The sequence below is a fragment of the Comamonas humi genome, assembly GCF_054782535.1.
Genome location: NZ_BAAGSH010000010.1, coordinates 1 through 54,355, shown reverse-complemented (window position 1 = coordinate 54,355; position 54,355 = coordinate 1). Strand labels below are relative to the sequence as shown.

Sequence of the window (54,355 nt, the reverse complement as noted above, 5' to 3'; positions counted from 1 at the left end):
CGCATGGCGCGGCGCGTGCCGTCGAGCAGGGTGTCGGGGTTGGTGATGCTGCGCTCGCGCAGCTTCTGGTATTCGCGCATGCCGCTGGCGAAGATGCGCTCGAGCGGGCCGCAGTGCTTGGCGTTGGCCGACGCGGCGGCAAACAGCTCGTTGAGGCTGGTGCCCGACCAGAAGTCCTGCTCGAACTCCTCGTTCTTGGACTTCACCGACTTGAGCATGCCCACCTTGCGCAGGATGGTGGCCCAGCAGGCCACCGAGGCGGCGACCAGAATCAGCATCACGAGCTGCACTACCCAGCTGGCATGCAGCACCAGGCTGAAGATCGACATGTCTTGGGAATTCATGGGAGCTTTTCTAGCAATGACGAGGGAATACGGGTGGGGCGCATCGTGTCGGCCTGGACCCAGCCGATGCGGATGGTGCCTTCGCTCAGCAATACGGCGGCGCCGCTTTGCGAGCCATCGGGCGAATGCTTTGATTTTAGGAGCGCTTGCTGATGTATTGTCAACGACGCCCGGCCTTTTTCTGTGAGCGTGGCGGTAACAATAAGTTCATCATCGAGCCGCGCCGATTGCAAATATCTGATGCGTGCCTCGGTCACCACGAAGATGCCGCCGCTTTGCTCGCGCAGCGACTGCTGCTCCACGCCCAGCGAGCGCAGCCATTCGGTGCGCGCGCGCTCGAAGAACTTGAGGTAGTTCGCGTAGAAGACGATGCCGCCGGCATCGGTGTCTTCCCAGTAGATGCGGATGGGGTGGCTGAAGGGCGCGGCCGTGGTCATGGGTCAGCCCAGCAGCTGTTGCAGCCGGTGGATCGATTCCTGCAGCTGCGCCATCGAGTTGGCGGTGGAAAAGCGCACGAAGCGGGCAGTCTCGGCGGTGCCGAAGTCGCGGCCCGGCGTGATGGCGATATGGGCCTTTTCCATCAGCGCATAGGCGAAGTCCCAGCTGCCCTGCACGCCCAGCCGCTCGGCGGCTTGCTGGCAGTCGGCCCAGGCGTAGAAGGCGCCGTCGGGGAACACCGGCACGTCGAGGCCGAGCTGCTGCAGCGCGGGGATGAAATAGTCGCGCCGGGCGCGGAACTCGGCGCGGCGGCGCTCGTACTCGGCGATGCTCTGGGGGGCGAAGCAGGCCAGCGCGGCAAGCTGCGACACGGTACTGGCGCAGATGAACAGGTTCTGCGCCAGGCGCTCGACCACCGGCACCAGCGCGTCGGGCACGACCATCCAGCCCAGGCGCCAGCCGGTCATGTTGAAGTACTTGCTGAAGCTGTTGATGCTGATGATCTGGTCGTCGATGGCCAGCGCCGTCTGGCCGTAGGCCTCGTCGTACGAGAGGCCGAGGTAGATCTCGTCGATCAGCGTGATGCCGTCATGGGCCTTCACCACCTCGTGGATGGCGCGCAGCTCCTGCGGGGCGATCGAGGTGCCCGTGGGGTTGGACGGCGAGGCCAGCAAAACGCCACGCGTTTTCTCGTTCCAGGCACTGCGCACCTTGTCGGCCGAGAGCTGGTAGCGCTCGGCCGCCGTGGTGGGCAGCAGCACGGCCCGGCCCTCGGCAGCGCTCACGAAGTGGCGGTTGCAGGGGTAGCTCGGGTCGGGCATCAGCATCTCGTCGCCCGGGTTGATGAGCGCCAGGCAGGCCAGCTGCAGTGCCGCCGATGCGCCAGCGGTAATGACGATGCGCCGCGCCGGCACCTGCACGCCGAAGCGCTCGGCGTACCACTGGCTCAGCGCCTCGCGCAGCGGGGCGATGCCCAGCGCCGGCGTGTACTGCGTGGCGCCGTCGTGGATGGCCTTGGCGGCCGCTTCCTGCACCAATGGCGGGGCGGTGAAATCCGGCTCGCCGATGTTCAGGAAGATCATCGGGTTGGCTGAGCCCGCCACCTGCGCGGACAGAGCCTGGGCCGCCTTGGCCACTTCCATCACGTAAAAAGGCTCGATCCGGTCCGCGCGTGTGGAGATTTTCATGGATTGCGTAATACCAGTGAGCGCAAAGCGCTATCAAAAACAGAGTATTTTCAAGCGGCGGGGGCCGGGTCGGCGGGGCCATCGCTGGCGGGGCCGCCATCGGCTGGGCGGCGGTCCGACTGCACCTCGACGCTGCGCAGCTTGGGCGCCAGGCCGTTGAGCACGGCGTTGACGTACTTGTAGCCATCGGTGCCGCCGAATTCCTTGGCCAGCTCGATGCTCTCGTTGATCACGACGCGCCAGGGGATGTCGAGGCAGTTCTGCATCTCGTAGGCACCGATCCACATGCACACATGCTCGATGGGTGAGATCTCGGCGAGCGGGCGGTCGAGCACCGGCACGATCAGCGCGTCCAGCTCGGCACCGGTGGCAATGCAGCCGTGCAGCAGCGCGTCGTAGTGCGCCGCGTCGGCCTTGTGGAAGCCGCTGAGATCGCGGGTGAACATGTCGATCGAGGTCGCGTCGTTGCCGCTGAGCAGGTGCTGGTACAGCGCCTGCAGCGCGAACTCGCGCGAGCGGCTGCGGGCCGACTTGGAGGCGGCCTTGCGCGCGCCGGTGGAGGTCAGGCCCTTGCGCGGCGGGCGCGAGGCGGGATTGGTGGATTCGGTCATGTGCTTGTAGTTATAGGTTTTCGAGCAGCAGGGCCATCTCGACGGCCACGGTGGCGGCGTCGCGCCCCTTGTCGGTCTGGCGGGCCACGGCCTGCTCGAGGTTCTCGGTGGTCAGGATGGCGTTGGCGATCGGGATCTGGCAGTCGAGGCCCACGCGCGTCACGGCGGCACCGGATTCGTTGGCCACCAGCTCGAAGTGGTAGGTCTCGCCGCGGATGATGCAGCCCAGCGCGACCAGCGCGTCGTACTCGTCGGACTCGGCCATGGCCTGCAGGGCCACCGCCACCTCCAGCGCGCCCGGCACCTTGACGAGGCGGATGTTGCCCGGCTGTACGCCCAGCGCCTGCAGCTCGGCCACGCAGGCCTCGGCCAGCGCGTTGGTGATGCTTTCGTTGAAGCGTGCCTGCACGATGCCGATGTGCAGGTCGGAGCCGTTCAGCGGGCCTGCGCTGCCTTGTTCTGCGTTTTGCATGGTTGTTTCATTCCTTGGGGATGTAGCCGGAGATTTCCAGGCCGTAGCCGGCCATGCTGGGCATGCGGCGAGGCTGGCCCATCAGGCGCATCTTGTGTACGCCGCAGTCGCGCAGGATCTGCGCGCCGATGCCATAGGTGCGCAGGTCCATGCGGCCGCGCTCTGGCGCCTGGGAGGCGCGGGCCTTGCCGTCGAACTGGCTGAGCAGCTGCTCGGCGCTTTCGCCGCAATTGAGCAGCACGGCCACGCCGCGGTTCTGCTCGTGCAGGTACTGCAGGCTGGCGTCCACGCTCCACGAGTGCATGGAGCGGGTGGATTCCAGCAGGTCCATCAGCGACAGCGGCTCGTGCACGCGCACGGGCACTTCGTCGTCCGGCTGCCAGGCGCCCTTGACCAGGGCCATGTGCACCGACTGCGTGGGCCGGTCGAGGTAGAGGTGGGCGGTGAATTCGCCGTGCGCCGTCTGCAGCGGGCGCGAGCTGACGCGCTCGACCAGCGACTCGTTGCGGCTGCGGTGCTCGATCAGGTCGGCGATGGTGCCGATCTTCAGCCCGTGCTCGGCGGCGAAGAGCTGCAGGTCGGGCAGGCGGGCCATGGTGCCGTCGTCCTTCATGATCTCGCAGATCACGGCCGAGGGCGAGCAGCCGGCCATGCCGGCCAGGTCGCAGCCGGCCTCGGTGTGGCCGGCGCGGATCAGCACGCCGCCATCGACGGCCTGCAGCGGGAAGATGTGGCCGGGCTGCACCAGGTCGGTGGGCTGGGCGTTGCGGGCGACAGCGGCCTGCACGGTGCGGGCGCGGTCGGCCGCCGAGATGCCAGTGGTCACGCCCGTGGCCGCCTCGATGGAGACGGTGAAGGCCGTGCTGTAGACGGTGCCGTTGCGCGCCGCCATCGGGGGCAGCCTCAGGTATTCGCAGCGCTCGCGCGTGAGCGTGAGGCAGATCAGGCCGCGGCCGAACTTGGCCATGAAGTTGATGGCCTCGGGCGTGACGTGGTCGGACGCGAGCACCAGGTCGCCTTCGTTCTCGCGGTCTTCTTCATCGACCAGGATGACCATGCGGCCAGCGCGCAATTCCGCCACGATGTCTTCCACGGGGGAGATCGGGACTGGCGACAATGAGGTGTTCATGGAGTGCCTTGGTTGGAGCGGGGAAGGCCGGGCCGGTTCGGGCCGGCTTTCTGGGAAAACCCTGAATTTTAGACCATCAGCGGTGCTCCAGCCGCCTGCGCAGCTCCAGCACTTCCTCCATCAGGTCCACGGTCATCGCGGCCAGTTGCGGATCGGCGTCGAACATGTGCTCGAGCTGCGCCACGCGGCGCGCCCGTACCACCGTGGTGCAGCTGAAGCGCCACTGCAGCGGCTGCGTCCCATCGTCGGGGCTGAAGATGCCTTCCGTCACGCGGGTCTGCACCCAGTCGGCATCGCGCTGGCAGGCGCGGGCCAGCGCCAGGGTGTCCAGCGCCGCTTCGTCCAGGAGTTCTATCGAGGCAAGCAAATGGTTCATGGTCAGGCTCCTGAAGCCGTGTTCTGGCGTGGGTTGTAGGCGGCAAAGGCCTGGGCGAAGGCCTGGTAGGCGGCACGACCGGCCTCGTCGGTGGCCGGCGGGGTGTGCAACTGCAGCTCCAGGTACAGGTCGCCCGGCGCGGCGGCCGGCAGGCCCTTGCCCTTGAGGCGCACCTTGCGCCCGGGCGACCAGCCGGCGGGGATGTTGACCTCGAAGGTGCCGGCCAGCGTGGCGACCTCCACGGCGCCGCCCAGCGCGGCCTCCCATGGGGCCACCGGCAGCGGTTGGTACACGTCCTTGCCCTCGGCGCGCCAGCGCGGGTCGGCGCGGAACTGTACTTCGAGCAGCAGGTCGCCCGCCTCGCCACCGGCAAAGCCCGGCCCGCCCTGGCCGGCCAGGCGGATCATCTGCCCAGCGCGCACGCCCTTGGGGATCTTCACCTGCAGGTGGCGTTCCTGCATCTGCAGCCCGCCCTGGGCATCGAAGCCCTGGACATGCAGCGTGAGCACGCGCTCCACGCCCTGGTAGCTGTCCTGCAGGTCGAGTTCGATGGCGGCGTGCTGGTCGTCGCCGCGCACCGGCGGCATGCGGCCGGGGCCTTCGCCGCGCTGGCCGCCAGCTTGGCGCGAGCGTGCGGCCTGGCTGAACATCTGCGAGAAGAACTCGCTGTAGTCGGCATCCGAGTCCATGCCGTGGCGGGTGAAGCCGGCGCCGCCGGGGTCGAAGCCTTCGCCCGGGCGCGGGCCCTGGGCGCCGGCGCGAAAGCCGCGCGGCGCCGCCAGCTCGGCGTCGTATTCGCTGCGCTTGTCCGTGTCGGACAGGACGTTGTTCGCCTCGTTGATCGCGGCCATGCGGGCCGAGGCATCCTTTTCCTTGCTGATGTCGGGATGGTATTTGCGCGCCAGCTTGCGGTAGGCCTTCTTGATGTCCTCCGCCGACGCCTGCTTGTCCACCCCCAGTATGTCGTAGTAGTTCTTGCTGTCCATGTGAGAGCTCCTGATAGGGTATCCAAGAAACGTGGTGCCTGCGGCCGCAACTTCAAGCCAGCATAGCGTGCATTGCCGCATCCATGGCACCGGTGGCATGGACAATTTGTCAGTGGGTTTCACCGCATGGTGGCCGCGGCGCGGGCTTGGTACGCTGGCCTGCCCGGGGGTGTGGTGCCAAAATAAGATGAAAATGGCCTCCATCCCTTGATGGTATTGCGCAAGAAGCTATAAAAATGAGAGTTTTTGAAACCCCGTTGAAAGGCCTGCTCGGCATGGTGCTGCTGGCAGCCTGCGCGGCGATGGCGCAGCCGGCGCCCGGGGCGGTGGACATGGCCGCCCGCGTGCAGGCCTGCACCGCCTGCCATGGCAAGGAGGGGCGCTCCACGCCCGACGGCTACTTTCCGCGGATCGCGGGCAAGCCGGCCCAGTACCTGTACAACCAGCTGCTGAACTTCCGCGACGGCCGGCGCCACTACCCGGCGATGAGCCATCTGCTGCAGTGGATGAGCGACGACTACCTGCGCGAGATCGCCCGGCACTTTGCGGCGCTGGACCTGCCCTATGCCCCGCCGCCGCAGGTGGCGGCCACGCCGCAGGTGATTGCGCAGGGGCGCGAGCTGGCGCTGCGGGGCGACGCCGCCCGCAACCTACCCGCCTGCGTGCAGTGCCACGGCGAGCAACTGACCGGCAATGCGTTTGGCGTGGCCGGCCTGGTGGGCTTGCCGCGCGACTATCTCAACAGCCAGCTTGGCGCCTGGCAGAACGGCCAGCGCCACGCCCAGGCACCCGACTGCATGGCCCAGGTGGTCGAGCGGATGACGGCCAGCGACATCGTCGCGGTGACGGCCTGGCTGGCCTCGCAACCCGTGCCGGCCGGGGCCCGGCCCGCCACCGAGGCACCGCGCGGCACCATCGCCTGCGCCGGCTGGCCGGATGGCGCCAAGGAGCAGCCATGAAGCGCTGGCTGGGCAGGCTCTTGGTGGCAGCGCTGGCCTTGCTGGCGTTGGTGGCGGCCGCGGTCTACGGGCTCAATGTGCGCGGCGAGGCCGAGGTCGCTCCCCGGTCGGCCTCCGATGCCGCGCCGTCGGCCGACCTGGTGGCCAAGGGCGCCTACATCGCCCGGCTGGGCAACTGCATGGGCTGCCACACGGCGGTCGGCGGGCCGGCCTACGCCGGTGGGCGCGGCGTGGAAACCCCCTTCGGCACGGTCTTCGCGCCCAACATCACGCCCGATGCGCAGCACGGCATCGGTGCCTGGAGCGCATCGGAATTCTGGCGGGCGCTGCACCATGGGCGCTCGCGCGACGGCCGCCTGCTGTACCCGGCGTTCCCGTACCCTGACTACACCCGTGTCGCGCGCGAGGATGCCGATGCGCTCTACGCCTACCTGCAGAGCCTGCCGGCTGTCTCGCAGGCCAACCGGCCGCACCAGCTGCGCTTTCCCTACGGCACCCAGGCGGCGCTGGCGGTGTGGCGGGCGCTGTATTTCCGGGCTGGCGAGGAGGTGGCCGCGGCGCCAACGGTGCTGGACGAGGGCGATGGGCCCGGCACCACCGAGCAGCTGCGCCAGCGCGGCGCCTACCTGGTGCACGGCCTGGGGCACTGCGCCGCCTGCCACACGCCGCGCAACGCGCTGGGCGGCAGCCGCGACGGGCAGCCGCTGGCCGGCGGCATCCTCGGCGGCCAGGCCTGGTATGCGCCGGCGTTGAACGACCCTTCGGAAGCCGGCATGCAGCACTGGCGGCCCGAGGACATTGCCATGCTGCTGCATGCGGGCGCCAGCCAGCACGCGGGCGTCTCCGGCCCGATGGCCGAGGTGGTGTTCGGCAGCACCCAGTACTGGAATGCGACGGACCTGCGGGCGGCGGCCATCTACCTGCAGAGCCTGCCCGTGGCCGAGGTGGCGCGGCAGCCGGCGCAGGAGCCGAGGAGGCAGGTCATGGAGCTGGGCCGCTCCGTCTATGCCGGGCATTGCGCCAGCTGCCATGGCGATGCGGGTGAGGGGCGCCCGCCCGGGTTCCCGCCGCTCGCGGGCAACCGGGCGGTGCTGCTGTCCCATGCCGGCAACGTGGTGCAGATGGTGCTGCGCGGCGGCTACCTGCCCTCGACGCTGGGCAACCCATACCCGCTGGGCATGCCGCCCTTCCAGCAAAGCCTGGGCCTGGAGGAGGTGGCGGCGGTGTCCACCTTCATCCGCAACAGCTGGGGCAACCAGGCGCCGGCGGTCGATGTGGTGCTGGTCGACCAAATACGCGAGAGGCGCTGACCCTTGGCGTTGGTGGTACAAACACGGCTTTGCTTTCGGGAAACGGTCCTTATGTCGGGAAATGCGGCGCCTTCATGGCTGGTGGTGTGCCTGTGCGCGCAGTGGTGCGACGTCTGCAAGCTGTACCAGCCGGCCTACGAGGCACTGGCGGCGCAGCTGCCGGGCGTGCGCTTCGCTTGGGTGGATGTCGAGGACGACGAGGAGGCGCTGGGCGAGCTGGACATCGAGACCTTCCCCACGCTGCTGATCGGGCAGGGCGACGGCGCCGTCTTCCTGGGGCCACTGCTGCCGCAGATCGGGGTGTTGCAGCGCATGGTGGAGAACTTCACCGGGCAGGCCGCCGATCCCCTGCCGGTCGGACACGAGGCGCATGCGTTGTTGGAGCGCGTCCATCGCCTTCTGGTAGAGCGTGGCTAGTTGCCAGCATGCTCGTTTGCCCTTATAATGGAGGGCATACGACCAGACGGGCGGTACCCACCGCCCGTTTTTTTTGGGTCTTGCATTTGGAGCTCGAAGCCGCCGCAAATGTGTTTGTGGGTGGCTGTCGAGTTTTTTGTATTGGCTTTTTGCATTGTGCAGGAGTGGCATCGCACGTGGCGCTTCAGGAAATCGTTGAGCAAACCGTGAGCGGACTGGGCTATGACCTGGTGGAGATCGAACGCTCCGCCGGCGGCCTGCTGCGCATCACCATCGACCTGCCGTGGAACCCGGATGCGGTGTTGCCCGAAGGCGCACCGGAACAGTTCGTGACGGTGGAGGATTGCGAGACGGTGACGCGGCAGCTGCAGTTCGCGCTGGAGGTCGACGGCGTCGACTACCGGCGCCTGGAAGTGTCGTCTCCCGGCATCGACCGCCCCTTGCGCCACGAGCAGGATTTCATCCGCTTCGCTGGCGAGGTGATCGACCTCACGCTGAAGCAGCCGATCGGCGCAGCCGCCGACGGCAGTGCGATCAACGCCAACCGCAAGAAATTCCGCGGCACGCTGGAGCGCACGGCCGAAGGCGGCTGGCAGATCGTCTGGAGCGACGAGCCGCCGGTCAAGCCCGGCCAGCGCGTGAGCAAGAAGCGCGTGCCCGCACCGCTGCAGAGCATGGGCTTCACCCTGGACGAGCTGCGCGAGGTGCGCCTGGCGCCGATCGTGAGCTTCAAGGGCCGCGGCGCACGCAATGCCAAGGCGCAGGAACAGTCGGAAGACTGATGAATGAATGCCGGAAGGCGCATGGGCTACGGGCGCCATGCCTTCCATCGAGATTGGAATAGGAGAGTCGTCGCATGAATCGCGAATTGTTGATGCTGGTGGATGCCATCGCCCGCGAAAAGAACGTGGAGCGCGATGTGGTCTTTGGCGCGGTGGAGTCCGCCCTGGCCCAGGCCACGAAGAAACTGTACGAAGGCGAAGTGGATGTGCGCGTGGCCATCGACCGCGATACCGGCGACTACGACACCTTCCGCCGCTGGCTGGTCGTGCCCGATGATGCCGGCCTGCAGAACCCCGATGCTGAAGAGATGCTGATGGACGCCGTGGAGCGCCAGGCCGGTGTCGAGGTGGGTGACTTCATCGAAGAACAGATCGAATCGCTGCCCATCGGCCGCATCGGCGCGATGGCTGCCAAGCAGGTCATCCTGCAGAAGATCCGCGACGCCGAGCGCGAGATGCTGCTCAACGAGTTCATGGCCCGTGGCGACAAGATCTTCACCGGTACCGTCAAGCGCATGGACAAGGGCGACCTGATCGTCGAGAGCGGCCGCGTCGAAGGCCGCCTCAAGCGCGGCGAGATGATCCCCAAGGAAAACCTGCGCAGCGGCGACCGCGTGCGCGCGATGATCATGGATGTGGACCTGACGCTGCGTGGCGCTCCCATCCTGCTGTCGCGCTCGGCGCCCGAGTTCATGGTCGAGCTGTTCCGCAACGAGGTGCCCGAGATCGAGCAGGGCCTGCTCGAGATCAAGAGCTGCGCCCGCGACCCCGGCAGCCGCGCCAAGATCGCCGTGCTGTCGCACGACAAGCGCATCGACCCAATCGGCACCTGCGTGGGTGTGCGCGGCTCGCGCGTCAACGTCGTGACCAACGAGCTGGCCGGCGAGCGCGTGGACATCGTGCTGTGGTCCGAAGACCCGGCGCAGTTCGTGATTGGCGCGCTGGCGCCGGCCAACGTTTCTTCCATCGTCGTGGACGAGGAAAAGCACGCCATGGACGTGGTGGTCGATGAGGAGAACCTCGCGATTGCCATCGGCCGCGGCGGCCAGAACGTGCGCCTGGCCTCGGACCTGACGGGCTGGAAGATCAACATCATGGACGCGGCGGAATCGGCACAGAAGCAGGCCGAGGAAACCGACACGGCACGCCGTTTGTTCATGGAGAAGCTGGATGTGGACGAGGAAATCGCCGACATCCTGATCGCCGAGGGCTTCGCCAGCCTGGAAGAAGTGGCCTATGTGCCGCTGCAGGAAATGCTCGAGATCGAGAGCTTCGACGAAGACACGGTGAACGAGCTGCGCTCGCGCGCCAAGGATGCGCTGCTGACGCTGGAGATTGCTCGCGAAGAAAGCGTAGGCCGGGTGTCGCAGGAGTTGCGCGACCTCGACGGCATGACGCCCGAGCTGATCACCAAGCTGGAAGAGGGTGGCATCCACACGCGTGATGACCTGGCCGATTTGGCCATTGACGAATTGACTGAACTGACCGGCCAGCCGGCTGATGAAGCGAAAGCCTTGATCTTGAAGGCACGTGAGCATTGGTTTGATGGACAGGCATAAAGGTCAGGAGGCACGGAACAAGATATGTCGAGCAATACAGTCGCTGAGTTCGCAACCGAACTGAAAAAATCGCCCGAGATGCTGCTGGAGCAGCTCAAGGCCGCCGGCGTGGTGAAAAATTCCGCATCCGACGCGCTGAACGAATCGGACAAGCACAAGCTGCTGTCGCACCTGCAGGCCGCGCACGGCTCTGCGGGCGCCGACCGCAAGAAGATCACGCTGACCAAGAAGTCCACCAGCGAAATCAAGCAGGCGGACGCCACGGGCAAGGCGCGCACCATCCAGGTGGAAGTGCGCAAGAAGCGCACCTTCGTCAAGCGCGACGACGTCGCTGACCAGTCGCCCGAGGAGGCCGCGGCGCATGCCGAAGCCGTCGAGCACGAGCAGCAGAACGCCGAACTGGCCAAGCGCGAGGAAGAAGCGCGCCGCCAGGCCGAGATGATCGGCCGCCAAGAGGAAGACCTGGCCCGTTCCCGCCAGGAGCGCGAAGAGCGCGAGCGCAAGGAGCGCGAGGCCGAGGAGCGTGCCGCTGCCTACATCGCCAAGGAAGAAGAGCGCAAGGCGCGCGAAGTGGCCGAGCAGAAAGAGGCTTCGCGCCAGCATGCCCTGGAAACGGCCGAGCGCGCTGCCGCGCAGGCCGATGCCAAGGCCAAGGCCGATGAGGAATCCAAGGCCCGTGCGGCCGAGGAGTCTGCGCGCGCCGCCGATCTGGACGAACGCCGCCGCAAGGCCCTGGCCGAGGCCGAGGCCATCCGCGCGATGATGAATGCGCCCAAGAAGGTGCTGGTGGCCAAGAAGCCCGAGGAAAAGCCCAAGGCGGCCGATCCCAAGAAGGGCACGCTGCACAAGCCGGCCACCACGGCTGCTGCCGGTGCTGCCAAGACGGGCGGCGCAGGCGCGCCCGGCGGCAACAAGGAGGTCAAGTCGGCCAAGCTGTCGTCGAGCTGGAGCAACAACAACGGCGGCGGCGACGGCAACAAGCGCAAGGAAATCAAGACCCGCGGCGACACCGGTGCCGGTGGCCGCGGCGGCAACAACTGGCGTTCCGGCCCGCGTGGCCGCCGTGGCAACGACCGCCACCACGACCAGCACCAGCAGGCCGCGCCGGTCGAGGCACGCGTGCTCGACGTGCATGTGCCCGAGACCATCACCGTGTCCGAGCTGGCGCACAAGATGTCGATCAAGGCGTCCGAGGTCATCAAGTCGCTGATGAAGATGGGCCAGATGGTCACCATCAACCAGCCGCTGGACCAGGACACCGCGATGATCGTGGTCGAGGAAATGGGCCACAAGGCCCACATTGCGGCGCTGGACGATCCGGAAGCCTTCACCGACGACGAAATGCTGCAGTCGGATGCCGAGGCGCTGTCCCGCGCACCGGTGGTCACCGTCATGGGCCACGTGGACCACGGCAAGACCTCGCTGCTGGACTACATCCGCCGCTCCAAGGTGGCGTCGGGCGAAGCCGGCGGCATCACGCAGCACATCGGCGCCTACCACGTCGAGACGCCGCGCGGCATCGTCACCTTCCTGGACACCCCGGGCCACGAGGCCTTCACGGCCATGCGTGCCCGCGGCGCCCAGGCGACCGACATCGTCATCCTGGTGGTGGCGGCGGACGACGGCGTGATGCCCCAGACCAAGGAAGCCGTCAAGCACGCCAAGGCGGCTGGCGTTCCTATCGTCGTGGCCATCACCAAGTCCGACAAGCCCGATGCCAACCCCGAACGCGTGAAGCAGGAGCTGGTGGTCGAGCAGGTGGTGCCCGAGGAATACGGCGGCGAATCCCCGTTCGTGGCCGTGTCGTCCAAGACCGGCATGGGCATCGACGACCTGCTCGAGCAGGTGCTGCTGCAGGCCGAAGTGCTGGAGCTGAAGGCTCCGGTGGACGCCAACGCCAAGGGTATCGTGATCGAAGCCCAGCTGGACAAGGGCCGCGGCTCGGTGGCCACGGTGCTGGTGCAGTCCGGTACGCTGAAGGTCGGCGACGTGGTGCTGGCAGGCCAGACCTACGGCCGCGTGCGTGCCATGCTCGACGAGAACGGCAAGACGGCGAAGGAAGCCGGCCCGTCGATCCCGGTCGAGATCCAGGGTCTGTCCGACGTGCCGCAGGCCGGCGACGACTTCATGGTGCTGCCCGACGAGCGCCGTGCCCGCGAAATCGCGACCTACCGCGCCGGCAAGTTCCGCAACACCAAGCTAGCCAAGCAGCAGGCTGCGAAGCTGGAGAACATGTTCGCCGAAATGGGCTCGGGCAACGTGCAGACGCTGCCGATCATCATCAAGGCCGACGTGCAGGGCTCGCAGGAAGCGCTGGGCGCCTCGCTGCTCAAGCTGTCGACCGACGAGGTCAAGGTGCAGCTGGTCTACTCCGGCGTGGGTGGTATCTCGGAATCCGACGTCAACCTGGCGATCGCTTCCAAGGCCATCGTCATCGGCTTCAACGTGCGTGCGGATGCGCAGGCACGCAAGACGGCCGAGTCCAACGATGTCGATATCCGCTACTACAACATCATCTACGACGCCGTGGATGAGGTGAAGGCGGCCATGTCCGGCATGCTGGCGCCCGAGCAGAAGGAAGAGATCATCGGTATGGCCGAGATCCGCACCGTGTTCGTGGCTTCGAAGATCGGCACCGTGGCCGGCTCGTACATCACGCAGGGCCATGTCACGCGCAACGCGCATTTCCGCCTGCTGCGCGACAACGTGGTCATCTACACCGGCGAGATCGAATCGCTGCGCCGTATCAAGGACGACGTCAAGGAAGTCAAGGAAGGCTTCGAGTGCGGTATCAAGCTCAAGAACTACAACGACATCCGCGAAGGCGATATGCTCGAAGTGTTCGAGATCAAGGAAATCGCCCGTACCTTGTAAAACCATAGCGGCTGGCGCTTACCCTGCAAGGGTTTTGGATAGAAAGATATCTGAAGCCCAAGCAGAATGAGCGCCGGCAGCTCCTATTTCTGATAATGCCAAAACGCAAAGCCGCTGCACCGAACCGCAGCTTCAAGGTGTCCGACCAGATCCAGCGCGATCTGTCGGAGCTGATCGCGCGCGAGTTGAAGGACCCGCGCGTGGGCATGGTCACGCTGCAGGCCGTCGAGGTCACGCCCGACTACGCCCACGCCAAGGTCTTCTTCAGCGTGCTGGTCGGCGACCCCGATGCCACGCAGGAGGCACTGAACCAGGCGGCCGGCTTCCTGCGCAACGGCCTGTTCAAGCGCCTGCACATCCACACCGTGCCCACGCTGCACTTCGTCTACGACCGCACCACCGAGCGTGCGGCCGACATGAACGCCCTGATCGCCAAGGCCGTGGCCTCGCGCGGCCCCGAAGAATAAGCCTATGAACGCGCCACGCACCAGGGTGCAACGGCGCCCTGTGCATGGGGTGCTGCTGCTCGACAAGCCGATAGGCCTTTCCAGCAACGATGCGTTGCAGAAGGTCAAGTGGCTGCTGCGCGCCGAAAAAGCCGGCCACACCGGCACGCTCGACCCGCTGGCCACCGGCGTGTTGCCGCTGTGCTTCGGCGCCGCCACCAAGTTCAGCCAGCTGCAGCTTGACGCGCCCAAGACCTACGAGGCCATCGCCCAGCTGGGCGTGACCACGACCACCGGCGACGCCGAGGGCGAGGTGCTGGAGCGCCGCGCCGTCGATGCCGCCGCGCTGACGCCCGAATTGCTCGATGCCGTGGCCGCGCGCTTCACCGGCGAGATCTCGCAGGTGCCGCCGATGTACAGCGCGCTCAAGAAGGACGGCAAGGCCCTCTATGAGTACGCCCGCGCCGGCCAGACGGTGGAGCGCGAGGCGCGCCAGGTCACGATCTTTCAGCTGAATCTGGCTTTGGATCAATCAGACCCAGCGCAAGCAGCTATCAAAATAATAGTTCAGTGCAGCAAGGGCACCTATGTGCGCACGCTGGCCGAAGACATCGGCGCGGCGCTGGGCGTGGGCGCGCACCTGACCAGCTTGCGCCGCACCGCAACCGGCGGCATCGGCCTGGCGCGCTGCGTCACGCTGGCCCAGCTCGAAGCCACGCCCGAGGCCGAACGCCTGCAGCACGTGCTGCCGGTGGACAGCCTGCTGGCCGCGCACACGGCTGTCACGCTCGACAGCGATAATGCGGCGCGGTTCCTGTCGGGCCTGCGCCGCCGCGGCGACTGGGCGGATGCCGAGGCCGTGGCCGTCTATGGCGACGAGCCCCGCGCGCTGCTGGGCGTGGCGCACATCCGGGCGCGCGAACTCATCCCCGACCGCTTGCTGAGCCCCATCGAAATTCAACAAATCTTGGAAGCAACGCCGCATCCACAAGCCAGCGGCATTTTGGAAACCCTATGAGCAAACAAATCCGCAACATCGCCATCATCGCGCACGTCGACCATGGCAAGACCACCATGGTGGACCAGCTGCTGCGCCAGTCGGGCACCTTCGCCGAGCACGAGAAAGTCGTGGACACGGTGATGGACAACAACGCCATCGAACGCGAGCGCGGCATCACCATCCTGGCCAAGAACTGCGCCGTCAGCTGGCAGGGTACGCACATCAACATCCTCGACACGCCCGGCCACGCGGACTTCGGCGGCGAGGTGGAGCGCGCGCTGTCCATGGTGGACGGCGTGGTGCTGCTGATCGACGCGCAGGAAGGCCCCATGCCCCAGACGCGCTTCGTGACCAAGAAGGCCCTGGCCCTGGGCCTCAAGCCCATCGTCGTGGTCAACAAGGTGGACAAGCCCGGTGCCCGTCCCGACTACGTGATCAACGCCGCGTTCGACCTGTTCGACAAGCTCGGCGCCACCGACGAGCAGCTCGACTTCCCCGTGGTCTATGCCTCGGGCATCAACGGCTGGTCGTCCAAGGAAGAGGGCGCGCCCGGCGAGCAGTGGGGCCCCGACATGTCGGCCCTGTTCGAGACCATCCTCGAGCACGTGCCCTCCGTGGAAGGCGATGACGCCGCACCGCTGCAGATGCAGGTTTCCGCGCTCGACTACTCCACCTTCGTGGGCCGTATCGGCGTGGGCCGCATCACCCAGGGCACGCTGAAGGCAGGCCAGAACGTGATGGTCATGGCCGGCCTGGACGGCAAGGGCTACACCGGCCGGATCAACCAGATCCACAAGTTCCAGGGCATCGACCGCGTGCAGGTGACCGAGGCCGGCCCGTCGGACATCGTGCTGATCAACGGCATCGAGAACATCGGCATCGGCGAGACCGTGACCGACCCGGTCAATCCCCAGCCCATGCCCATGCTGAAGATCGACGAGCCCACGCTGACGATGAACTTCTGCGTGAACAACTCGCCGCTGGCCGGCCGCGAAGGCAAGTTCGTCACCAGCCGCCAGATCTGGGACCGCCTGCAGAAGGAGCTGCGCTCCAACGTGGCGCTGCGCGTCAAGGAAACCGATGAGGACGGCATCTTCGAAGTGTCGGGCCGCGGTGAACTGCACCTGACCATCCTGCTGGAAGAAATGCGCCGCGAAGGCTACGAGCTGGCCGTCTCCAAGCCGCGCGTGGTGTACCGCGACGTGGACGGCGTGCGCCACGAGCCCATCGAAATGGTGACCGCCGACATCGAAGAAGGCCACCAGGGCGGCGTGATGCAGGCCCTCGGCGAGCGCAAGGGCGAGCTGGTGAACATGGAGCCGGACGGCCGTGGCCGCGTGCGCCTGGAATACCGCATCCCGGCGCGTGGCCTGATCGGCTTCACCAACGAATTCCTGAACCTGACCCGTGGTTCCGGCCTGATCTCCAACATCTTCGACAGCTACGAAGCCCACAAGGGCGAAATCGGCGGCCGCAAGAACGGCGTGCTGATCTCGATGGACGACGGCGAGATCTTCACCTACGCGCTGGGCAAGCTGGACGACCGCGGCCGCATGTTCGTGAAGGCCAACGACCCGGTGTACGAAGGCATGATCATCGGCATCCACAGCCGCGACAACGACCTGGTGGTGAACGCCACCCGCACCAAGCAGCTGACGAACTTCCGCGTCTCCGGCAAGGAAGACGCAGTCAAGATCACGCCGCCCATCGAGCTGTCGCTGGAATACGGCGTGGAGTTCATCGAGGACGACGAACTGCTGGAAATCACCCCCAACAGCCTGCGTGTGCGCAAGCGCTTCCTGAAGGAACACGACCGCAAGCGCGCCGCGCGCGAAGGCGCATGATGGCCCAGGCCTGATCCCGCAAGAAACCCGGCTCCCTGGAGCCGGGTTTTTTTGTGCCCGGTCCGGCCGTCCGGCCGAGGCCGGCGGACTGGCATCAGTGGCGGTGGTCGGCCCGCCGCGCCAGGCGTTCGCCGGCGAACTGCAGCAGCGACACCAGCGCCACCAGGATCACGATCACCTCGAACATCACGCGGGTCTCGTAGCGTTCGTAGCCGTAGCGGATGGCCAGATCGCCCAGGCCGCCGGCGCCCACTGCGCCCGCCATGGCGGAGGCATTGACCATGGCGATCACGCTGACCGTGATGCCGCCGATGATGCCGGGCAGGGCTTCGGGCAGCAGCACATGGCGCACGATGTGCCAGCGCTTGCAGCCCATGGCGCGGGCGGCTTCCACCAGGCCCCGGTCCACGTCCTGCAGGCTCACCTGCGCGATGCGGGCGAAGAAGGGGATGAGGTTGACCGACAGCGGCACCACGGCGGCCCAGGTGCCCAGCGTGGTGCCGACGATGGCGCGCGTCACCGGCAGCAGCGCCACCAGCAGGATGATGAAGGGCACGGCGCGGAAGACGTTGACCGTGATGGACAGCGCCTTGTGCAGGCGCGGCCGCGCATACAGGCCCTGCGGCGCGGTCACGGTCAGCACCACGGCCAGCAGCAGCCCGGCGGCGATGGCGATCGCCGCCGACACGCCCACCATCAGCAGCGTTTGGCCCAGGGCCTGCACATATTTTTCAAGCGGCGCTGCCGGCATAACCCATGACCTCCAGTTGATCGGCGCCGATGCGCTGGCGCAGTTGTTCCAGCTCTGCCGCACCACCCAGTAGGGCGGAGGCCGGCAGCGACACCAGCAGCCGGCCCTGGGCATGGCCGCGGATGCGATCGAGCCCGCCGTGCAGCAGCGTGGCCCCGGGGCCCAGCACGGCCAGCGCCTGCAGCGGCAGGCCCGTTGCATGGCGCGCGCCGTTGAAGCCCAGGCGCAGCACGGCCTGGTTGGCGTAGTCGTCGGGCCTGGCCTGCAGTGCGCGGGCCAGCTCGGGCGGAAAGTCTTCGCGCAGCGGCTGCAGCAGGGCCTGCGTGGCAGCGGCCTGCGGCGTGGCGAACACGCGCCAGACCTCGCCCAGCTCCTGCATCTCGCCGCGGTCCAGCACCAGCACGCGGTCGCACACGGCGCGGATCACGGCCATGTCGTGCGTGATGAGCACGATGGTGAGCCCCAGCTTGCGGTTGATGTCGCGCAGCAGCGCCAGGATGGACTGCGTGGTCTCCGGGTCGAGTGCGGACGTGGCCTCGTCGCACAGCAGCACCTCGGGCTCATGCACCAGCGCGCGGGCGATGCCCACGCGCTGCTTCTGCCCGCCCGAGAGCCTGGCCGGGTAGGCCTGGGCCTTGTCGGCCAGGCCCACCAGGTGCAGCAGCTCGTCCACCCGCTGCTTGACCAGGGCGGGGCGCACGCCGGCCACGCGCAGCGGCAGCGCGATGTTCTCGAACACCGTCTTGGCCGACAGCAGGTTGAAGTGCTGGAAGATCATGCCCACCTTGCGGCGCAGCGCCACCAGCGCGTCCTCGCCCAGCGTGGCGGGATCGACGCCGTGGATGGACACGCTGCCCTGCGTGGGCAGCTCCAGCGCGTTGATGGTGCGCAGCAGCGTGGACTTGCCGGCGCCGCTGCGGCCGATGATGCCGAACACCTCGGCGGGACGGATGTCGAAGCTCACGGCGCGCAGCGCAGGCGCCTGCGCGCCGGGGTAGGACTTGCCCACCCCGTCGAACACGATGTGCGGTGCGACCTGCACCGGTGGCGGCATGGTGGTCATGGTCGTCAAAAGGCCGGTACCAGCGAGCCCTGGTACTGGCTCAGGATGTACTGGCGGATGGTGTCGTTCTGGAACGAGGCGAGCAGCGGGCGCACCCACGGTGCCTGCCGGTCCGCGCTGCGCACGGCGATCACGTTCACGTAGGGGTTGTTTTCCAGCCGCTCGACCGCGATGCCGTCGCGCGTGGCGATCAGCCCCACCTGGTACGAGAAGGTGTTGATGATGGCGGCGGCATCCAGGTCGGGCAGCGCGCGGGCCAGCACATTGGTGGCGCTCTCCACGATCTCGACCTTGCGCGGGTTGGCCACGATGTCGGCCAGCAGCGCCGTCTGCGCGCGCGGGTCGAGCCCGTCGCGCAGGCGGACCACGCCGTGCTCCTGCAGCAGCGCCAGCGCGCGGGTCTGGTTGCTGGGGTCGTTGGGCACGCCGATGCGGGCGCGCTCGGGCAGGTCCTTGAGCGAGCGGTGGCGGCGCGAGTAGAAGGCCAGCGGCGCGAACAGGGTGTTGCCCACCGGCACGACCTGGTAGCCGCGCTGGCGCACCTCGTCCTTCAGAAAGGGCACGTGCTGGAAGGCGTTGGCGTCGAGGTCGCCGTTGTTCAGCGCTTCGTTCAGGCTCACCGAGCCGGCCAGCACCACCAGCTGCAGATCGAGGCCCTGGGCCTTGGCGATGCGGGCGACTTCGGCCCAGATCTCTTCGCCGGTGCCGCCGCGGATGCCTACGCGCAGCTTGTGGTTGGCGGCGTGGCCCGCCAGGGGCAGGGCGGCCAGGCCCGCCAGCAGCCGCCGGCGGTTTGTCGAGGGGATGGATGTCATGGCTTGCCTCAGAACGCCGGGATCACCGAGCCCTGGTACTTGGACTGGATGAACTGCCGCACTGGCTCGGACTGGTAGGCCGCGACCAGCGGCTTGACCCAGGACGCCTGTGCGTCCTTGGCGCGCACGGCGATGATGTTCACGTAGGGGTTGCGCTCGCGCCTTTCCACGGCGATGCCGTCGCGCGTGGCGATCAGGCCGGCCTGGTAGGCGAAGGTGTTGACGATGGCCGAGCTGTCCAGGTCGTCGAGCGAGCGGCTGAGCACCACCGAGGCGGCCTCCACCAATTGCACCTTCTTGCGGTAGGCCGTGATGTCCGCGAGGCCCGCCGTGCCCTTGAACGGGTCGAAATCGGGCCGCAGCTCCAGCACGCCCTGGTCGCGCAGCACGACCAGCGCGCGCGTCTGGTTGCTGGGATCGTTGGGGATGCCGATGCGCGCGCCCTCGGGCAAATCGGCCAGGCGCTTGTACTTCTTCGAGTAGAAGGCGATCGGCGAGATGTAGGTGTCGCCCGCCGAGACGAGCTGGTAGCCGCGCTGCTGGTTCTGGTCGCGCAGGAAGGGAATGTGCTGGAAGGAGTTGGCGTCGAGGTCGCCGTTGTTCAGCGCCTCGTTCGGGCTGGCGGCGCCGGAGATGACCACTGCTGACACGCGCAGGTCCTGGTCCTTGGCGACGCGCGTCACCACCTCCCAGATCTCCTCGTCCACGCCGCCGCGCACACCGACGCGCAGGGTCTGCGGAGCGGCCGCGAAGGCGCGGGTGGCAGGCAGGCCGGCCGCCAGCACGAGGCTGCCGGTGCTGCGCAGGAAGGTTCTTTTGTCCATGGCTGGGGGGCTTTCTTTGCTTCGATGGCTGCAGTATCGAAGCGCCGCCCCGGGCGGAACAACAAAGCTTTTCAGGTATGCAAATGCGCCGGCTGCATATCGGCAGGGGCCTGGCTGCGCAGCGCATCGACCATCCACTGCCCTGCCGGGCCGAGCGGCGCGCTGCGCCGGTGGATGGCGAACAGCGGCATGTGCAGGCCGCGCTCGCTGAGGTCGATTTCGCGCAGCGTGGCGTTGCGCAGATCGTCCTCGATCAGGCTGCGCGGCATGAAGGCCCAGCCCAGCCCGGCGCACAGCAGGGCGCGCTTGGAGCCCATGTCGGTCGTGAGGATCCGCTGCTCGGCGAACACCGAGAACATGCGGCCCGGCGTCAGCCCGCTGTGGTCGGTGAGCACGATCTGCGTGTGTTCGCGCAGCGCCTCGCTGGCGATCCTGCGTTCGGCGGCCAGCGGATGGTTCGGCGCGACGACGGGCACCAGAGGGGCTGCGGGCAAGGCATGGCTGGCCAGTTCGGGGGCGATCTCGGTGATCGCGGCCTGGATGCCCAGGACGTACTCCCCCGCCAGCACCCGCTGGGGCACGCCGTTCAGCACATCGGTACACAGGCGCAGCGCCACGCCGGGAAAGGCCTGGCGGAAGCGGGCCGTCAGTTCCACCAACTGGGCTGCGGGAAAGATGACGTCAAGCACCACGGACAACTCGGCCTCCAACCCCTGCGCCAACCCCTGGGCACGGGATTTGAGCTGGTCGACGCGGGCGAGGATGGCGCGCGCATCGGCCAGCAGGGCGTTGCCGTGGACCGTCAGCAGGGGCTTCCAGCCGCTGCGGTCGAAAAGCTCCACCTCGAGCGCGGCCTCAAGCTTGGCGATGGCATGGCTTACCGCCGACTGGGCTCGGCGCAGGTGGCGTGCGGCGGCCGAAAAACTGCCCTGGTCGGCAATCGCGACGAACACGCGCAACTGATCCAGGTTCAAAAGGTCCAGCATGATCGATGGAGTGGATTAATTCAATCTGAATTTTATCTCTTCCGTAGATTAAGAAAGGACCGCATCATCGGCGCATGTCCACTGAAAGCACAACCCTCCAGCGCTCCCAGGCGGAACGGACCCTCGCGCACCGCATGCCCGCCGACATCGTCATCGATGACGGCGACATGCGGCTGCTGCGCGCCTTGCCGCAGGCGCAGCAGACGGCGGTCGGCCCCTTCGTCCTCATCGACCACTACCGCCACCAGGGCCTGCAGGGCATCGGCGACCGGCCGCACCCGCATGCGGGCATCGAGGTGGTGAGCTACCTGCTCGAAGGCGGTGTGGCGCACCGCGACAGCCTGGGTTTCCAGGACCGGCTGGCGGCGGAGGATGCCCAATGGATCCGCGCCGGCCGCGGCATGCTGCATGCCGAGCAGCCGCTGAGCGGCCGCCATGGCCTGCAGCTCTGGGTCAGCCTGCCGCCAGAGCTCAAGCTGGCCGAGCCCAGCTACACGGCGGTGCGCGCGGCCGATATTCCCCGCGTCGACAGCGACGGCGCGTGTTTGTGGACTATCGCCGGCGAGGTGGGCGGCCTGCTCGGGCCGATGGCGCTGAGCGGCGGCGCCGTCTTCGCCCGCCTGCGGCTGGAGCCCGGGGCCGCGAGCACGTTCGATGTCGATCCGGCGCTGGAACTGGGGCTCTATGTGCTGGAAGGCTCCGTCGAGGTCGGCGGCGCCCGCCTGTGGGCCGGCGAGCTGGGGCTGCTCGGCGCCGGCCCGCAGCTCAGTGTTGCGGCACTGGGCGGCAGCGGTGCGGAGCTGGCCCTGATCGGCGGCCTGCCGGTGCAGGGCGACCTGCTGTTCTCCGGGCCTTTCGTCATGGACACGCCCGAGCGCCTGGCCCAGGCCCGGCTCGACTATGTGTACGGCCGCATGGGCCGCATGGATGGCGTGCCGTTCTGAGGCCCGCTACGGCAGGTTGGAGAGTTCGCGCAGGATCTGGCGCAGTTGCAGCGCCGTGGCCGGCTGCTTGGTCGGGTGCAGCGCCAGCGCGATGCCTATGGACGGCAGCACCTGTGCGTCCGACAGGCTGCGGAACACCACGTTCGCCGCCGCCGCCTTGGTGACCACGGCCGGCACCAGGGCCACGCCCAGGCCTGCGCCGACCAGGCTCACCAGGGTCTGCGCCTGCACCGCCTGCTGCTTGATCTGCGGCATGAAGCCGGCGTTCTGGCAGGCCAGCATCACCAGCGCATGCAGCCCCGGCACTTCGCCTGCGCGGTAGGTCACGAAGGGCTCGCCCGCCAGGTCGCGCAGCGCCAGCGCGGGCAGCTGCGCCAGCGGGTTGGTGGCCGGCAGCGCGGCGACCAGCATGTCCTTCTCGACCGGGATGATGTCCAGCCCGGTGGCCTCGGACACCGGGTAGCGCAGCAGCCCCGCGTCGAAATCGCCGCTGGCCACGCGCATGCCGATCTCGCGCGTGGTCGATTCGGTCAGCACCAGGTCGATGGCCGGGAAGCGGCTGCGGAAGATGGGCACCAGCGCTGGGATCATCGAGAACGTGGCCGAGCCGATGAAGCCGATGTGCAGCCGCCCGCGCTCGCCCGAGGCCGTGGCCTGCGACACGGCCTGCACCTGGCCGGCATGGTGCAGCGCGAGCCTGGCGCTCTCGAGCGCCGCGATGCCGGCGGCGCTCAGGCTGGTGCCGCGCCGGTCGCGCTCGAAGAGCTGCACGCCCAGGCTGTCTTCGAGCCGGCGGATCGACTGCGACAGCGGCGGCTGCGACATATGCAGCTGCTCCGCCGCCTGCCGGTAGTTCAGGGTTTCCGCCAGGGTCACGAATTGGCGCAGCTGGCGCAGTTCGATTGATATATTGGACATATCAGGTAAGCGCTAAATAGTCATAGACCTGGATGTGGAACATATCAAATAATGGCCCATTCGGCCAGAGTGCCGATCCCATAGAAGTAGCCATGGAGACGCAATTGCAAGGTCCTTTGTCAGGCGTGCGGGTGCTGGACCTGTCCAGCGTGGTGTTCGGTCCGCTGGCCAGCCAGGTGCTGGCGGACTATGGCGCCGAAGTCATCAAGATCGAGCCGCCCGGCGGCGACTCCACCCGCCACACCGGCCCGGCGGTCGAGGCGGGCATGGCGGCCATGTTCATGGGCTGCAACCGCAGCAAGAAAAGCGTGGTGCTGGACCTGAAGCAGCCCGCCGCGCAAGAGGCGCTGCAGGCGCTGCTGGCCACGGCCGACGTGTTCATGCACAGCATGCGGCCGCAAAAGCTCGCCAAGCTGGGCCTGGACCAGGCCAGCCTGCGCAGCCGCTACCCGCGCCTCGTCTATGCCGGCCTGCACGGCTTTGGTGAGGATGGCCCCTACGCCGGCATGCCCGCGTATGACGACGTGATCCAGGGCATGAGCGGCCTGGCCGACCTGATGCAGCGCCAGACCGGCGAGGCCCGCTACCTGCCAACCATCGCCGCTGACAAGACCTGCGGCCTGGTCGGGGCGCATGCCATCCTGGCGGCGCTGTTCGCCCGCGAGCGCACGGGGCAGGGCAGCTTTGTCGAGATCCCCATGTACGAAACCATGGTGGGCTTCAACCTGGTCGAGCATTTCTACGGCATGCACTTCACGCCGGCGCTGAGCGGCGCCGGCTACCCGCGCGTGATGGCGCCCTGGCGCAAACCCTACAAGACGCTGGACGGCCATGTCTGCATGATGCCGTACACCGATGCGCACTGGCGTCGCTTCTTCGACGCCGTGGGCCAGCCCGAGCTGGCGGGCGATGCGCGCTTTGCCGACCAGGCCAGCCGCACCCAACATATCGCCGAGCTGCTGGAGATCCTCAGCCAGCAGGTGCAAAAGCACGACACCCGGCACTGGCTGCAGACCTGCGAGCGCCTGGAGATCCCGGCTGCCCCGGTGGCACGCATGGACGAGCTGCCGCAGGACCCGCACCTGCAGGCCACGGGCTTCTTCGCCAGCGTGGCCGACCCGGCCATGGGCGAGGTGCGCTTTCCGCGCTCGCCGGTGCGCTTCGACGGCGCGCAGGCACCGATCACCATGCCGCCGCGCCTGGGCCAGCACACGGCCGAACTGCTGCGCGAGGCGGGCCTGAGCGATACCGACATTGCCCAACTTTCATCCTGACAAGACCATGAATATCACCAACGACATTCCCCGCATGGGCCAGGGCGTGTACTGGCAGGACCTGCAGGTCGGCCAGCGCTGGCGCACCTTCCGCCGCACCATCACCGAGACCGACCTGGTCAACTTCATCAACACCACCGGCATGCTCGAAGCCATCTTCATCGATGCCGAGTACGAGGGCGCCGCCATGCAGGGCCGCGCCGTGCCGGGGGCGCTGACCTACACCTTCATCGAAGGCTTCATCCTGCAAAGCATGATCCAGGGCACGGGCCTGGCCATGCTGGAGCTGCACCAGAAGATCCTCGCGCCGGTGCTGGTGGGCGACACCATTTCCGCGGTCGTTGAGGTCACCGGCGTGCGGCCCACGTCCAAGGGCAACCGCGCGGTCGTCACCTCGCTGATCCAGGTGTCCAACCAGCGCAGCGAGCCGGTGATGGAGTACACGGCCGTGCGCCTGCTCGCCGGCCGCCCCTGAAAGACAACAAGACCCCAGGAGACAAAGACATGACGATGCACCTATCCCGACGCCTGGCCACGGCCAGCTTGCTCACCCTGGCGGCGTTCGCTGTCATCCCAGCCCAGGCGGCCGACTGGCCCGCCAAGCCCATCACGCTGGTCGTGCCGTTCCCGCCCGGCGGGCCCACCGACATGGTGGCGCGCGTGCTGGCGCAAAGCGTGGGCGAGCAGCTCGGCCAGTCGGTGGTGGTGGACAACAAGCCCGGCGCCAACGGCAACATCGGCAACGCCTTCGTGGCCAAGGCGCCGGCCGACGGCTACACGGTGCTCTACAACACCTCGTCGATCGCGCTCAGCCCCTCGCTGTACAAGAAGCTGAGCTACGATCTGGGCAAGGACCTGGCGCCGGTCGCACTCACCGCCGTGGTGCCGCTGGGCCTGGTGGTCAATCCCAAGCTGCCGGTCAAGACGGTGGCCGAGCTGGCGGCGTATGCGAAGAAGAACCCCGGCAAGCTCTCATACGGCTCGGCGGGCAACGGCAACGTCACGCACCTCGCGGCCTTCCAGGTGGTGCAGCACTTCGCGCTGGAGGCCAGCCACGTGCCCTACAAGGGCAGCGCGCCGGCCGACGTGGACCTGGTCGCGGGCCAGATCGACTTCATGACCGACACCATCAACTCGGTCGCGCCCTTCATCAAGGACGGCAAGCTGCGCCTGCTCGCGGTGTCCACCGCCCAGCGGATGGCCAACTTCCCGCAGGCGCCCACGCTGGCCGAGAGCGGCATGGCCGGCTTCGAGGCCGGCGCCTGGCAGGGCGTGATGGTGCCGGCGCAGACGCCGCAGCCCGTGGTGGCGCGGCTGAACCAGGCCTTCCTGCACGCCTTGAAAGACCCGGCGGTGCTGGAGAAGCTGCGCGTGCAGGGCACCGAGCCGCTGGGCTCGACCCCGGCCGAGTACGGCGCCTACCTGCAGAAGGAGCTCAAGCGCTGGGCCGCGGTGGTCAAGAGCACTGGCGTGTCGCTGGATTGAGGCTTCAAAAAACATAGCTGCTGGCGCTGGTTATCACTGGGTTTCAAATATAAAAATATATGAAAACCAATATAGACAAGCGCGAGCAGCTATTCTTTTAGATAAAGGAGACAAGGCATATGTCGGTCATGGATTCACTGGCGCTCACGCGCATTCCCGCCGAGGGCGAGGCCCTGCGCGCCGAGATACGCGCGTTCCTGCAGAGCACGGTCACGCAGATCCCGGCGCACATCCGCGCCAAGTCCTGGGGCGGCTACAGCCCCGAGTTCAGCCGCGCGCTGGGCACCAAGGGCTGGCTGGGCATGACCTTTCCCAAGGCCTATGGCGGCAGCGAGATGGGCCCGTTCGCGCGCTACGTGCTGGCCGAGGAGCTGCTGAACTTCGGCGCGCCCGTGGGCTCGCACTGGATCGCCGACCGCCAGAGCGCGCCGCTGATCATCAAGTACGGCACCGAGGCGCAGAAGCAGCGCTACGTGCCCGGCGTGGCGCGCGGCGAAACCTATATGTGCATCGGCATGAGCGAGCCGGGCGCGGGCTCCGATCTCGCCAGCGTCAAGACCCGCGCCGTGCCCAACGAGCAAGGCTTTGTGCTCAACGGCCAGAAGATCTGGACCACCAACGCCCAGCACTGCCACTACATGATCGCGCTGGTGCGCACCTCGGGCAGCAGCGAGGACCGGCACAAGGGCCTGTCGCAGGTCATCGTCGACCTGAAGCTGCCCGGCGTGACGGTGCGGCCCATCGAAGACCTGTCGGGCGACAGCCACTTCTGCGAGGTGTTCTTCGACAACGTGCAGCTCGCGCCTGATGCGCTGATCGGCGCCGAGGGCCAGGGCTGGGAGCAGGTGACGGCCGAGCTGGCCTTCGAGCGCAGCGGGCCCGAGCGGCTGTTCTCCAGCATCGTGCTGTTCGACGAGTGGCTGGCCTTTCTGCGTACCGAGCAGGCGCCGCGCGCGGAATCGCTCAGGCTCGCGGGCCAGGTCTTCACGCGGCTCGCGCCGCTGCGCGCCATGTCGGTCGCGGTGCAGGAAAAGCTGGTGCAGGGCCAGAGCCCCATCGTCGAGGCCGCGCTGGTCAAGGACCAGGGCACGGTGCTGGAGCAGTACATCGCCACGGCCATCGCCGACGACGTGATGTCGCGCGAGGCCGAGGAGGGGGCGGCGCAACTGCCGCCCGAGCTGCTGCGCACGCTGAACTACGTGAGCCTGGTGGCACCGAGCTTCACGCTGCGCGGCGGCACGCGCAGCATCCTGCGCGGCATGATCGCGCGCGGCCTTGGATTGCGTTGAAGGAGCACGAACATGGACCATTTGATTGTGGATGCGCTGCGCGACCTGCTGGCGGACCAGTGCACGCCCGGCGCGGTGCGTGCTATTGAATCGGAAGCTGCCAGCGCAGATACAGCGGGCGCTACAGGCCAAAATGCCTTGAAACTCTGGCAGGCGATCAGCGAATCGGGCTTTGCCGACCTGCTGGTGGCCGAGGAGGCCGGCGGCGCCGGGCTGGCGCTGCGCGACGTGTTCGCGGTGCTTGAGCTGCTGGGCCAGCACGCGCTGCCGCTGCCGCTGGCCGAGACCCTGCTGGCGCGCGCCTGGTGTGCGCAGCAGGGCGTGGCCGCGCCCGATGGCGTGAATGGCCTGGTGGCCTTCGCACCGCAAGCCGTGCTGTCGGCGCAGGAGCTGCTGGCGCCCGCCGTGCGCGGCGCGCGCTGCGCCGGCTGGGTGTTGGCCGCGGCCGGCGGCGAATGGCGCTTGCTGTCGGTGGCGCAGGCCCAGGCCGCGCCGGGCATCTTCGCACTCGACGCCGAGCTGCGCTGGCCGCGCGCCGCGTGGGATGCCGCGCCGGTGCTGAGCGCGGCCGCCGACCTGCACACCGCGCAGGCCGGCCTGTATGCGGCCCTGCTGGCCGGGGCGCTGCAGAACGTGTTCCACCGCACGCTGCAGTTCGCCAACGAGCGCCAGCAGTTCGGCCGCGCCATCGGCAAGTTCCAGGCCATCCAGCACGAGCTGAGCATCATGGCCGAGCATGTGTCGTCGGCACGCATGGCGGCGCAGATCGGCTGCGAGTCCGCCGACCTGCGCTTCGACGCGCTCAAGGTCGCCGTGGCCAAGGCCCGCGCCAGCGAGGCGGCGGTGGAGGTGGCCTCGCTCGCGCACTCCATCCACGGCGCCATCGGCTTCACCGCCGAGTTCGACCTGCAGTTGTTCACACGCCGCCTGCACCTGTGGCGGCAGACGGCCGGCGCTGAATCGTTTTGGCAGCTGCGCGCCGGGCAGGCCCTGGTCGCGCACCCGGGCATGACGCTGGACCTGGTCCGCCAGGTGACGGACCGCATCGCGGCCTAGGGCCTGTTCGCCTAAAACTGGGAGTGCGAAGGATGAATGCCGGGATGCAGCGCTAGACGCGGTGCCCAGCCAATAGCCGTCGCTATTGGTTGGGTGCCGTAACAACGCGATGCGCCCGGCATTCATCCTTCCCTTTGGGTTGCCCCGCCGTGGGGCGCCTGCTTTGTCGCCCGGTATTCCCCATAGCTACGGCTATGGGGAATACCGGGCTTCGCGCATCCATCCCCACGGCGGGGCAACGCATCTCCCAGTTTTAGGTGAACAGGCCCTAGTCGGCCTGGTCGGCCGATGCGGGCCGTGGCTCCAGCTTGCGGCGCAGCAGCAGCTGCAGGGGCCGCTCGAAGCCGTGGTAGATGGGCCAGGCCAGGCCCATCACCACGGCGATGAAGCCCAGCAGGAACCAGCCCGAGTCCACGGCCGCCCGGCTGCCCACCACGCCGTCGAGCACCAGCAGCGCGACGAGCTGCACCGGGATGTGGATCAGGTACGAGGCATAGGACAGGTTGCCCAGGCCGGTGCCCCACCGGCCCACCGAGATACGGCTTTGCTCCAGCGCGGCGGCCAGCCAGGTCAGCGCGGGCAGCAGCATCCTCTGCAGCACCGCCGACACCGGCAGCTGGTCGCTGGCCAGCGCCGCCACCGCGATGCACGAGGCCAGCGCCGCGGCCGCCAGGTTCAGCCCCGGGCCCCAGCGCTGCACGAAGCCCTGGTTCCACTGCTGGACCACGCCGCCCAGCGTGAACATCACCATGCACAGGAAGAGGTCGATCGGCGCCAGGCGGCTGCAGACCCAGGCGGCGACCAGCCACGCCAGGCTGCTGGCCAGCGTCACGCGCACGTTCCTGAGGTAGACGAGGAACAGGCCCAGCACCAGCAGCTCCACCGACAGCGACCAGACCGGGTAGTTGAACGAAAACCCCGTCTGCAGGCCCCAGGCCGACGCGAAGAACACATGCAGCGTGAAGTGGTAGGCGTCGTTGGCCGGGTAGATCTGGAAATGCCCCAGCCACTGCTGGCTGGCCACCTGCAGCGCCGCGACCAGGCACAGCGTGGCGAAGTGCAGCGGGTACAGGCGCGCGAAGCGCTGGCCCAGGAAGACGCGCACGGCGATGTCCCTGCGCTGGCCGTAGATGTGGAAGAAGGTGAAGCCCGACAGCAGCCAGAACCACTGCACCCGCCACAGGCCACCATAGGAGTAGGCCCACTCCAGCCAGGCGAACCAGGGCTGCTGGCTGGGCTCCCAGTCCACTGGCAGGCCCTCTGCCGTGGGGTAGTAGAAGTGCTGGTAGTGCCAGATCAGCACCGAGACCGCGACCAGGCCGCGCAGCAGGTCGATGTTGCAGATCCGGGCGGGAGTGGAGGGCGGCTGCACACGGGGCTTTCGTCGGGAAGGCGTCCAGGCCGGGCCGCGTAGCAGGCGGGCAGGAATGGAGTTGCAGATTTTGCCAGCGAAGGCGCCATTTCTGCGGCCGCGACGCCCAGGCTGCGGGTTTTCAGCTATGGTTCAGCCTGTCGCAAAAAGCAGAGGAAACCTCCATGAGCCAGAACGCAGAAGTGCTTGCCCAGATCCAGGGCCGCATCGGCATGATCACCCTGAACCGGCCCAAGGCGCTGAATGCGCTGTCGCTGTCCATGGTGCGCGACCTGATGGCGGTGCTGCGCGCCTGGCAGCACGACGATGCGGTGCGGGCGGTGGCGATCCGCGGCTCGAACAAGGACGGGGTCTTCGGTGCCTTCTGCGCCGGCGGCGACATCCGCTTCCTGCACCAGGCGGGCAGCCAGGGCGATCCGCAGGTCGAGGACTTCTTCACCGAGGAGTACGCGCTCAACCACCTGATCCACAGCTTCGGCAAGCCCTACATCGCCTTCATGGACGGCATCGTCATGGGCGGCGGCATGGGCATCAGCCAGGGCGGCACGCTGCGCATCGTGACCGAGCGCACCAGGATGGCCATGCCCGAGACCCTGATCGGCCTGTTCCCCGACGTGGGCGGCGGCTACTTCCTGTCGCGCTGCCCCGGCCATGTGGGCGAGTGGCTGGCGCTGACCGGCCATGCCATCGCCGCGGGCGACGCCATCCGCTTCGCGCTGGCCGACGGTTACCTGCCCGCGGAGCGCCAGCAGGCGGTGTGGGACGGCTTGGCGCAGGGCACGTTCGCCAGCGGCGCCGAGGCCGAGGCCTGGGTGCGCTCGCAGCTGGCCCCCGCGCCGCAGGCGCAGACCACGGCGCTCGACGAGATCGAGCACTTCTTCGCGTTGGACTCGGTGCCGGCCATCATCCGGGCGCTCGAAGCCGCCGGCGGCGAATTCGCCCAGCACACGGCCGCCGCGCTGCGCGCGCGCTCGCCGCTGATGCTGCACGTGGTGCTGGAGCAGATCCGCCGCGCGCGCGGCCTGCCGCTGGCCGACGACCTGCGCATGGAGCGCGACATGGTGCGCCACTGCTTCTACCTGCGCCCCGGCCAGAGCGAGACCATCGAAGGCATCCGCGCGCTGGCGGTGGACAAGGACCACAGCCCGCGCTGGAGCCCGGCGCACATCGAGGACGTGACGGATGCCATGTGGCAGGCGTTCTTCGAGAGCCCCTGGCCCGCCTACGCGCACCCGCTGGCGCATCTGCAGGATTGATCTGCAAGAATGATAGCTATCAGCGCTTGCCCTGTATGGGCTAGAGGCTGATTTGGCTTGATATTCTCGTCAGGGTCTCACCACCTTCCACAGCCCGCCGGCCATGCCATCGCCCAGCTTGTCGCCGGGCTTGCTGTCCTTGGCGAAGTAGTACAGCGGCTGTCCCTTGTAGGCCCACTGGCGGGTGTTGTCGGTGCGGGCGATGATGGTGTAGTCGCCCGTGGGCTGGGCGGCGGGCGCCACGGTCAGCGGAGGCCAGTTGGTGGCGCACTGGCTGTAGCAGGCCGAGGTGCCGCTGCCGGCCATATCCTTGGTGAAGACATACAGCGTGCGGCCCTCGGGGCCGATCAGCGTGCCATCGGCGGCGCGCGTCGGCGTACTGGTCTTGGGGGCCGAGCCGAACATGCTGCAGCCCGCCAGCAGCGCGGCGGACAGGGCGACGGTCGAAAGGGTGAGCGGACGGACCATGGCGAGGCTCCTTGGGAGTGGACGACCCCTTCACTGTAGGAAGGCGCGCCGCAGCCCGGTGTCGGACATGGGCCCGACATGGACGGTGCGCGGCCGCTCAGCGGTTGCGGCTCTTCATCGCGCGCTCGACCTCGCGCTTGCCTTCGCGGTCCTTGATCACGTCTCGCTTGTCGTGCTCGGCCTTGCCCTTGGCCAGCGCGATCTCGCACTTGGCGATGCCGTTCTTCCAGTACAGGTGGGTGGGCACCAGGGTGTAGCCCTTCTGCTCGACCTTGCCGATCAGGCGGCGGATCTCCTCCTTGTGCATCAGCAGCTTCTTGAGCCGGGCGGCATCGGGGTTGACGTGCGTGGACGCGGTCTTCAGCGGGTTGATCTGGCAGCCGATCAGGTACAGTTCGCCGTCCTTGATGACCACGTAGCCGTCGGTCAGCTGCGCCTTGCCGTCGCGCAGCGCCTTCACCTCCCAGCCGTGCAGCACCATGCCTGCCTCATGGCGCTCCTCGAAGAAATAGTTGAACGCTGCCTTCTTGTTATCTGCAATGCGCGAGTTGGAATTGTTTGTCTTGGCCATAATCCGCAATGTTAGGCCCAAAAGGCAGAATCCAAGCCGTAAGCACGTTCTCAGCGGCAAAACAAGTACAAGCGAACACAGGCTGCATGAAAACCGTCCATAAATCCGTGCTGATCTGGTACAGCCCCCAGGAGATGTTCAACCTGGTGGCCGATGTGCCGCGCTACCCCGAGTTCCTGCCGTGGTGCGATTTCGCGCGCGTGCTCGAACAGCACCCCGACGGCGTCACCGCCGAGGTCGGCATGTCGCTGGGCGGGCTGAAGAAGTCCTTCGTCACCCGCAACACCCACACGCCGGGCGAGCAACTGCGCATACAGCTCGTGCAGGGGCCGTTCTCGCAGCTCGAGGGCATCTGGCGCTTTCTGCCGGTGGGCGACGGCACGCAGCGCGCCTGCCGCGTCGAGCTGGACCTGAGCTACGGCTTCAGCAGCGGGGCGTTGGGGGCGCTGGTCGGGCCGGTCTTTGACAAGATCGCGGCCAGCATGGTCGATGCCTTCATCCAGCGCGCCGAGAAGGTCTATGGCTGACGCCGCGATCCAGGTCGAGCTGGTCTGGGCCGATGAGGCCGGCCACGCGCAGTCGCTGGAGCTGGCATTGCCCGCCGGCAGCACGATAGACGCCGCGCTGCAGCAGGCCGTGAAGGAGCCCGGCTCACCAGTGCCGCAGGGCCTGCCTGCAGGCGTGTGGGGCCGGCGCATGCCGGGGCAGACCCCGCTGGCCGACGGCGACCGGCTGGAACTCTACCGACCGCTGAAGGTGGACCCCAAGCGCGCGCGCCGCGAGCGCTTTGCACGCCAGGGCGCCCGGGCGACCGGGCTGTTCGCCAAGCGCAGGCCCGAGGCCAAGTCCGGGTACTAGCCCCGGTCCTATTCGCAGTTGGAGGCGATGGCCTGGTCTACGCGCTGTACTTCGTCGGCGCGCTGGGCATCGTTCAGGTACACCATCTGGCCCTGCTCGTTGGGCATGCGGATCGCGCGGCCCGTGGCGAACATCGACTGGGCCTGGCGCGCGCGCTGGCAGTTGTCCGCCTTGACAGCCTGGTTGCGCGCTTCCTGATCGCGCTTCTTGTCGGCCTCGGCCTTTTCAGCGGCCAGCTTCTTGGCTTCCAGCTCCTTGTCCTTGCCGGCGGCCTTGTCAACTGGTGCGGCGGCAGGCTTGGCGTCGGCCTCGGGGCTGGCGGCCTCCTGCAGTCCCGTGGCGGTGCCCGACGACTTGATGCCCGCGAGGCTGCCATAGCCCTTGGGGCGCGAGACGATGCGTTTCTCGGGCACATCCGCTGGCGGGGGACGGTCGCTGAACACCTTGTGTCCATCCTTGTCCAGCCATTGCCATTGCGCCATGGCGCAGGTGCTGGTGACCGCGAAGAGGGCAGGCCATACGAATGCGAGCAATTTCATGCGCGTGAGTGTAGCTCCGGCGCCTGGGGTTGCCTATGCCGCTGTTGGGCGCAAAGTACACCCGTGCCAAGCGCGATTTATGTGAAAGACGCTAGAATCTTTCTTTTGGAGCTTACTCATGCGCCTGATCGGAAAAGCGCTCACCTTCGACGACGTCTTGTTGGTGCCCGCCTACTCCCAAGTCCTGCCCAAGGACACGTCCCTCAAAACCAAATTCTCCCGCAACATCTCCCTGAATCTGCCGCTGATCTCGGCCGCCATGGACACGGTGACCGAAGCGCGGCTGGCCATTGCCATTGCGCAAGAGGGCGGCATGGGCATCGTGCACAAGAACCTCACGGCCGAGCAGCAGGCGGCCGAGGTCTCCAAGGTCAAGCGCCATGAATCGGGCGTGGTGCTCGATCCGGTGGTCATCACCCCCGAGCATACGGTGCTGCAGGTGCTGCAGCTGTCCGAAGAGCGTGGCATCTCGGGCTTCCCGGTGTGCGACGGCGGCAAGGTCGTCGGCATCGTCACCAGCCGCGACCTGCGCTTCGAGACGCGCTACGACGTCAAGGTGCGCGAGATCATGACCCCGCGCGAGAAGCTCATCACCGTCAACGAGCGCGACGAGATCACGCCCGAAGCCGCCAAGGGCCTGCTCAACAAGCACAAGCTCGAGCGCTTGCTGGTGGTCAACGATGCCTTTGAGCTCAAGGGCCTGATCACCGTCAAGGACATCACCAAGCAGACCACCTTCCCCAATGCCGCCCGCGACAAGTCGGGTTCGCTGCGCGTGGGCGCCGCGGTGGGCGTGGGTGCCGGCACCGAAGAGCGCGTGGAACTGCTGGTGCGTGCCGGCGTGGACGCGATCATCGTCGACACCGCGCACGGCCACAGCAAGGGCGTGATCGAGCGCGTGCGCTGGGTCAAGCAGAATTTTCCTCAGGTCGACGTGGTGGGCGGCAACATCGCCACCGGCGCGGCGGCGCTGGCGCTGGCCGAGGCAGGCGCCGATGCGGTCAAGGTCGGTATCGGCCCCGGCTCCATCTGTACCACCCGCATCGTGGCGGGCGTGGGCGTGCCGCAGATCATGGCCATCGACAGCGTGGCCCAGGCGCTGCAGGGCACGGGCGTGCCGCTGATCGCCGACGGCGGCATCCGCTTCTCGGGCGACATCGCCAAGGCGCTGGCGGCCGGTGCATCGACGGTGATGATGGGCGGCATGTTCGCCGGCACCGAAGAGGCTCCGGGCGAGGTCATCCTGTACCAGGGCCGCTCGTACAAGAGCTACCGCGGCATGGGCTCCATCGGCGCGATGCAGCAGGGCTCGGCCGACCGCTACTTCCAGGAAGCCACCACCGGCAACCCCAATGCCGACAAGCTGGTGCCCGAGGGCATCGAAGGCCGCGTGCCCTACAAGGGCTCGATGGTCTCCATCGTCTACCAGATGGCCGGCGGCGTGCGTGCCTCCATGGGCTACTGCGGCTGCGCCACCATCGAAGAGATGAACAACCAGGCCGAATTCGTGGAGATCACTGCCGCAGGCATCCGCGAATCGCACGTGCATGACGTGCAGATCACCAAGGAAGCGCCGAACTACCGCGCCGACTGATCGCCTCGAATCTGACCAGATTGTGTAATTCTGGTCTCAATGCTAAAATCTGGTCTGAATTTGATTTCAGGCCAGATTTTTCTTTTTCCAGCGATGCAATCCGTCGGTATCTACGAAGCCAAGACCCGCTTTTCCGCCCTGATCGAACTGGTCGAGCAGGGCGAGGAGGTGCGCATCACCCGCCACGGCAAAGAGGTGGTGCGCATGCTGCCGGTGCGCCGCCGCCCGGTGATCACCGACGAGCAGATCGCCCGCGAACTGGAACACATGCAGGCGCTGCAGGCCACAGTGCGCGCACCCCAGGCACCCGACTCCACCACCAGGCTGCGCCACGCAGGCCGGAGCAAGGCATGAGCGCCTTCGTGCTCGATGCCTCCGTCACCGCCGCCTGGCTGCTGCCCGATGCTGCCAGCACGCACACGCAGCGCCTCTATGCCCGCATCCGCCGCGACGAGGTGGACCCGCAGGCTCCAAACCTCTGGCAGTGGGAGTGCGGCAACCTGATCGCGTCCGGCGTCAACAGCGGCCGCATTCCCTATGCCTCGGTCGAAGGGCTGTGGGGCGTGCTAGAAGCCATCCGCCACCGGGTGGAACTGCATGAGCTGGCACCCGCGCAGCACAAGGCCGTGCTCGACGTGGCGCTGGATACCGGCCTGCCCGTTTACGACGCTGCCTACTTGTGGCTGGCGCAGTCGCTGCGCCTGCCGCTGGCCACCTTTGACGAAACCCAGATCGCCGCTGCCCGCAAGCGCGGCATAGCGCTGCTGGCGCCCGAAGATTTCTGAACCCTCCATCCACCTTTGCCCGAGATGACCATGCAACACGACAAGATCCTCATTCTTGACTTCGGCTCCCAAGTCACCCAGCTCATCGCCCGCCGCGTGCGCGAGGCCCATGTCTACTGCGAGGTCCATCCCTGCGATGTGAGCAGCGACTGGGTGCGCGAATTCGCCGCCGACGGCAAGCTGCGGGGCGTGATCCTGTCGGGCAGCCATGCCAGCGTGTACGAGGTGGACGACCGCGCGCCGGACGCCGTGTTCGAGCTGGGCATTCCGGTGCTCGGCATCTGCTACGGCATGCAGACCATGGCCAGCCAGTTGGGCGGCAAGGTCGAAGGCTCGAACACCCGCGAGTTCGGCTATGCCGAGGTGCGCGCGCACGGCCACACCAAGTTGCTGGAGGGCATCGAGGACTTCGCCACGGCCGAGGGCCACGGCATGCTCAAGGTCTGGATGAGCCACGGCGACAAGGTCACCGAGCTGCCCCCGGGCTTCAAGGTGATGGCCTCCACGCCGTCGTGCCCCATTGCCGGCATGGCCGACGAGGCTCGCCGCTACTACGCCGTGCAATTCCACCCGGAAGTCACCCACACCGTGCAAGGCCAGGCACTGCTGAACCGATTCGTGCTCGATATCTGCGGCACCCAGGCCGACTGGATCATGGGTGACTACATCGAGGAAGCCGTTGCCAAGATCCGCGAACAGGTCGGTGACGAGGAGGTGATCCTGGGCTTGTCCGGTGGCGTGGACTCCTCCGTGGCTGCCGCACTGATCCACCGAGCCATTGGCGATCAGCTCACCTGCGTGTTCGTCGACCACGGCCTGCTGCGCCTGAACGAGGGCGACATGGTGATGGAAATGTTCGAGGGCAAGCTGCACGCCAAGGTGGTGCGCGTCGATGCCAGCGACCTGTTCCTGGGCAAGCTGGCCGGCGTCAGCGACCCCGAGGCCAAGCGCAAGATCATCGGCGGCCTGTTCGTCGACGTGTTCAAGGCCGAAGCCGCCAAGCTCAAGGCCAGCGGCCAAGGGCACAAGGGCGCGACCTTCCTGGCCCAGGGCACGATCTACCCCGACGTGATCGAGTCGGGCGGCGCCAAGAGCAAGAAGGCCGTCACCATCAAGAGCCACCACAACGTCGGCGGCCTGCCCGAGCAACTGGGCCTGAAGCTGCTGGAGCCGCTGCGCGACCTGTTCAAGGACGAGGTGCGCGAGCTGGGCGTGGCCCTGGGCCTGCCGCGCGAGATGGTCTACCGCCACCCCTTCCCGGGCCCGGGCCTGGGCGTGCGCATCCTGGGCGAAGTGAAGAAGGAATACGCCGACCTGCTGCGCCGCGCCGATGCCATCTTCATCGAGGAACTGCGCAACTTCAAGGACGAGGCGACCGGCAAGACCTGGTACGACCTGACCAGCCAGGCCTTCGGCGTCTTCCTGCCGGTGAAGAGCGTGGGCGTGATGGGCGACGGCCGCACCTACGACTACGTGGTGGCGCTGCGCGCCGTGCAGACCAGCGACTTCATGACCGCTGACTGGGCCGAACTGCCTTACGCGCTGCTCAAGAAGGTGTCTTCGCGGGTTATTAATGAAGTCCGCGGCATCAATCGCGTGACCTACGACGTCAGCTCCAAGCCGCCGGCAACGATCGAGTGGGAGTGATTCCGGGGTTGGACTTAGCCAGAACATCCCGGCACTGAAATCACTTGAAGCCCGCATGAATGCGGGCTTTTTTGTATTTGCATTGACAGCCTTTGCGGGCAGAAGCTTGAAAGGCGTGGTTGGGTCCGTTTGCGATAGGCTTGGAGGCATGAATACACTCGTCGCCCTTCTCCGCGCTGTCAATGTCGGCGGCACAGGCACATTGCCGATGGAGGCGCTGCGCAGCATGTGCGTGCAGGCGGGCTTCATGAACGTGCGCACCTATATCCAGTCCGGCAATGTCGTCTTCGACACGGCCTTGCCGGTCCGTGCAGTGAAGTCGGCGCTGGAAGCCCGGTTGCAGGATTACTGTGGCAAGCCAGTGGGCGTGGCCCTGCGCGATGGCGAGCAGATGCGCAGTGTTCTGGCACGCAATCCGTTTCCTGACGCAGTCCCGGCAAAGGTCGCCGTTCTCTTTCTCGATCAAGCGCCGGCGCCAGATACCCTGCAGACTGCCAAGGGGCGGACCGACGAGGAAATAGTGGTGGGCGAGTTGGAGGTTTTTATCCACTATCCCTCCGGCATGGGGCAATCAAAACTCCGGTTGCCCGCAGCATCTATCGGCACAGCACGTAACTTGAACACCGTGGGCAAACTCGCAGCGATGGCGTCGGGCGAGAAATGACGGGGCGGGGCGGAAATAGCACTCCCGCCGCAGGGGCCGCGGCATCTGCCGTTTGCCCCTCGTGCTATACCTCCAGGCGTCCACACGCAGGAGGTGCCCATGCCGCTCATCATCCGACCCGCACGCGTTGAGGAACTGACGCATGCGGAAGCACTGGTTGCCCGCAGCATCAACGACCTGACTGAGCGCCACGGCTTCGGGGCCATCGCTTCGGCGCGGCCGCCGGATTTCCAGGCGTTCTGCGTGCAAGACGATCCCCGCGGCGCCTGGCTGGCCGAGGAGGGGGGCGAGACGGTCGGTTTTGCCTTGAGCTGGGTGTGCGGCCGGCTCTGGTTCCTGGCGGAATTGTTCGTAGCGCCGAGTCGTCAGGGGCAGGCGATAGGCGACGAACTGCTGCGGCGCACCCTGCAGCAGGCCAGCGACGCCGGTGCCACCGAGAAAAGCCTGATCACCTTCGCCTTCAACGTCGTGTCCCAGGGGCTGTATGTGCGGCACGGCCTGCTGCCGCGCATGCCCCTGCACCTGTGCAGCGCCGCGCGGGAATCCCTGGCGGGCCGGCTGCATGGCCCTGTGCTGCGCACCGTGCCCATCGGCACCACGGCGGCCGATCTGGAGATGCTGCGGCAGCTCGATGGGGCGGCGCTGGGAACCTCGCGGGAGAAGCACCACCGGTTCCTGTTGCGCGATCCCAGCATGCAGGGCGTTTTCCTCGACGATGGAAGCGAGCGCGTCGGCTATGCCTACCTGGCTGCCACGGGCCACATAGGGCCGCTCGCGGTGATGCAGGGCAGTGCCATGCCCGGTGCATTCAGGACCCTGCTGGCGCTGGCCGCCGCGGGAGAGGCCAGGCAGGTCTCGGTCTTCGTTCCCGGCACCAGCGCGGCATTGACGATCGCGGCCGGCCTGGGCATGCGGTTCACGCTTCCGATGGTGGTGATGTCCACGCACGAGGGTGGCGACTGGACACGCTATCTTCCGCGCAACCCCGGCTTCCTGTAAGCAGACCCGGGGCCCTGCACCACCGAATCACGCCGCCAGCAGGCCCTGCCTTTCGATGAAGGCCACGACCTCGTCCAGCCCCTGCAAGGTCTTGAGGTTGGTCATCACGAAGGGCTTGAGGCCCTTGGGCGTGGTGCGCATGCGCACGGTGTCGCTGCGCATCACGTCCAGGTTCGCTCCCACATAGGGCGCGAGGTCGGTCTTGTTGATGACGAAGAGGTCGCTCTTGGTGATGCCGGGGCCGCCCTTGCGCGGGATCTTCTCGCCCGCGGCCACGTCGATCACGTAGATCGTCAGGTCGCTGAGCTCGGGGCTGAAGGTGGCCGCGAGGTTGTCGCCGCCCGACTCGATGAAGACGATGTCGGCATTGGGAAACTGGCCCAGCATGCGGTCTATGGCCTCAAGGTTGATGGATGCGTCCTCGCGGATGGCCGTGTGCGGGCAGCCGCCGGTCTCCACGCCCATGATGCGCTCGGGCGGCAGCGCGCCGCTGATGGTCAGCAGGCGCTGGTCTTCCTTGGTATAGATGTCGTTGGTGATGGCGACCAGGTCCCACTTGTCGCGCATGGCCTTGCACAGCATCTCGAGGATGGTGGTCTTGCCCGAGCCCACGGGCCCGCCTATGCCCACGCGCAGCGGCGGCAGTGGCTTGGTGCGGTGGGGGATGTGGTGCAGTGCGGTGCTCATGATCGGAAGAGGCGTGAGTATTGGTGTTCGTGCCGGGCCGAGAGAATGGCCAGCAGGGGCGAGAAGGCCTGGCGCGCATCGTCCGGCAGGGTTTCGGCGTGCGCCACGGCGGCGGGGATTTCCTGGGCCAGGCGCGCGAGGATGCGCTGGCCCGCGCTCTGGCCCAGCGGCACGGCCTTGATCGCGGCCTGCACCATGTTCTCGGCCCAGCCGAAGGCATAGGCCAGCAGGGCCTGCTGCGCCACGGCCCCGGTGAAGGCGGTGGCCAGGGCAAAGGCGATGGGGTAGCTGGGCCGCTGGCCCGACAGCGCCGCCAGCTGCCGGATCTGCGCGCTGCGCCCGGCGTCTGCCGTGTGCTGGTTGCGCAACCAGTCGGCCAGCGAGCGGCCCATCTGCTCGGTCTGCAGGCGCAGCTCGCTGGTCTCGCGCGTGGCCAGCACCCAGTCGTTGAGCTGTTGCACGCGCTGCAGGTCGCCTGCCTGCCAGGCGGGCAAGGCCTGGGCGATGGCGGCCATGTCACCGCGCGCCTGGGTCAGGTGCAATTGCTGCACCAGCCAGCCGGCGGCTTCCGCCTCGGTGGTGACATGCGCGGCATGGACGGCGGCCTCCAGCCCCTCGGAGTATGAAAAACCGCCGATGGGCAGCGCGGGCGAGGCCAACCACATCAGCTGCAGCAGCGTGGCCGAGGCCATGCCCGGTGGGGCTTCAGTGGTCGTGCTCATGGTGGTGCCCATGTCCGTGGTGATGGTGGCTATGCCCGTCGTTGGTGACATGGCCGCCGTATGCGCCGCCTTCTGGCTCGAAGGGCAGTTCGGCCTCGGTGACGGTCAGGTGCATGCTGCGCAGCATGTCGGCCAGCACATGGTCGGGCTCGATCTTCAGGTGGTCGGGCTGCAGCTCGATGGGCACGTGGCGGTTGCCCAGGTGGTAGGCGGCGCGCATCAAGTCGAAGGGGCTGCCATGCTCGGCGCAGGCCGTGATGTGCAGCACCTGCTGGGGCGCGGCCAGCACGCGGACCAGCGAGCCGTCCTCGGCCACCAGCACATCGCCGCCGCGCACGGCCTGGCCGCGCGGCAAAAAGACGGCCAGCTTGCGGCCCTGGCTGTCGGTGGCGGCGAAGCGGCTTTTCTGGCGCACATCCCAGTCCAGCTCGACCGACGCGGCGCGCCGCAGCAAGGCGGCTGCGAGTCCGTGGCCCTGCGACAGGCACTTGGAGACCTGCAGCATGCTCAGGCCCCCTTCGCCGGCGCCAGCAGGCGCGTCATGAAGCAGCTGTTGGGGTCGGGCTGGTAGCTGCCGAACGGGGCGCAAGGCTCGAAACCGTTGCGGGCATAGAAGCGGCGCGCAGGCACGAAGAACGCCTCGGTGCCGGTCTCCAGGCTGATGCGTTGCACGCCGTCGGCCAGCGCCTGCGCTGTCACATACTCCAGCACCTGCTGCGCCACGCTCGTGCCGCGGTACGCGGGGTTGACCCGCATGGTCTTGAGCTCCGCATGGGTCTCGTCCAGCTGCTTGAGGGCGCAGCTGCCCACCAGCGCCAGGCCTTCCTGCTGCGGCGCCCAGGCGGTCCAGAAGCGGATGCCGGGCCGACGCAGTTGCTCCACGTCCAGCGCATGCACGCTTTCGGGTGGCGAGATGCGGTGCATGTCGTCCAGATGCTCCTGCAGAAAGGCCACCACACGGGGATCGGTCGCCGGGTCGAGGGTGAAATGCAGCTTCATCGTTCCATCATCGCTTCAAAACAGGAAATAGCGCTGCGCCATGGGCAGGCTGGTGGCGGGCTCGCAGGTCAGCAGCTCGCCGTTGGCGCGCACCACATAGGTCTGGGCGTCCACCTCCATGTGCGGCGCCAGGTCGTTGTGGACCATGTGGCGCTTCTGCACGCCGCGTATGCCCTTGACGGCCGACAGCGGCTTGTGCAGGCCGAAGCGCTGGCCTATGCCCGCGGCCAGGCCGGCCTGCGAGACAAAGGTCAGCGAGGTTCTGGCGATAGCCCCGCCAAACGCCCCGAACATGGGCCGGTAGTGCACGGGCTGGGGCGTGGGGATGGAGGCATTCGGGTCGCCCATGGCGGCCATGGCGATGAAGCCGCCCTTGAGGATGCAACTGGGCTTGACGCCGAAGAAAGCCGGCTTCCAGACCACGATGTCGGCCCACTTGCCCACCTCCAGGCTGCCCACCTCGTGGCTGATGCCGTGGGCGATCGCGGGGTTGATGGTGTACTTGGCGATGTAGCGCTTGATGCGGAAGTTGTCGTTGCGCGAAGAATCACCAGGCGTCCCTCCGGGCCGCGTGTCCCCGGGCAGGGCGCCCCGCTGCTGCTTCATCTTGTGCGCGGTCTGCCAGGTGCGCAGTATCACTTCGCCCACGCGGCCCATGGCCTGGCTGTCGGAGCTGAACATGCTGATCGCGCCAATGTCGTGCAGGATGTCCTCGGCCGCGATGGTCTCCTTGCGGATGCGGCTTTCGGCAAAGGCCAGGTCTTCGGCGATGCCGGCATCCAGGTGGTGGCAGACCATGAGCATGTCCACATGCTCGTCCAGCGTGTTCACCGTGTAGGGGCGCGTGGGGTTGGTGGAGCTGGGCAGCACATTGGCCTCGCCCACCACCTTGAGGATGTCGGGCGCATGGCCGCCGCCTGCACCCTCGGTGTGGAAGGTGTGGATGGTGCGGCCCTTGAAGGCGGCCACCGTGTCCTCCACGAAGCCGCTTTCGTTGAGCGTGTCGGTGTGGATGGCGACCTGGGTGTCGGTGTCCTCGGCCACGGTGAGGCAGTTGTCGATGGCCGCCGGCGTGCTGCCCCAGTCCTCGTGCAGCTTGAGGCCGATGGCGCCGGCCGCGATCTGCTCGTGCAGGCCCTGGGGCTGGCTGGCGTTGCCCTTGCCCAGAAAGCCCAGGTTCATCGGAAAGGCGTCGGCCGCCTGCAGCATGCGCTCCAGGTTCCAGGGGCCGGGCGTGCAGGTGGTGGCGAAGGTGCCCGTGGCCGGGCCCGTGCCGCCGCCGATCATGGTGGTCACGCCGCTGGTCAGCGCTTCCTCGATCTGCTGCGGGGCGATGAAGTGGATGTGCGTGTCTATGCCGCCGGCCGTGACGATGCTGCCTTCGCAGCTGATGATCTCGGTGCCCGGGCCGATGACGATGTCCACGCCCGGCTGGGTGTCGGGATTGCCGGCCTTGCCGATGGCGGCGATGCGTCCGTCCTTCAGGCCTATGTCGGCCTTGACGATGCCCCAGTGGTCGATGATGAGGGCGTTGGTCAGCACCGTGTCCATGGCGCCCTGTTCGCGCGAACGCTGGCTTTGCGCCATGCCGTCGCGGATGGTCTTGCCGCCGCCGAACTTCACCTCCTCGCCATAGCCGCCCGCGGCCAGCGTGAAGTCGCGCTCCACCTCGAGGACGAGGTCGGTGTCGGCCAGCCGCACACGGTCGCCCACCGTGGGGCCGTAGGTCTCGGCGTAGGCGCGTTTGTCCATCGTGGCCATCAGAGTGCTCCCATCACCAGGCCGCGAAAGCCGTGGATCTGCCGGTCGCCGGCGATGTCGACCAGCTCCACCGTGCGCTGCTGGCCGGGCTCGAAGCGCACGGCCATGCCCGAGGCAATGTTCAGGCGCATGCCGCGCGCCGCATCGCGGTCGAAGGCCAGGCCGGCATTGGTCTCGGCAAAGTGGTAGTGCGAGCCGACCTGGATGGGCCGGTCGCTGGCGTTGTGCACCACCAGCGTCACGGTGCGGCGGCCGGGGTTGAGGGCATGCTCGCCCGCGTCGATGAACAGTTCACCAGGGATCATGGTGCACCCCGCATGCTTCGTGTGCGTCATAGGTTTCAAGCCAGGCGGGTCAGCAGGAAGGCGCCGAGCAGGGCCGTGGCCGCGCCGGCCAGCCGGGCCAGCCACTGGTGGCGCTGCACCACGGCGTGGCCCAGGGCCATGCCGGCGACATGCAGCGCGGCCGAGCCCAGCGCCATGCCGGCCAGCGCGCCCACGGCCGCCAGGCCGGTATCGCCCGCCAGCTCATAGCCGTGGGCCGCGCCGTGGAAGAACGCGAACACGCCCGCCAGCGCGGCGGCCAGCACCCAGGGCATGCGCTTTTGCACGGCCACCAGCAGGCCCAGCACCAGCACCGATGCGGCGATCATCGGCTCCACGCCCGGCACCCACAGGCCGGCAAAGCCGGCCAGCGCACCGGCCACCAGCAGCGCCACGAAGGCGGCCGGCGCGCGCCAGGCCGGGGTGACGGTCAACGCGCTCCACACGCCCAGCGCCAGCATCGCCGCCAGGTGGTCGAGCCCGGTGAATGGATGGGCCAGGCCCTGCACGAAGCTGTCCAGCAGGCCATGCGTGTGCGGGTGGCTGCCGCCATGGGCCAGCGCGGCCATGGGCAGGGCAGGCAGGGTGGCCAGGGCGATGGTTGTTATCTTTTTCATAGCTGTTTGCGCTTGATGGATAAGGGTTGGAGGCCAAAAAAGCTTCAGATGATCGGTTCGTGCACCGTGACCAGCTTGGTGCCGTCGGGGAAGGTGGCCTCGATCTGGATGTCCGGAATCATCTCGGCGATGCCGTCCATCACATCGGCGCGCGTGAGCACGGTGCGGCCTTCGCTCATCAGCTGGGCCACGGTTCGGCCGTCGCGCGCGCCCTCCATCACGTAGGCGCTGATCAGGGCCACGGCCTCGGGGTAGTTGAGCTTGAGCCCGCGCGCCTTGCGGCGCTCGGCCAGCAGGGCTGCGGTGAAGATCAGCAGCTTGTCTTTTTCGCGCGGTGTGAGTTCCATGGAAGCTCTCCGAAGCAATTGCCATGCCAGTGCGCCGGCCTGGTGCAAGCGGCGATGAGGGCGGACGGATGCGCGCTGGTGGTGCATGGGTGCCCGATCTGGTGAGGCTTGCCTCTCATTGGTGCATGCGCAACCGCATTTCGGTGCAGCGCCGGTGGCACGAAGCTTGCACGGCAGGGGCTTTCCAAAATAGGGGAGAGCGTTTGCGTATGCCGTTGAATCCACGCCTGGTGTGTTGCGGGTTGCCGTTGGTGCTGAGCCTGGCCGCTGCGGCGCAGGAGGCCCCCGCCGAGCTGCCCGCCACCACGGTCAAGGGCCAGGCGCTGGACGCCGCGCAGCAGCCGTTTTCGGTGACCACGCTGGGCGCCGACGAGGTGCGCGAGCAGCCCGTGCAGGAGGTCGAATCGCTGTGGAGCCGGGTGCCCGGCATGCATGTCAGCAACTACCAGCTCAACGGCGTGGCCAACAGCGTGGTGCTGCGCGGCTTTGCCGGCGGCGGCCATGGCGGCGACATCGCGGCCACGCTGGACGGCATCCCGCTGAACGAGGCCATGTCGCACGCCGACGGCTACTTCGACCTGAACGTGGTCGTGCCGCTGGAGCTGGAGCAGGTGGCCGTGCATCGCGGCCCCACTTCGGTGCTGCAGGGCAACTACAACCGAGCCGGGCTGATCGAGCTGCGCACGCGCCGCAGCGGCAGCTACCGCGACATCGGCGTGACGGCCGGCTCGCACGGCATGCTCGACACCCAGCTCGCGCTGGGCCAGGCGCTGGAGTCGGGCGACCAGATCAACCTCGCGGCCCAGCAGGTGCGCGGCGATGGCGTGCGGCCGGATGCGGGTTTTTCGCGCAGCACGCTCAGCGGCTACTGGAAGCACCGGCTGACGCCGCGGCTGGACCTGGCCCTGTCCGGCCGCTGGCACGAGGCGCGCGGCGACTCGCCCGGCTACCTGACCGAGGCACAGTGGCGGCAGGACCCGCAGGGCCAGGATCCCCGCGTGACAGGCGACGGCTCGCGCAAGCACTTCGGCACGCTGCGCCTCGATGCCGGCTACGACCTGGGCAGCGGCACCCGCCTGCTGGGCTTTGCCTATGGCACGCAGCAGGAGTTCACGCGCTGGTTCACCCGGCCGCGCCGCGGCAGCTGGATGCAGCGCGAGGAAGCCTACGACCGCAGCGTGCGCGGCGCGGGCCTGAACCTCGCCGGCAAGGCCGCGCTGGCGGGCGGCGCGCTGGACTGGATGCTGGGCATGGAACAGGTGCGCGAGTCCACCGACTACGGCTACTGGGATGGGCTGATCAATCGCCAGCACACCGGCGCGGCACTGGACGACCGCCGCACGCGGCTCGACAACACGGCGGCCTACGGCCAGGCCGGCTGGCAGGCCAACGATTGGCTGCATGCCACGGCTGCGCTGCGCTGGGACCGCTTCACGGGCCACTGCCGCCCGCTGGGGCCCGAGGCCGGCGACGACCCCTGCGGGCGCATGGCCAGCCGCAGCCATGCCAGCCCCAAGCTGGGCCTGCGGGCGCAGCTCGATGCGCGCACGGCGCTGCGGGCCAGCTGGGCCGAGGGCTTTGCGCTGCCCAGCGACTTTGCCAAGTACGCGCTGGGCGCGCGCGAGCTGGAATCCAACATCTTTCGCCAGGCCGAGCTGGGCCTGCAGTGGCAGCCCTCGGCGCAGTGGCTGGTGGATGCCGCCGTCTACCGCATCACGTCGAGCCAGGAAATCCGCAACACGGCGCCGGGCGAGTACGAGAACTTCGGCGCCACGCTGCGCCAGGGCGCCGAGCTGCAACTGCACTGGCTGCCGCGCAGCGACTGGCACTTTGAATGGGCCTGGGGCCGCGCGCGCTCGCGGGTCACGCAGAACGCCGATGCCACGCTGCTCGGGCGCCAGGTCAGCGGCGTGCCCGGCACCACCAGCACCGTGCATGCGCGCTGGAGCCCGCGTGCCGACCTGAGCGTGCACGCCGTGCTGCGCCATGTGGGCCGCAGCACGCTGAACGCGGCCAACACCGAATGGGCCGGCGCCTACCACTGGGCAGACATCGGCCTGCAATACCGCCTGCCCGCCGGTGTGGCCCGCAACGCCAGCCTCAGCCTGTGGCTGCGCAATGCCGGCAATGCACGCTACGCCAGCACCACGGCCCTGATCGGCGGCGAGCGCCTGGTGGCGCCCGGCGCGCCGCGCACGCTGCAACTGGGTCTGCAGGTCTCGCTATGAATCAGCAACAAAGGACCTCCATGTCGCTTCTCTCTCGTTCTTCGATTCTTCTGCGCGCCACGGCCTTCGGCGCCTTGCTGCTGGCCTGCACCGCGCAGGCGCACAACGTGTGGCTGGAGCCCGATGCGCAGGGCGGCTATGTGATGCAGTTCGGCGGCCACGAGGGCCAGGTCGAGCCCTTCGACCCCGCCAAGCTGCAGCGCGTGCACGCCTACGACCTGCGCGGCCGCGCCGTGGACAGCCAGGTGCAGCGCCTGGCCGATGGCATCCGCATCCAGCCCGATGCGCGGGCCGCGCTGATCGCCGTGGAACTGGACAACGGCTTCTTCAGCACCCCGGGCGGCGATGCGCAGATGCAGCCCCTGCCCATGGACCGCAACCCCGGTGCCGTGCGCGGCGTGCATGCGCGCAAGTTCCACAAGACCGTGGTGCAGTGGGGCGCGGTAATGCAAAAGCCTTTGGGCCAGACGTTCGAACTCGTGCCCCAGCAGGGCCGCCAGCCCCAGGCGGGACAGCCGCTCAAGCTGCTGGTACTGCTGGATGGCCAGCCCCGAGCCGGCGTGCGCCTGAGCTGGGGCGAGCACGGCTCGCCCGTGACCAGCGACGCGCAGGGCCTGGCCACCGTGGTGCCGGCACCGGGCACCAATACCTTGCAGGCGATCCTGCGCGTGCCGGTGCAGGGCGATGCGCGCACCACCGAGAACAGCTACGAGTACCTGCTGCGCTTTGCCGCGCATTGAATGTCCGCTTCTGGTGCACAGGCACCGTGCTGGTGCGGAAAAAGCGCCCAGGCCGCGGATTTGCGCTGGCACGGTAATTGCACTTCAAGGCCTGCGGTCAATGTGACCGGACCAATCCTTCTGGGAGTGCTGAAATGAATCGTCGCGGAACCCTCACTACACTGGCTGCCTCCATGGCCCTGGGCCTGGGCTTGTGCTCGCAGGCGCTGGCTGCGGACACCATCAAGGTCGGGGTGCTGCACAGCCTCTCGGGCACCATGGCGATCTCCGAGACCGTGCTCAAGGACACGGTGCTGATGGCCATCGACGACATCAACGCCAAGGGCGGCGTGCTGGGCAAGAAGCTCGAACCCGTGGTGGTGGACCCGGCCTCGAACTGGCCGCTGTTCGCCGAGAAGGCCAAGCAGCTCATCACGCAGGACAAGGTGGCCGTGGTCTTCGGCTGCTGGACCAGCGTGTCGCGCAAGTCGGTGCTGCCGGTGTTCGAGCAGAACAACGGCCTGCTGTTCTACCCCGTGCAGTACGAGGGCGAGGAGCTGTCCAAGAACGTCTTCTATACCGGCGCCGCGCCCAACCAGCAGGCCATTCCGGCCGTCGAGTACCTGATGAGCAAGGAGGGCGGCGGCGCCAAGCGCTTCGTGCTGCTGGGCACCGACTACGTGTACCCGCGCACCACCAACAAGATCCTGCGCGCCTTCCTCAAGAGCAAGGGTGTGAAGGACGCCGACATCCTGGAGACCTATACGCCCTTCGGCCACAGCGACTACCAGACCATCGTGGCCGATGTGAAGAAGTTCTCCACCGGCGGCAAGACGGCGGTGATCTCCACCATCAACGGCGACTCCAACGTACCCTTCTACAAGGAGCTGGGCAATGCCGGCCTCAAGGCCAAGGACGTGCCGGTGGTGGCCTTCAGCGTGGGTGAGGAGGAACTGCGCGGCGTGGACACCAAGCCCCTGGTCGGGCACCTGGCCGCGTGGAACTACTTCATGAGCGTGAAGAACCCCACCAACACCGCCTTCATCAAGCAGTGGGGCGACTACGCCAAGGCCAAGAACATCGCCGGCCACAAGGACAAGCCGCTGACCAACGACCCGATGGAAGCCACCTGGATCGGCCTCCACATGTGGAAGCAGGCCGTGGAAAAGGCCAAGAGCACCGATACCGACAAGGTCATCGCCGCGATGGCTGGCCAGACCTTCACCGCGCCCGACGGCTTCAGCGTGAAGATGGACGAGAAGAACCACCACCTGCACAAGCCCGTGATGGTGGGCGAGATCAAGGCCGACGGCCAGTTCAGCGTGGTCTGGAAGACCAAGGGCCCGATCAAGGCCCAGCCCTGGAGCCCCTTCATCGAAGGCAATGACAAGAAGAAGGATGAACCCGACGGCAAGAGCAGTTCCTGACCGCATGGCTCCTCTCCCCGTTGGGGAGCGGCTGGGTGAGGGGCGGCCTGTGCCTGGTAGGTGCCGCTGGCCCTCACCCCAACCCTCTCCCGGCGGGAGAGGGAGAAAAACCATAGCTGCCAGCGCTTTCTACATAAGCCTTAAGTACTGATCTGACTATGAAAATCCTGCGCATAGCATTGGCGGGCGCACTGGGCTTGCTGCTTTCGCTGTCCAGCCACGCGCTGACCGCCGAGCAGGCCTTTGCCATGGCGGCGGCCGACGACAACGACGCGCGCGCCGCGGCCATCAACGCCGCCGCGCTGGAGCCCGACGAAGGCGGCCGCCTGGCCGCCTACCTGCAGGCCTTGGCCGATGATGCCGTGCGCACGGCCGGCGGCAAGGCCTATGTGGTGCAGGGTGAGGCCGCGAGCGACCCCGCCACCGGCGCGGCTGCCACGCTGCCCGCCGATGCCGACGAGGTCGTCAACAACAACTACCTGCGCGGCGTGATCGAGTCCGCCCAGGCCGCGCTGGCGCTCTCCAGCAGCGATGTGCAGCAGCGCCGCAAGGCCGCGCGGCAGATGGCAGCCGAGCCCGATGCGGCCCGGCTGCCGCTGATCGCCAAGGCCCTGGCCGGCGAGAGCGATGAGCAGGTCAAGGCCCTGCTGGGCCGCGCCCGCGCCGCCAGCCTGCTGGGCAGCGACGATGCCGCGCAGCGCCTGCGGGCCGTGCGGCAGCTGGCGCAGCTCAAGACGCCCGAGACCCAGCTGCTGCTGAACCAGCGCCTGGCCGACGAGACCGACCCCGCGGTGCAGAAGGCGATCCGGGCCGCGCTGCCGGCGATTGCCGAATCGCTGGCCTGGGGCGAGCGCCTGGGCGCCATCTTCAGCGGCCTGAGCCTGGGCTCGGTGCTGCTGCTGGCGGCCCTGGGCCTGGCCATCACCTACGGGCTGATGGGCGTGATCAACATGGCGCATGGCGAGCTGATCATGATCGGCGCCTATGCGACCTACCTGGTGCAGGTGCTGTTCCAGCGCTGGCTGCCCGAGTCCCTGTTCGGCTGGTACCTGGTCGTGGCCGTGCCCGTGGCCTTCGCGGCGGCCGCATTGGTGGGCGCGGTGCTGGAGCGCGGCGTGATCCGCTTCCTCTACGGCCGCCCGCTGGAGACGCTGCTGGCCACCTTCGGCATCAGCCTGGTGCTGCAGCAATCGGTGCGCAGCCTGTTCGGCGCGCAGAACGTGGGCGTGGAAAACCCCGCGTGGATGAGCGGCGGCGTCTTGCTGCTGCCGAACCTCACGCTGCCGTTCAACCGCATCGCCATCATCGCCTTCGCCTTCGCGGTGCTGGGCGGCGTGGCCTTCCTGATCGCCAGGACGCGGCTGGGCCTGTTCGTGCGCAGCGTCACGCAGAACCGTGCCATGGCCTCGTGCGTGGGCGTGAACACCGCGCGCACCGACACCTACGCGTTCGCGCTGGGCTCGGGCATCGCGGGCCTGGCCGGCTGCGCTTTAAGCCAGATCGGCAACGTGGGGCCGGACCTGGGCCAGAACTACATCGTCGATTCCTTCCTGGTCGTGGTGCTGGGCGGCGTGGGCCAACTCGCGGGCACGGTGTATGCGGCCCTGGGCCTGGGCGTGCTGTCCAAGCTGCTCGAAGGCTGGACGGGCGCGGTGCTGGCCAAGATCGCCGTGCTGCTGTTCATCGTAGTGTTCATCCAGAAACGTCCGCAAGGCATTTTTGCCCTCAAGGGCCGCAGCGCCGAGGCTTGATCCATGACAACGAAAAACTCCTTGCAACTGCCCAGGCCTGAGCCCCTGCTCGGCACCCGGGGCTGGGCCGTGTTTCTGGCCGTGCTCATCGCAGTCTGCGCCGTGGCGCCGGCCCTCAATCTGCTGGTGCCCGAGGGCAGCGCGCTGCACCTGACCGACTACCTGGTGGGGCTGCTGGGCAAGTTCATGTGCTACGCCATCGTGGCGCTGGCCATCGACCTGATCTGGGGCTACACCGGCATCCTCAGCCTGGGCCACGGCCTGTTCTTTGCGCTGGGCGGCTATGTGATGGGCATGCACCTGATGCGCGAGGCCGCGGGGCCGGGCGCGCTGCCTGCCTTCATGGGCTTTTTGGACTGGAAGGCGCTGCCCTGGCACTGGGCGCTGTCGGGCAGCTTCGTGGCGACGGTGCTGCTGGTGTTCGTGGTACCGGGCGTGATCGCCGGCGTGTTCGGCTACTTCGCCTTCCGCTCGCGCATCAAGGGCGTGTACTTCTCCATCATCACCCAGGCGCTGACCTATGCGGCCATGCTGCTGTTCTTCCGCAACGAAACGGGCTTTGGCGGCAACAACGGCTTCACCGGCTTCAAGAGCATCCTGGGCGTGCCGTTGAACACCCAGGCCATGCAGGTGCTGCTGTTCGCGCTGTCGGGGCTGGCGCTGCTGGGCTGCTTTCTGTTCTCGCGCTGGCTCATCCGCAGCAAGTACGGCCGCGTGCTGCAGGCCGTGCGCGATGCCGAATCGCGCACCATGTTCTGCGGCTACAACCCGCTGCCCTACAAGCTCTCGGTCTGGGTCATCTCGGCCATGATGTGCGGCCTGGCCGGCGCGCTCTACGTGCCGCAGGTGGGCATCATCAACCCCGGCGAGATGAGCGTGGGCAACTCCATTGAGATGGCGGTGTGGACGGCCGTGGGCGGGCGCGCCAGTCTGGTCGGGCCCATCCTCGGCGCCTTCGTCGTCAACGGCGGCAAGAGCTGGCTCACCGTGGCCGCGCCCGAGTCCTGGCTGTACGTGCTGGGCGCGCTGTTCATCGTGGTGACGCTGTTCATGCCCGGCGGTCTGATCCGCCTGCCGCAGCAGATCCGCCAGTTGCGCGACCAGCGCGCCAGGCACCGTGCGCAATCAGCATCGTCGAAGAGCGCGCCCGTGAAGGAGGCCCTGGCATGACGCCCGACCTGATGGAAGCCGGCAACGAGCGCCTGCAGCACTACCGCGAACACCGCAGCGAGCACCGCACCGAATCGGGCGGGCGCAGCGCCAGCATGGCGCGGCCCGTGGTGGCAGGCGAGGTGGACGTGACCCACGGCCGCATCCTCTACCTGGAGGACGTGCACGTGAGCTTCGACGGCTTCAAGGCCATCAACGGCCTGAACCTCGACATCGCGCCCGGCGAGCTGCGCTGCATCATCGGCCCCAACGGCGCGGGCAAGACCACGATGATGGACATCATCACCGGCAAGACCCGGCCCGACCGCGGCACGGTGTTCTTCGGCTCCACCATCGACCTGCTGCGCTACAACGAGCCGCAGATCGCCGCCATGGGCATAGGCCGCAAGTTCCAGAAGCCCACGGTGTTCGAGCAGCTCACGGTGTTCGAGAACCTGGAGCTGGCGCTCAAGACCCACAAGGGCGTGGCCGCGTCCATGCGCTTTGCCCTCAGCGGCGCGCAGCAGGACCGCATCGCCGAGGTGCTGCACACCATCCACCTGGCCGGCAGCGTCACGCGCCAGGCCGGGCTGCTGAGCCACGGCCAGAAGCAGTGGCTGGAGATAGGCATGCTGCTGGTGCAGGAGCCCAGGCTGCTGCTGCTGGACGAGCCCGTGGCCGGCATGACCGACGAGGAGACCGCGCGCACGGCCGAGCTGTTCCTCACGCTCAAGGGCAGGCACTCGCTGATGGTGGTGGAGCACGACATGGGCTTCATCGCCACCATCAGCGAAAAGGTCACCGTGCTGTGCGATGGCGCCGTGCTGGCCGAAGGCCCGCTGGCCCAGGTGCAGGCCGACGAGCGCGTGATCGAGGTATATCTTGGAAGGTGACCCCCTGAGGCGCTTTGCGCCTTCCCCCTCTCTCTACGCGCTTCGCGCTAGGGGAGGGGGACGCAGCCAGCGCGGCGGGGCGGCCCTTGCGCGGCTGCCTGGCCTGGATTGCGCCAGTTTCCAACGTCATGCGCTCCGCAGATAGTCAAATTAGATAGCTGCTTACGCTTGATACATAAGGGCTAGAGGCCAAAAATGCTTGAAGTTCAGAACCTGCACCAGTACTACGGCGGCTCGCACATCCTGCGCAACGTGAACCTGCAAGCCGAGATCGGCCAGATCACCGTGCTGCTGGGCCGCAACGGCGTGGGCAAGACCACGCTGCTCAAGAGCCTGATGGGCCTGGTGCCCATCAAGAGCGGCCGCATCCAGTGGCAGGGCCGCGACATCGCGCGCAGCACGCCCTACGAGCGCGCACGCGCCGGCATCGGCTATGTGCCGCAGGGCCGCGAGATCTTCGCGCGCCTGACGGTGGAAGAGAACCTGCGCATGGGCGTGGCCTATTGCCCGGCGGGTACCAGGATCCCTGCCGAGCTGTACGAGCTGTTCCCGGTCCTGAAGCAGATGCTGCACCGGCGCGGCGGCGACCTCTCGGGCGGGCAGCAGCAGCAGCTGGCGATCGCGCGCGCCCTGGCGCCGGGGCCGCGCATGCTCATCCTCGACGAGCCCACCGAGGGAATCCAGCCCAGCATCATCAAGGACATTGGCCGCGTCATTCGCATGCTGGCGAACCGGGGTGACATGGCCATCGTGCTGTGCGAGCAGTACTACGACTTTGCCGAGGAGCTGGCCGACCACTACGTGGTCATGGAGCGCGGCGAAGTCATCGCCAGCGGGCCGGGCAGCGAGATGCAGGAAAAGGGCATCCAGAAGCTCGTCGCCATCTAAGATCGGTGCCCATGGGCTGGCATGCACAACTGAATCTCGACTACCGCGCGCAACAGGGCAGGACGGCCGTGCGCTTCACGCACGACGGGCCGCTGCGCGTGCTCAAGAGCCTGTACCCGGAAGGGCCGGGTATCTGCCACAACGTGCTCGTGCATCCGCCGGGCGGCCTGGTCGGCGGCGACGTGCTCGACATCGCCGTGCGCGTGGGCGAGGGCGCGCACGCGCTGGTCACCACGCCTGGCGCCACGCGCTTCTACAAGAGCCTGGGCCAGCCGGCGCTGCAGCGCACGCGGCTCAGCCTCGCGCCCGGTGCGCGGCTGGAATGGCTGCCGCTAGAAGCCATTGCCTACAACGCGTGCGAGGCGGTCAACCACCTGGAGTTTCAACTCGCCGAAGGCGCGCAGCTGCTGGCCTGGGACGTGACGGCCCTGGGCCTGCCGCTGGCCGGCCAGCCGTTCGAGCAGGGCCGCTTCACCCAACACCTGGAATGGCCGGGGCACTTTCTGGAGCGCGGCGTGATCGCCGCGCACGACCACCTGCTGCTCGACGGCGACCTGGGCCTGGCTGGCCGGCGCTGCCTGGCCAGCCTGGTCTTCGCCAGCGGCACGCCGCTGCCGCGGGCGCAGCGCGAGGCGCTGCTGGAGGCCACGCACGAGTTGCTGCAGTCCGCGCCCCCGGATGTGGTGGCGGGAGTGACGGCGCCTAACGACCACATGCTGGTGCTGCGCATGCTGGCGCCGGTGGTGGAGCCGGCGATGGGGGGGTGCAGGAGTGCGTGGGCGTTGTGGCGGGGGGAGCTGTGGGGGCTGGCGGGGGGGATGCCGCGGATCTGGGCGATGTGAGGTTGTTCAGTGGCGCTTCCCTTGCAGGGGGCAGAGGCCGGGATGTCGCCCCGGCGGGCGACCTACTTTCTTGCGCGTGCAAGAAAGTAGGCAAAGAAAACGCCCCGACT

57 protein-coding genes and 1 pseudogene (1 of these 58 cut by a window edge) are annotated in these 54,355 nt (G+C 67.7%); 32 read left to right on the top strand and 26 right to left on the bottom strand.

Annotated elements, in window-relative coordinates; all coding sequences use genetic code 11:
- The 8 genes from tolQ to ACYVKR_RS12925 form a co-directional block, all read right to left on the bottom strand.
- A protein-coding gene (gene tolQ, locus ACYVKR_RS12960) for a protein TolQ (RefSeq protein WP_460481326.1) crosses the window boundary here: on the bottom strand, positions 1-344 show its 5' portion. The gene continues 367 nt to the left of window position 1, outside the view; the window shows 344 of its 711 coding nt (coding positions 1-344); it begins with the start codon at positions 342-344; its stop codon lies off the left edge, out of view.
- On the bottom strand, positions 341-781 hold the full coding sequence (locus ACYVKR_RS12955) for a tol-pal system-associated acyl-CoA thioesterase (RefSeq protein WP_460481325.1): 441 nt from the start codon (positions 779-781) through the stop codon (positions 341-343). The genes tolQ and ACYVKR_RS12955 overlap by 4 nt, the downstream gene beginning before the upstream one ends.
- 3 nt (positions 782-784) lie before the next feature.
- On the bottom strand, positions 785-1,969 hold the full coding sequence (locus tag ACYVKR_RS12950) for a pyridoxal phosphate-dependent aminotransferase (protein WP_460481324.1): 1,185 nt from the start codon (positions 1,967-1,969) through the stop codon (positions 785-787).
- A gap of 50 nt (positions 1,970-2,019) precedes the next feature.
- Entirely contained in the window at positions 2,020-2,580 is a 561-nt protein-coding gene (nusB, locus tag ACYVKR_RS12945) for a transcription antitermination protein NusB (RefSeq protein ID WP_460481323.1), read from the bottom strand.
- A gap of 10 nt (positions 2,581-2,590) precedes the next feature.
- Complete coding sequence (gene ribH, locus ACYVKR_RS12940; RefSeq protein ID WP_460481322.1) at positions 2,591-3,052, bottom strand: 6,7-dimethyl-8-ribityllumazine synthase; 462 nt, start codon at positions 3,050-3,052, stop codon at positions 2,591-2,593.
- Between the two features lie 7 nt (positions 3,053-3,059).
- Entirely contained in the window at positions 3,060-4,181 is a 1,122-nt protein-coding gene (gene ribBA, locus ACYVKR_RS12935) for a bifunctional 3,4-dihydroxy-2-butanone-4-phosphate synthase/GTP cyclohydrolase II (protein ID WP_460481321.1), read from the bottom strand.
- 76 nt (positions 4,182-4,257) lie between these two features.
- Positions 4,258-4,557: a MerR family transcriptional regulator gene (locus ACYVKR_RS12930; protein WP_460481320.1), complete on the bottom strand. Its 300-nt coding sequence runs from the start codon at positions 4,555-4,557 to the stop codon at positions 4,258-4,260.
- A gap of 2 nt (positions 4,558-4,559) precedes the next feature.
- The gene (locus tag ACYVKR_RS12925; protein WP_460481319.1) at positions 4,560-5,543 is read right to left on the bottom strand and encodes a J domain-containing protein; all 984 of its coding nucleotides are present in this window, start codon (positions 5,541-5,543) and stop codon (positions 4,560-4,562) included.
- 236 nt (positions 5,544-5,779) lie between these two features.
- Here ACYVKR_RS12925 and ACYVKR_RS12920 point away from each other — a divergent pair, with 236 nt between their 5' ends.
- The 9 genes from ACYVKR_RS12920 to typA all read left to right on the top strand — a co-directional run bounded on the left by ACYVKR_RS12920 (position 5,780) and on the right by typA (position 16,734).
- On the top strand, positions 5,780-6,502 hold the full coding sequence (locus tag ACYVKR_RS12920; protein WP_460481318.1) for a c-type cytochrome: 723 nt from the start codon (positions 5,780-5,782) through the stop codon (positions 6,500-6,502).
- A complete protein-coding gene (locus tag ACYVKR_RS12915) occupies positions 6,499-7,812 on the top strand; it encodes a c-type cytochrome (protein WP_460481317.1) in 1,314 nt (437 codons plus the stop codon). The genes ACYVKR_RS12920 and ACYVKR_RS12915 overlap by 4 nt, the downstream gene beginning before the upstream one ends.
- 51 nt (positions 7,813-7,863) lie before the next feature.
- On the top strand, positions 7,864-8,229 hold the full coding sequence (locus ACYVKR_RS12910; protein ID WP_460481316.1) for a thioredoxin family protein: 366 nt from the start codon (positions 7,864-7,866) through the stop codon (positions 8,227-8,229).
- Positions 8,230-8,405: 176 nt separating this feature from the next.
- Positions 8,406-9,011 carry a ribosome maturation factor RimP gene (rimP, locus tag ACYVKR_RS12905; protein WP_460481315.1) on the top strand — a complete coding sequence of 202 codons (606 nt, stop codon included), beginning with the start codon at positions 8,406-8,408 and terminating at the stop codon, positions 9,009-9,011.
- A 74-nt stretch (positions 9,012-9,085) separates the two neighbouring features.
- On the top strand, positions 9,086-10,570 hold the full coding sequence (gene nusA / locus ACYVKR_RS12900; protein WP_460481314.1) for a transcription termination/antitermination protein NusA: 1,485 nt from the start codon (positions 9,086-9,088) through the stop codon (positions 10,568-10,570).
- A 24-nt stretch (positions 10,571-10,594) separates the two neighbouring features.
- A complete protein-coding gene (infB, locus tag ACYVKR_RS12895; RefSeq protein ID WP_460481313.1) occupies positions 10,595-13,444 on the top strand; it encodes a translation initiation factor IF-2 in 2,850 nt (949 codons plus the stop codon).
- A gap of 95 nt (positions 13,445-13,539) precedes the next feature.
- Positions 13,540-13,911: a ribosome-binding factor A gene (gene rbfA / locus ACYVKR_RS12890; protein ID WP_460481312.1), complete on the top strand. Its 372-nt coding sequence runs from the start codon at positions 13,540-13,542 to the stop codon at positions 13,909-13,911.
- Positions 13,912-13,915: 4 nt separating this feature from the next.
- Complete coding sequence (gene truB, locus ACYVKR_RS12885; RefSeq protein WP_460481311.1) at positions 13,916-14,908, top strand: tRNA pseudouridine(55) synthase TruB; 993 nt, start codon at positions 13,916-13,918, stop codon at positions 14,906-14,908.
- On the top strand, positions 14,905-16,734 hold the full coding sequence (gene typA, locus ACYVKR_RS12880; protein ID WP_460481310.1) for a GTP-binding protein TypA/BipA: 1,830 nt from the start codon (positions 14,905-14,907) through the stop codon (positions 16,732-16,734). The genes truB and typA overlap by 4 nt, the downstream gene beginning before the upstream one ends.
- A gap of 94 nt (positions 16,735-16,828) precedes the next feature.
- On the opposite strand, the gene ACYVKR_RS12875 is transcribed toward typA, so the two are convergent.
- The 5 genes from ACYVKR_RS12875 to ACYVKR_RS12855 all read right to left on the bottom strand — a co-directional run bounded on the left by ACYVKR_RS12875 (position 16,829) and on the right by ACYVKR_RS12855 (position 21,173).
- Positions 16,829-17,485: a methionine ABC transporter permease gene (locus tag ACYVKR_RS12875; protein ID WP_460481309.1), complete on the bottom strand. Its 657-nt coding sequence runs from the start codon at positions 17,483-17,485 to the stop codon at positions 16,829-16,831.
- Positions 17,466-18,548, bottom strand: a complete 1,083-nt coding sequence (locus ACYVKR_RS12870; RefSeq protein WP_460481388.1) for a methionine ABC transporter ATP-binding protein — start codon at positions 18,546-18,548, stop codon at positions 17,466-17,468. The genes ACYVKR_RS12875 and ACYVKR_RS12870 overlap by 20 nt, the downstream gene beginning before the upstream one ends.
- A gap of 5 nt (positions 18,549-18,553) precedes the next feature.
- On the bottom strand, positions 18,554-19,363 hold the full coding sequence (locus tag ACYVKR_RS12865) for a MetQ/NlpA family ABC transporter substrate-binding protein (RefSeq protein WP_460481308.1): 810 nt from the start codon (positions 19,361-19,363) through the stop codon (positions 18,554-18,556).
- Between the two features lie 8 nt (positions 19,364-19,371).
- Positions 19,372-20,187, bottom strand: coding sequence for a MetQ/NlpA family ABC transporter substrate-binding protein (locus tag ACYVKR_RS12860; protein WP_460481307.1), 816 nt, complete (start codon positions 20,185-20,187; stop codon positions 19,372-19,374).
- A gap of 71 nt (positions 20,188-20,258) precedes the next feature.
- Positions 20,259-21,173, bottom strand: coding sequence for a LysR family transcriptional regulator (locus tag ACYVKR_RS12855; RefSeq protein ID WP_460481306.1), 915 nt, complete (start codon positions 21,171-21,173; stop codon positions 20,259-20,261).
- Positions 21,174-21,247: 74 nt separating this feature from the next.
- Between ACYVKR_RS12855 and ACYVKR_RS12850 the strand changes: the two genes are divergently transcribed.
- Positions 21,248-22,117 carry a pirin family protein gene (locus tag ACYVKR_RS12850; RefSeq protein WP_460481305.1) on the top strand — a complete coding sequence of 290 codons (870 nt, stop codon included), beginning with the start codon at positions 21,248-21,250 and terminating at the stop codon, positions 22,115-22,117.
- A 6-nt stretch (positions 22,118-22,123) separates the two neighbouring features.
- Here ACYVKR_RS12850 and ACYVKR_RS12845 read toward each other — a convergent pair whose 3' ends face one another.
- Entirely contained in the window at positions 22,124-23,020 is an 897-nt protein-coding gene (locus ACYVKR_RS12845) for a LysR family transcriptional regulator (RefSeq protein WP_460481387.1), read from the bottom strand.
- A gap of 107 nt (positions 23,021-23,127) precedes the next feature.
- Here ACYVKR_RS12845 and ACYVKR_RS12840 point away from each other — a divergent pair, with 107 nt between their 5' ends.
- The 5 genes from ACYVKR_RS12840 to ACYVKR_RS12820 all read left to right on the top strand — a co-directional run bounded on the left by ACYVKR_RS12840 (position 23,128) and on the right by ACYVKR_RS12820 (position 28,139).
- Positions 23,128-24,309: a CaiB/BaiF CoA transferase family protein gene (locus tag ACYVKR_RS12840; RefSeq protein WP_460481304.1), complete on the top strand. Its 1,182-nt coding sequence runs from the start codon at positions 23,128-23,130 to the stop codon at positions 24,307-24,309.
- 7 nt (positions 24,310-24,316) lie between these two features.
- Positions 24,317-24,784: a MaoC family dehydratase gene (locus ACYVKR_RS12835; RefSeq protein WP_460481303.1), complete on the top strand. Its 468-nt coding sequence runs from the start codon at positions 24,317-24,319 to the stop codon at positions 24,782-24,784.
- A 29-nt stretch (positions 24,785-24,813) separates the two neighbouring features.
- Entirely contained in the window at positions 24,814-25,794 is a 981-nt protein-coding gene (locus tag ACYVKR_RS12830; protein ID WP_460481302.1) for a Bug family tripartite tricarboxylate transporter substrate binding protein, read from the top strand.
- A gap of 119 nt (positions 25,795-25,913) precedes the next feature.
- On the top strand, positions 25,914-27,083 hold the full coding sequence (locus ACYVKR_RS12825) for an acyl-CoA dehydrogenase family protein (RefSeq protein WP_460481301.1): 1,170 nt from the start codon (positions 25,914-25,916) through the stop codon (positions 27,081-27,083).
- Between the two features lie 12 nt (positions 27,084-27,095).
- A complete protein-coding gene (locus ACYVKR_RS12820; protein ID WP_460481300.1) occupies positions 27,096-28,139 on the top strand; it encodes an acyl-CoA dehydrogenase family protein in 1,044 nt (347 codons plus the stop codon).
- A gap of 268 nt (positions 28,140-28,407) precedes the next feature.
- Here the strand turns inward: ACYVKR_RS12820 and ACYVKR_RS12815 are convergent, their stop codons facing one another.
- Entirely contained in the window at positions 28,408-29,511 is a 1,104-nt protein-coding gene (locus tag ACYVKR_RS12815; protein WP_460481299.1) for an acyltransferase family protein, read from the bottom strand.
- Positions 29,512-29,675: 164 nt separating this feature from the next.
- Between ACYVKR_RS12815 and ACYVKR_RS12810 the strand changes: the two genes are divergently transcribed.
- Positions 29,676-30,767, top strand: coding sequence for an enoyl-CoA hydratase/isomerase family protein (locus ACYVKR_RS12810; RefSeq protein ID WP_460481298.1), 1,092 nt, complete (start codon positions 29,676-29,678; stop codon positions 30,765-30,767).
- A gap of 69 nt (positions 30,768-30,836) precedes the next feature.
- Here the strand turns inward: ACYVKR_RS12810 and ACYVKR_RS12805 are convergent, their stop codons facing one another.
- Entirely contained in the window at positions 30,837-31,235 is a 399-nt protein-coding gene (locus ACYVKR_RS12805; protein WP_460481297.1) for a COG4315 family predicted lipoprotein, read from the bottom strand.
- A 97-nt stretch (positions 31,236-31,332) separates the two neighbouring features.
- A complete protein-coding gene (gene smpB / locus ACYVKR_RS12800) occupies positions 31,333-31,806 on the bottom strand; it encodes an SsrA-binding protein (protein ID WP_460481296.1) in 474 nt (157 codons plus the stop codon).
- Between the two features lie 86 nt (positions 31,807-31,892).
- Between smpB and ACYVKR_RS12795 the strand changes: the two genes are divergently transcribed.
- Positions 31,893-32,333, top strand: a complete 441-nt coding sequence (locus tag ACYVKR_RS12795; RefSeq protein ID WP_460481295.1) for a type II toxin-antitoxin system RatA family toxin — start codon at positions 31,893-31,895, stop codon at positions 32,331-32,333.
- On the top strand, positions 32,326-32,664 hold the full coding sequence (locus tag ACYVKR_RS12790) for an RnfH family protein (protein WP_460481294.1): 339 nt from the start codon (positions 32,326-32,328) through the stop codon (positions 32,662-32,664). The genes ACYVKR_RS12795 and ACYVKR_RS12790 overlap by 8 nt, the downstream gene beginning before the upstream one ends.
- 8 nt (positions 32,665-32,672) lie before the next feature.
- On the opposite strand, the gene ACYVKR_RS12785 is transcribed toward ACYVKR_RS12790, so the two are convergent.
- The gene (locus ACYVKR_RS12785) at positions 32,673-33,203 is read right to left on the bottom strand and encodes a DUF4124 domain-containing protein (RefSeq protein ID WP_460481293.1); all 531 of its coding nucleotides are present in this window, start codon (positions 33,201-33,203) and stop codon (positions 32,673-32,675) included.
- 118 nt (positions 33,204-33,321) lie between these two features.
- Between ACYVKR_RS12785 and guaB the strand changes: the two genes are divergently transcribed.
- The 6 genes from guaB to ACYVKR_RS12755 all read left to right on the top strand — a co-directional run bounded on the left by guaB (position 33,322) and on the right by ACYVKR_RS12755 (position 38,892).
- Positions 33,322-34,797, top strand: a complete 1,476-nt coding sequence (gene guaB, locus ACYVKR_RS12780; protein WP_460481292.1) for an IMP dehydrogenase — start codon at positions 33,322-33,324, stop codon at positions 34,795-34,797.
- A 93-nt stretch (positions 34,798-34,890) separates the two neighbouring features.
- Entirely contained in the window at positions 34,891-35,151 is a 261-nt protein-coding gene (locus tag ACYVKR_RS12775) for a type II toxin-antitoxin system Phd/YefM family antitoxin (protein ID WP_460481291.1), read from the top strand.
- Entirely contained in the window at positions 35,148-35,582 is a 435-nt protein-coding gene (locus ACYVKR_RS12770) for a type II toxin-antitoxin system VapC family toxin (protein ID WP_460481290.1), read from the top strand. Before ACYVKR_RS12775 ends, ACYVKR_RS12770 begins: the two co-directional genes overlap by 4 nt.
- 30 nt (positions 35,583-35,612) lie before the next feature.
- Positions 35,613-37,229, top strand: coding sequence for a glutamine-hydrolyzing GMP synthase (guaA, locus tag ACYVKR_RS12765; RefSeq protein WP_460481289.1), 1,617 nt, complete (start codon positions 35,613-35,615; stop codon positions 37,227-37,229).
- Positions 37,230-37,377: 148 nt separating this feature from the next.
- On the top strand, positions 37,378-37,893 hold the full coding sequence (locus ACYVKR_RS12760) for a DUF1697 domain-containing protein (protein WP_460481288.1): 516 nt from the start codon (positions 37,378-37,380) through the stop codon (positions 37,891-37,893).
- Positions 37,894-37,992: 99 nt separating this feature from the next.
- Positions 37,993-38,892: a GNAT family N-acetyltransferase gene (locus tag ACYVKR_RS12755; protein WP_460481287.1), complete on the top strand. Its 900-nt coding sequence runs from the start codon at positions 37,993-37,995 to the stop codon at positions 38,890-38,892.
- Positions 38,893-38,919: 27 nt separating this feature from the next.
- On the opposite strand, the gene ureG is transcribed toward ACYVKR_RS12755, so the two are convergent.
- From ureG to ACYVKR_RS12715, 8 genes and pseudogenes are all read right to left on the bottom strand, one after another.
- A complete protein-coding gene (gene ureG, locus ACYVKR_RS12750; RefSeq protein WP_460481286.1) occupies positions 38,920-39,579 on the bottom strand; it encodes an urease accessory protein UreG in 660 nt (219 codons plus the stop codon).
- Complete coding sequence (locus tag ACYVKR_RS12745; RefSeq protein ID WP_460481386.1) at positions 39,576-40,301, bottom strand: urease accessory protein UreF; 726 nt, start codon at positions 40,299-40,301, stop codon at positions 39,576-39,578. Before ACYVKR_RS12745 ends, ureG begins: the two co-directional genes overlap by 4 nt.
- A pseudogene (gene ureE / locus ACYVKR_RS12740) lies at positions 40,288-40,806 on the bottom strand (urease accessory protein UreE); the annotation flags it as partial. The gene ACYVKR_RS12745 and the pseudogene ureE, both read right to left, overlap by 14 nt.
- A gap of 2 nt (positions 40,807-40,808) precedes the next feature.
- Positions 40,809-41,300 carry a GNAT family N-acetyltransferase gene (locus ACYVKR_RS12735; RefSeq protein WP_460481285.1) on the bottom strand — a complete coding sequence of 164 codons (492 nt, stop codon included), beginning with the start codon at positions 41,298-41,300 and terminating at the stop codon, positions 40,809-40,811.
- Between the two features lie 15 nt (positions 41,301-41,315).
- Entirely contained in the window at positions 41,316-43,061 is a 1,746-nt protein-coding gene (gene ureC / locus ACYVKR_RS12730) for an urease subunit alpha (RefSeq protein ID WP_460481284.1), read from the bottom strand.
- On the bottom strand, positions 43,061-43,366 hold the full coding sequence (locus ACYVKR_RS12725; RefSeq protein WP_460481385.1) for an urease subunit beta: 306 nt from the start codon (positions 43,364-43,366) through the stop codon (positions 43,061-43,063). The genes ureC and ACYVKR_RS12725 overlap by 1 nt, the downstream gene beginning before the upstream one ends.
- 35 nt (positions 43,367-43,401) lie before the next feature.
- On the bottom strand, positions 43,402-44,001 hold the full coding sequence (locus ACYVKR_RS12720) for a HupE/UreJ family protein (RefSeq protein ID WP_460481283.1): 600 nt from the start codon (positions 43,999-44,001) through the stop codon (positions 43,402-43,404).
- A gap of 44 nt (positions 44,002-44,045) precedes the next feature.
- Positions 44,046-44,348 carry an urease subunit gamma gene (locus ACYVKR_RS12715; RefSeq protein WP_460481282.1) on the bottom strand — a complete coding sequence of 101 codons (303 nt, stop codon included), beginning with the start codon at positions 44,346-44,348 and terminating at the stop codon, positions 44,046-44,048.
- Between the two features lie 209 nt (positions 44,349-44,557).
- On the opposite strand from ACYVKR_RS12715, the gene ACYVKR_RS12710 reads away from it, so the two are divergent.
- The 8 genes from ACYVKR_RS12710 to ACYVKR_RS12675 all read left to right on the top strand — a co-directional run bounded on the left by ACYVKR_RS12710 (position 44,558) and on the right by ACYVKR_RS12675 (position 54,245).
- Positions 44,558-46,576: a TonB-dependent receptor gene (locus ACYVKR_RS12710; protein ID WP_460481281.1), complete on the top strand. Its 2,019-nt coding sequence runs from the start codon at positions 44,558-44,560 to the stop codon at positions 46,574-46,576.
- A 20-nt stretch (positions 46,577-46,596) separates the two neighbouring features.
- Positions 46,597-47,316, top strand: a complete 720-nt coding sequence (locus ACYVKR_RS12705) for a DUF4198 domain-containing protein (RefSeq protein WP_460481280.1) — start codon at positions 46,597-46,599, stop codon at positions 47,314-47,316.
- 134 nt (positions 47,317-47,450) lie between these two features.
- Positions 47,451-48,722, top strand: coding sequence for an urea ABC transporter substrate-binding protein (gene urtA / locus ACYVKR_RS12700; protein ID WP_460481279.1), 1,272 nt, complete (start codon positions 47,451-47,453; stop codon positions 48,720-48,722).
- Between the two features lie 158 nt (positions 48,723-48,880).
- The gene (gene urtB / locus ACYVKR_RS12695) at positions 48,881-50,473 is read left to right on the top strand and encodes an ABC transporter permease (protein ID WP_460481278.1); all 1,593 of its coding nucleotides are present in this window, start codon (positions 48,881-48,883) and stop codon (positions 50,471-50,473) included.
- Between the two features lie 3 nt (positions 50,474-50,476).
- Positions 50,477-51,643, top strand: a complete 1,167-nt coding sequence (urtC, locus tag ACYVKR_RS12690) for an urea ABC transporter permease subunit UrtC (RefSeq protein WP_460481277.1) — start codon at positions 50,477-50,479, stop codon at positions 51,641-51,643.
- Complete coding sequence (gene urtD / locus ACYVKR_RS12685; RefSeq protein WP_460481276.1) at positions 51,640-52,515, top strand: ABC transporter ATP-binding protein; 876 nt, start codon at positions 51,640-51,642, stop codon at positions 52,513-52,515. The genes urtC and urtD overlap by 4 nt, the downstream gene beginning before the upstream one ends.
- 195 nt (positions 52,516-52,710) lie before the next feature.
- Positions 52,711-53,403, top strand: a complete 693-nt coding sequence (gene urtE, locus ACYVKR_RS12680; protein ID WP_460481275.1) for an ABC transporter ATP-binding protein — start codon at positions 52,711-52,713, stop codon at positions 53,401-53,403.
- Positions 53,404-53,414: 11 nt separating this feature from the next.
- Positions 53,415-54,245: an urease accessory protein UreD gene (locus ACYVKR_RS12675; RefSeq protein WP_460481274.1), complete on the top strand. Its 831-nt coding sequence runs from the start codon at positions 53,415-53,417 to the stop codon at positions 54,243-54,245.
- Positions 54,246-54,355 lie beyond the last annotated feature (110 nt).

Bases quoted from the DNA above. Each gene is read 5' to 3' on its own strand.
- ACYVKR_RS12955 (WP_460481325.1), bottom strand. From the start codon at position 781: ATGACCACGGCCGCGCCCTTCAGCCACCCCATCCGCATCTACTGGGAA.
- ACYVKR_RS12950 (WP_460481324.1), bottom strand. From the start codon at position 1,969: ATGAAAATCTCCACACGCGCGGACCGGATCGAGCCTTTTTACGTGATG.
- nusB (WP_460481323.1), bottom strand. From the start codon at position 2,580: ATGACCGAATCCACCAATCCCGCCTCGCGCCCGCCGCGCAAGGGCCTG.
- ribH (WP_460481322.1), bottom strand. From the start codon at position 3,052: ATGCAAAACGCAGAACAAGGCAGCGCAGGCCCGCTGAACGGCTCCGAC.
- ribBA (WP_460481321.1), bottom strand. From the start codon at position 4,181: ATGAACACCTCATTGTCGCCAGTCCCGATCTCCCCCGTGGAAGACATC.
- ACYVKR_RS12930 (WP_460481320.1), bottom strand. From the start codon at position 4,557: ATGAACCATTTGCTTGCCTCGATAGAACTCCTGGACGAAGCGGCGCTG.
- ACYVKR_RS12925 (WP_460481319.1), bottom strand. From the start codon at position 5,543: ATGGACAGCAAGAACTACTACGACATACTGGGGGTGGACAAGCAGGCG.
- ACYVKR_RS12920 (WP_460481318.1), top strand. From the start codon at position 5,780: ATGAGAGTTTTTGAAACCCCGTTGAAAGGCCTGCTCGGCATGGTGCTG.
- ACYVKR_RS12915 (WP_460481317.1), top strand. From the start codon at position 6,499: ATGAAGCGCTGGCTGGGCAGGCTCTTGGTGGCAGCGCTGGCCTTGCTG.
- ACYVKR_RS12910 (WP_460481316.1), top strand. From the start codon at position 7,864: ATGTCGGGAAATGCGGCGCCTTCATGGCTGGTGGTGTGCCTGTGCGCG.
- nusA (WP_460481314.1), top strand. From the start codon at position 9,086: ATGAATCGCGAATTGTTGATGCTGGTGGATGCCATCGCCCGCGAAAAG.
- infB (WP_460481313.1), top strand. From the start codon at position 10,595: ATGTCGAGCAATACAGTCGCTGAGTTCGCAACCGAACTGAAAAAATCG.
- rbfA (WP_460481312.1), top strand. From the start codon at position 13,540: ATGCCAAAACGCAAAGCCGCTGCACCGAACCGCAGCTTCAAGGTGTCC.
- truB (WP_460481311.1), top strand. From the start codon at position 13,916: ATGAACGCGCCACGCACCAGGGTGCAACGGCGCCCTGTGCATGGGGTG.
- typA (WP_460481310.1), top strand. From the start codon at position 14,905: ATGAGCAAACAAATCCGCAACATCGCCATCATCGCGCACGTCGACCAT.
- ACYVKR_RS12875 (WP_460481309.1), bottom strand. From the start codon at position 17,485: ATGCCGGCAGCGCCGCTTGAAAAATATGTGCAGGCCCTGGGCCAAACG.
- ACYVKR_RS12870 (WP_460481388.1), bottom strand. From the start codon at position 18,548: ATGACCACCATGCCGCCACCGGTGCAGGTCGCACCGCACATCGTGTTC.
- ACYVKR_RS12865 (WP_460481308.1), bottom strand. From the start codon at position 19,363: ATGACATCCATCCCCTCGACAAACCGCCGGCGGCTGCTGGCGGGCCTG.
- ACYVKR_RS12860 (WP_460481307.1), bottom strand. From the start codon at position 20,187: ATGGACAAAAGAACCTTCCTGCGCAGCACCGGCAGCCTCGTGCTGGCG.
- ACYVKR_RS12855 (WP_460481306.1), bottom strand. From the start codon at position 21,173: ATGCTGGACCTTTTGAACCTGGATCAGTTGCGCGTGTTCGTCGCGATT.
- ACYVKR_RS12850 (WP_460481305.1), top strand. From the start codon at position 21,248: ATGTCCACTGAAAGCACAACCCTCCAGCGCTCCCAGGCGGAACGGACC.
- ACYVKR_RS12840 (WP_460481304.1), top strand. From the start codon at position 23,128: ATGGAGACGCAATTGCAAGGTCCTTTGTCAGGCGTGCGGGTGCTGGAC.
- ACYVKR_RS12835 (WP_460481303.1), top strand. From the start codon at position 24,317: ATGAATATCACCAACGACATTCCCCGCATGGGCCAGGGCGTGTACTGG.
- ACYVKR_RS12830 (WP_460481302.1), top strand. From the start codon at position 24,814: ATGACGATGCACCTATCCCGACGCCTGGCCACGGCCAGCTTGCTCACC.
- ACYVKR_RS12825 (WP_460481301.1), top strand. From the start codon at position 25,914: ATGTCGGTCATGGATTCACTGGCGCTCACGCGCATTCCCGCCGAGGGC.
- ACYVKR_RS12820 (WP_460481300.1), top strand. From the start codon at position 27,096: ATGGACCATTTGATTGTGGATGCGCTGCGCGACCTGCTGGCGGACCAG.
- ACYVKR_RS12810 (WP_460481298.1), top strand. From the start codon at position 29,676: ATGAGCCAGAACGCAGAAGTGCTTGCCCAGATCCAGGGCCGCATCGGC.
- ACYVKR_RS12805 (WP_460481297.1), bottom strand. From the start codon at position 31,235: ATGGTCCGTCCGCTCACCCTTTCGACCGTCGCCCTGTCCGCCGCGCTG.
- smpB (WP_460481296.1), bottom strand. From the start codon at position 31,806: ATGGCCAAGACAAACAATTCCAACTCGCGCATTGCAGATAACAAGAAG.
- ACYVKR_RS12795 (WP_460481295.1), top strand. From the start codon at position 31,893: ATGAAAACCGTCCATAAATCCGTGCTGATCTGGTACAGCCCCCAGGAG.
- ACYVKR_RS12790 (WP_460481294.1), top strand. From the start codon at position 32,326: ATGGCTGACGCCGCGATCCAGGTCGAGCTGGTCTGGGCCGATGAGGCC.
- ACYVKR_RS12785 (WP_460481293.1), bottom strand. From the start codon at position 33,203: ATGAAATTGCTCGCATTCGTATGGCCTGCCCTCTTCGCGGTCACCAGC.
- guaB (WP_460481292.1), top strand. From the start codon at position 33,322: ATGCGCCTGATCGGAAAAGCGCTCACCTTCGACGACGTCTTGTTGGTG.
- ACYVKR_RS12775 (WP_460481291.1), top strand. From the start codon at position 34,891: ATGCAATCCGTCGGTATCTACGAAGCCAAGACCCGCTTTTCCGCCCTG.
- ACYVKR_RS12770 (WP_460481290.1), top strand. From the start codon at position 35,148: ATGAGCGCCTTCGTGCTCGATGCCTCCGTCACCGCCGCCTGGCTGCTG.
- guaA (WP_460481289.1), top strand. From the start codon at position 35,613: ATGCAACACGACAAGATCCTCATTCTTGACTTCGGCTCCCAAGTCACC.
- ACYVKR_RS12760 (WP_460481288.1), top strand. From the start codon at position 37,378: ATGAATACACTCGTCGCCCTTCTCCGCGCTGTCAATGTCGGCGGCACA.
- ACYVKR_RS12755 (WP_460481287.1), top strand. From the start codon at position 37,993: ATGCCGCTCATCATCCGACCCGCACGCGTTGAGGAACTGACGCATGCG.
- ureG (WP_460481286.1), bottom strand. From the start codon at position 39,579: ATGAGCACCGCACTGCACCACATCCCCCACCGCACCAAGCCACTGCCG.
- ACYVKR_RS12745 (WP_460481386.1), bottom strand. From the start codon at position 40,301: ATGAGCACGACCACTGAAGCCCCACCGGGCATGGCCTCGGCCACGCTG.
- ACYVKR_RS12735 (WP_460481285.1), bottom strand. From the start codon at position 41,300: ATGAAGCTGCATTTCACCCTCGACCCGGCGACCGATCCCCGTGTGGTG.
- ureC (WP_460481284.1), bottom strand. From the start codon at position 43,061: ATGGCCACGATGGACAAACGCGCCTACGCCGAGACCTACGGCCCCACG.
- ACYVKR_RS12725 (WP_460481385.1), bottom strand. From the start codon at position 43,366: ATGATCCCTGGTGAACTGTTCATCGACGCGGGCGAGCATGCCCTCAAC.
- ACYVKR_RS12720 (WP_460481283.1), bottom strand. From the start codon at position 44,001: ATGAAAAAGATAACAACCATCGCCCTGGCCACCCTGCCTGCCCTGCCC.
- ACYVKR_RS12715 (WP_460481282.1), bottom strand. From the start codon at position 44,348: ATGGAACTCACACCGCGCGAAAAAGACAAGCTGCTGATCTTCACCGCA.
- ACYVKR_RS12710 (WP_460481281.1), top strand. From the start codon at position 44,558: ATGCCGTTGAATCCACGCCTGGTGTGTTGCGGGTTGCCGTTGGTGCTG.
- ACYVKR_RS12705 (WP_460481280.1), top strand. From the start codon at position 46,597: ATGTCGCTTCTCTCTCGTTCTTCGATTCTTCTGCGCGCCACGGCCTTC.
- urtA (WP_460481279.1), top strand. From the start codon at position 47,451: ATGAATCGTCGCGGAACCCTCACTACACTGGCTGCCTCCATGGCCCTG.
- urtB (WP_460481278.1), top strand. From the start codon at position 48,881: ATGAAAATCCTGCGCATAGCATTGGCGGGCGCACTGGGCTTGCTGCTT.
- urtC (WP_460481277.1), top strand. From the start codon at position 50,477: ATGACAACGAAAAACTCCTTGCAACTGCCCAGGCCTGAGCCCCTGCTC.
- urtD (WP_460481276.1), top strand. From the start codon at position 51,640: ATGACGCCCGACCTGATGGAAGCCGGCAACGAGCGCCTGCAGCACTAC.
- urtE (WP_460481275.1), top strand. From the start codon at position 52,711: ATGCTTGAAGTTCAGAACCTGCACCAGTACTACGGCGGCTCGCACATC.
- ACYVKR_RS12675 (WP_460481274.1), top strand. From the start codon at position 53,415: ATGGGCTGGCATGCACAACTGAATCTCGACTACCGCGCGCAACAGGGC.